51 protein-coding genes and 1 pseudogene (1 of these 52 running past the window's edge) are annotated in these 57,671 nt (G+C 68.8%); 19 read left to right on the top strand and 33 right to left on the bottom strand.

Features of this window, described 5'->3' with window-relative positions:
* A protein-coding gene (locus ABZ319_RS10115) for a glucose 1-dehydrogenase (RefSeq protein WP_354986009.1) crosses the window boundary here: on the top strand, positions 1–226 show its 3' portion. 536 nt of this gene lie to the left of the window's left edge; only the last 226 of its 762 coding nucleotides appear in the window; the start codon falls outside the window, past its left edge; the stop codon is at positions 224–226.
* Between the two features lie 933 nt (positions 227–1,159).
* Positions 1,160–1,480, top strand: a complete 321-nt coding sequence (locus tag ABZ319_RS10110; RefSeq protein WP_354986008.1) for a hypothetical protein — start codon at positions 1,160–1,162, stop codon at positions 1,478–1,480.
* A 187-nt stretch (positions 1,481–1,667) separates the two neighbouring features.
* Here ABZ319_RS10110 and ABZ319_RS10105 read toward each other — a convergent pair whose 3' ends face one another.
* The 7 genes from ABZ319_RS10105 to ABZ319_RS10075 form a co-directional block, all read right to left on the bottom strand.
* A complete protein-coding gene (locus ABZ319_RS10105; protein WP_354986007.1) occupies positions 1,668–4,085 on the bottom strand; it encodes a hypothetical protein in 2,418 nt (805 codons plus the stop codon).
* Positions 4,086–4,687: 602 nt separating this feature from the next.
* Positions 4,688–6,277 carry an FAD-dependent oxidoreductase gene (locus ABZ319_RS10100; protein ID WP_354986006.1) on the bottom strand — a complete coding sequence of 530 codons (1,590 nt, stop codon included), beginning with the start codon at positions 6,275–6,277 and terminating at the stop codon, positions 4,688–4,690.
* 19 nt (positions 6,278–6,296) lie between these two features.
* Positions 6,297–7,301 (bottom strand): diiron oxygenase, encoded by a 1,005-nt coding sequence (locus tag ABZ319_RS10095; RefSeq protein ID WP_354986005.1) that lies wholly within the window; start codon positions 7,299–7,301, stop codon positions 6,297–6,299.
* Between the two features lie 167 nt (positions 7,302–7,468).
* The gene (locus tag ABZ319_RS10090) at positions 7,469–8,488 is read right to left on the bottom strand and encodes an Hsp70 family protein (protein ID WP_354986004.1); all 1,020 of its coding nucleotides are present in this window, start codon (positions 8,486–8,488) and stop codon (positions 7,469–7,471) included.
* A gap of 326 nt (positions 8,489–8,814) precedes the next feature.
* Positions 8,815–9,003, bottom strand: a complete 189-nt coding sequence (locus ABZ319_RS10085) for a DUF397 domain-containing protein (RefSeq protein ID WP_354986003.1) — start codon at positions 9,001–9,003, stop codon at positions 8,815–8,817.
* 12 nt (positions 9,004–9,015) lie between these two features.
* Positions 9,016–9,204 (bottom strand): DUF397 domain-containing protein, encoded by a 189-nt coding sequence (locus ABZ319_RS10080; RefSeq protein WP_354986002.1) that lies wholly within the window; start codon positions 9,202–9,204, stop codon positions 9,016–9,018.
* Positions 9,201–10,103, bottom strand: a complete 903-nt coding sequence (locus ABZ319_RS10075; RefSeq protein WP_354986001.1) for a helix-turn-helix transcriptional regulator — start codon at positions 10,101–10,103, stop codon at positions 9,201–9,203. Before ABZ319_RS10075 ends, ABZ319_RS10080 begins: the two co-directional genes overlap by 4 nt.
* 481 nt (positions 10,104–10,584) lie before the next feature.
* Between ABZ319_RS10075 and ABZ319_RS10070 the strand changes: the two genes are divergently transcribed.
* On the top strand, positions 10,585–10,803 hold the full coding sequence (locus ABZ319_RS10070) for a hypothetical protein (RefSeq protein WP_354986000.1): 219 nt from the start codon (positions 10,585–10,587) through the stop codon (positions 10,801–10,803).
* Between the two features lie 1,244 nt (positions 10,804–12,047).
* Here the strand turns inward: ABZ319_RS10070 and ABZ319_RS10065 are convergent.
* Positions 12,048–12,830, bottom strand: a pseudogene (locus ABZ319_RS10065) (N-acetylmuramoyl-L-alanine amidase); the annotation flags it as partial.
* A 451-nt stretch (positions 12,831–13,281) separates the two neighbouring features.
* Between ABZ319_RS10065 and ABZ319_RS10060 the strand changes: the two are divergent.
* The 5 genes from ABZ319_RS10060 to ABZ319_RS10040 all read left to right on the top strand — a co-directional run bounded on the left by ABZ319_RS10060 (position 13,282) and on the right by ABZ319_RS10040 (position 18,260).
* On the top strand, positions 13,282–14,763 hold the full coding sequence (locus ABZ319_RS10060; RefSeq protein WP_354985999.1) for a DUF222 domain-containing protein: 1,482 nt from the start codon (positions 13,282–13,284) through the stop codon (positions 14,761–14,763).
* An 819-nt stretch (positions 14,764–15,582) separates the two neighbouring features.
* On the top strand, positions 15,583–15,948 hold the full coding sequence (locus tag ABZ319_RS10055; RefSeq protein WP_354985998.1) for a hypothetical protein: 366 nt from the start codon (positions 15,583–15,585) through the stop codon (positions 15,946–15,948).
* A gap of 153 nt (positions 15,949–16,101) precedes the next feature.
* Positions 16,102–17,286, top strand: coding sequence for an FAD-dependent monooxygenase (locus ABZ319_RS10050; protein ID WP_354985997.1), 1,185 nt, complete (start codon positions 16,102–16,104; stop codon positions 17,284–17,286).
* Positions 17,283–17,720, top strand: coding sequence for a VOC family protein (locus tag ABZ319_RS10045; RefSeq protein ID WP_354985996.1), 438 nt, complete (start codon positions 17,283–17,285; stop codon positions 17,718–17,720). The genes ABZ319_RS10050 and ABZ319_RS10045 overlap by 4 nt, the downstream gene beginning before the upstream one ends.
* A 48-nt stretch (positions 17,721–17,768) precedes the next feature.
* Entirely contained in the window at positions 17,769–18,260 is a 492-nt protein-coding gene (locus tag ABZ319_RS10040; RefSeq protein ID WP_354985995.1) for a DinB family protein, read from the top strand.
* Between the two features lie 25 nt (positions 18,261–18,285).
* Here the strand turns inward: ABZ319_RS10040 and ABZ319_RS10035 are convergent, their stop codons facing one another.
* From ABZ319_RS10035 to ABZ319_RS10015, 5 genes are all read right to left on the bottom strand, one after another.
* Positions 18,286–18,417: a hypothetical protein gene (locus tag ABZ319_RS10035; protein ID WP_354985994.1), complete on the bottom strand. Its 132-nt coding sequence runs from the start codon at positions 18,415–18,417 to the stop codon at positions 18,286–18,288.
* Positions 18,418–18,451: 34 nt separating this feature from the next.
* On the bottom strand, positions 18,452–18,853 hold the full coding sequence (locus ABZ319_RS10030; RefSeq protein WP_354985993.1) for a hypothetical protein: 402 nt from the start codon (positions 18,851–18,853) through the stop codon (positions 18,452–18,454).
* A gap of 88 nt (positions 18,854–18,941) precedes the next feature.
* On the bottom strand, positions 18,942–20,195 hold the full coding sequence (locus ABZ319_RS10025; RefSeq protein ID WP_354985992.1) for a DUF6596 domain-containing protein: 1,254 nt from the start codon (positions 20,193–20,195) through the stop codon (positions 18,942–18,944).
* Positions 20,192–20,584 (bottom strand): YciI family protein, encoded by a 393-nt coding sequence (locus tag ABZ319_RS10020; protein WP_354985991.1) that lies wholly within the window; start codon positions 20,582–20,584, stop codon positions 20,192–20,194. The genes ABZ319_RS10025 and ABZ319_RS10020 overlap by 4 nt, the downstream gene beginning before the upstream one ends.
* A 267-nt stretch (positions 20,585–20,851) precedes the next feature.
* Positions 20,852–22,099: an alpha/beta fold hydrolase gene (locus ABZ319_RS10015; RefSeq protein ID WP_354985990.1), complete on the bottom strand. Its 1,248-nt coding sequence runs from the start codon at positions 22,097–22,099 to the stop codon at positions 20,852–20,854.
* Between the two features lie 323 nt (positions 22,100–22,422).
* Here ABZ319_RS10015 and ABZ319_RS10010 point away from each other — a divergent pair, with 323 nt between their 5' ends.
* Complete coding sequence (locus tag ABZ319_RS10010; protein ID WP_354985989.1) at positions 22,423–23,514, top strand: hypothetical protein; 1,092 nt, start codon at positions 22,423–22,425, stop codon at positions 23,512–23,514.
* A gap of 106 nt (positions 23,515–23,620) precedes the next feature.
* On the opposite strand, the gene ABZ319_RS10005 is transcribed toward ABZ319_RS10010, so the two are convergent.
* The 4 genes from ABZ319_RS10005 to ABZ319_RS09990 form a co-directional block, all read right to left on the bottom strand.
* Positions 23,621–24,058 carry a Rieske (2Fe-2S) protein gene (locus ABZ319_RS10005; RefSeq protein WP_354985988.1) on the bottom strand — a complete coding sequence of 146 codons (438 nt, stop codon included), beginning with the start codon at positions 24,056–24,058 and terminating at the stop codon, positions 23,621–23,623.
* Between the two features lie 122 nt (positions 24,059–24,180).
* Positions 24,181–24,768, bottom strand: a complete 588-nt coding sequence (locus tag ABZ319_RS10000; protein WP_354985987.1) for a DUF6529 family protein — start codon at positions 24,766–24,768, stop codon at positions 24,181–24,183.
* Positions 24,752–25,378 (bottom strand): hypothetical protein, encoded by a 627-nt coding sequence (locus tag ABZ319_RS09995; protein WP_354985986.1) that lies wholly within the window; start codon positions 25,376–25,378, stop codon positions 24,752–24,754. The genes ABZ319_RS10000 and ABZ319_RS09995 overlap by 17 nt, the downstream gene beginning before the upstream one ends.
* A gap of 24 nt (positions 25,379–25,402) precedes the next feature.
* A complete protein-coding gene (locus ABZ319_RS09990) occupies positions 25,403–25,984 on the bottom strand; it encodes a sigma-70 family RNA polymerase sigma factor (RefSeq protein ID WP_354985985.1) in 582 nt (193 codons plus the stop codon).
* Positions 25,985–26,283: 299 nt separating this feature from the next.
* On the opposite strand from ABZ319_RS09990, the gene ABZ319_RS09985 reads away from it, so the two are divergent.
* The 3 genes from ABZ319_RS09985 (at position 26,284) to ABZ319_RS09975 (ending at position 28,261) form a co-directional block, all read left to right on the top strand.
* Entirely contained in the window at positions 26,284–26,661 is a 378-nt protein-coding gene (locus ABZ319_RS09985) for a hypothetical protein (protein ID WP_354985984.1), read from the top strand.
* A 20-nt stretch (positions 26,662–26,681) separates the two neighbouring features.
* Entirely contained in the window at positions 26,682–27,428 is a 747-nt protein-coding gene (locus ABZ319_RS09980) for an SDR family oxidoreductase (protein WP_354985983.1), read from the top strand.
* 80 nt (positions 27,429–27,508) lie between these two features.
* Positions 27,509–28,261, top strand: coding sequence for an alpha/beta hydrolase (locus ABZ319_RS09975; RefSeq protein ID WP_354985982.1), 753 nt, complete (start codon positions 27,509–27,511; stop codon positions 28,259–28,261).
* Positions 28,262–28,337: 76 nt separating this feature from the next.
* Here ABZ319_RS09975 and ABZ319_RS09970 read toward each other — a convergent pair whose 3' ends face one another.
* The 3 genes from ABZ319_RS09970 to ABZ319_RS09960 all read right to left on the bottom strand — a co-directional run bounded on the left by ABZ319_RS09970 (position 28,338) and on the right by ABZ319_RS09960 (position 31,169).
* Entirely contained in the window at positions 28,338–29,333 is a 996-nt protein-coding gene (locus ABZ319_RS09970) for a DUF5996 family protein (protein ID WP_354985981.1), read from the bottom strand.
* Positions 29,334–29,418: 85 nt separating this feature from the next.
* Positions 29,419–30,033 (bottom strand): FMN reductase, encoded by a 615-nt coding sequence (locus tag ABZ319_RS09965; protein ID WP_354985980.1) that lies wholly within the window; start codon positions 30,031–30,033, stop codon positions 29,419–29,421.
* A complete protein-coding gene (locus tag ABZ319_RS09960; RefSeq protein ID WP_354985979.1) occupies positions 30,030–31,169 on the bottom strand; it encodes an LLM class flavin-dependent oxidoreductase in 1,140 nt (379 codons plus the stop codon). Before ABZ319_RS09960 ends, ABZ319_RS09965 begins: the two co-directional genes overlap by 4 nt.
* A gap of 239 nt (positions 31,170–31,408) precedes the next feature.
* On the opposite strand from ABZ319_RS09960, the gene ABZ319_RS09955 reads away from it, so the two are divergent.
* Complete coding sequence (locus tag ABZ319_RS09955) at positions 31,409–31,786, top strand: hypothetical protein (protein ID WP_354985978.1); 378 nt, start codon at positions 31,409–31,411, stop codon at positions 31,784–31,786.
* Positions 31,787–31,897: 111 nt separating this feature from the next.
* Here the strand turns inward: ABZ319_RS09955 and ABZ319_RS09950 are convergent, their stop codons facing one another.
* Both ABZ319_RS09950 and ABZ319_RS09945 read right to left on the bottom strand, forming a co-directional pair.
* Positions 31,898–33,802, bottom strand: a complete 1,905-nt coding sequence (locus tag ABZ319_RS09950) for an alkyl sulfatase dimerization domain-containing protein (RefSeq protein ID WP_354985977.1) — start codon at positions 33,800–33,802, stop codon at positions 31,898–31,900.
* A 69-nt stretch (positions 33,803–33,871) separates the two neighbouring features.
* A complete protein-coding gene (locus ABZ319_RS09945; RefSeq protein ID WP_354986047.1) occupies positions 33,872–35,713 on the bottom strand; it encodes an alkyl sulfatase dimerization domain-containing protein in 1,842 nt (613 codons plus the stop codon).
* A 500-nt stretch (positions 35,714–36,213) separates the two neighbouring features.
* Here ABZ319_RS09945 and ABZ319_RS09940 point away from each other — a divergent pair, with 500 nt between their 5' ends.
* Complete coding sequence (locus ABZ319_RS09940) at positions 36,214–36,819, top strand: TetR/AcrR family transcriptional regulator (RefSeq protein WP_354985976.1); 606 nt, start codon at positions 36,214–36,216, stop codon at positions 36,817–36,819.
* A gap of 51 nt (positions 36,820–36,870) precedes the next feature.
* On the opposite strand, the gene ABZ319_RS09935 is transcribed toward ABZ319_RS09940, so the two are convergent.
* The 4 genes from ABZ319_RS09935 to ABZ319_RS09920 all read right to left on the bottom strand — a co-directional run bounded on the left by ABZ319_RS09935 (position 36,871) and on the right by ABZ319_RS09920 (position 40,966).
* Entirely contained in the window at positions 36,871–38,340 is a 1,470-nt protein-coding gene (locus ABZ319_RS09935; RefSeq protein WP_354985975.1) for an NAD-dependent succinate-semialdehyde dehydrogenase, read from the bottom strand.
* Complete coding sequence (locus ABZ319_RS09930) at positions 38,337–38,519, bottom strand: hypothetical protein (protein WP_354985974.1); 183 nt, start codon at positions 38,517–38,519, stop codon at positions 38,337–38,339. Before ABZ319_RS09930 ends, ABZ319_RS09935 begins: the two co-directional genes overlap by 4 nt.
* Before the next feature lie 143 nt (positions 38,520–38,662).
* Positions 38,663–39,793, bottom strand: a complete 1,131-nt coding sequence (locus ABZ319_RS09925) for an acyl-CoA dehydrogenase family protein (protein WP_354985973.1) — start codon at positions 39,791–39,793, stop codon at positions 38,663–38,665.
* Positions 39,794–39,802: 9 nt separating this feature from the next.
* Entirely contained in the window at positions 39,803–40,966 is a 1,164-nt protein-coding gene (locus ABZ319_RS09920; protein WP_354985972.1) for an acyl-CoA dehydrogenase family protein, read from the bottom strand.
* A 125-nt stretch (positions 40,967–41,091) separates the two neighbouring features.
* On the opposite strand from ABZ319_RS09920, the gene ABZ319_RS09915 reads away from it, so the two are divergent.
* Both ABZ319_RS09915 and ABZ319_RS09910 read left to right on the top strand, forming a co-directional pair.
* The gene (locus ABZ319_RS09915) at positions 41,092–42,057 is read left to right on the top strand and encodes a patatin family protein (RefSeq protein ID WP_354985971.1); all 966 of its coding nucleotides are present in this window, start codon (positions 41,092–41,094) and stop codon (positions 42,055–42,057) included.
* Positions 42,054–42,638 (top strand): QsdR family transcriptional regulator, encoded by a 585-nt coding sequence (locus ABZ319_RS09910; RefSeq protein WP_354985970.1) that lies wholly within the window; start codon positions 42,054–42,056, stop codon positions 42,636–42,638. Before ABZ319_RS09915 ends, ABZ319_RS09910 begins: the two co-directional genes overlap by 4 nt.
* 21 nt (positions 42,639–42,659) lie before the next feature.
* On the opposite strand, the gene ABZ319_RS09905 is transcribed toward ABZ319_RS09910, so the two are convergent.
* On the bottom strand, positions 42,660–43,334 hold the full coding sequence (locus ABZ319_RS09905) for a DUF3159 domain-containing protein (protein WP_354985969.1): 675 nt from the start codon (positions 43,332–43,334) through the stop codon (positions 42,660–42,662).
* Positions 43,335–43,565: 231 nt separating this feature from the next.
* Here ABZ319_RS09905 and ABZ319_RS09900 point away from each other — a divergent pair, with 231 nt between their 5' ends.
* Positions 43,566–44,984: a DUF1254 domain-containing protein gene (locus ABZ319_RS09900; RefSeq protein WP_354985968.1), complete on the top strand. Its 1,419-nt coding sequence runs from the start codon at positions 43,566–43,568 to the stop codon at positions 44,982–44,984.
* Positions 44,985–44,989: 5 nt separating this feature from the next.
* On the opposite strand, the gene ABZ319_RS09895 is transcribed toward ABZ319_RS09900, so the two are convergent.
* Positions 44,990–46,312, bottom strand: a complete 1,323-nt coding sequence (locus ABZ319_RS09895) for a serine hydrolase (RefSeq protein ID WP_354985967.1) — start codon at positions 46,310–46,312, stop codon at positions 44,990–44,992.
* A gap of 519 nt (positions 46,313–46,831) precedes the next feature.
* Between ABZ319_RS09895 and ABZ319_RS09890 the strand changes: the two genes are divergently transcribed.
* Complete coding sequence (locus ABZ319_RS09890) at positions 46,832–49,867, top strand: LuxR C-terminal-related transcriptional regulator (RefSeq protein WP_354985966.1); 3,036 nt, start codon at positions 46,832–46,834, stop codon at positions 49,865–49,867.
* A 121-nt stretch (positions 49,868–49,988) separates the two neighbouring features.
* Here the strand turns inward: ABZ319_RS09890 and ABZ319_RS09885 are convergent, their stop codons facing one another.
* The 5 genes from ABZ319_RS09885 to ABZ319_RS09865 form a co-directional block, all read right to left on the bottom strand.
* The gene (locus ABZ319_RS09885; protein ID WP_354985965.1) at positions 49,989–51,416 is read right to left on the bottom strand and encodes a DUF1254 domain-containing protein; all 1,428 of its coding nucleotides are present in this window, start codon (positions 51,414–51,416) and stop codon (positions 49,989–49,991) included.
* A gap of 200 nt (positions 51,417–51,616) precedes the next feature.
* Positions 51,617–52,849, bottom strand: coding sequence for a CHAT domain-containing protein (locus tag ABZ319_RS09880; RefSeq protein WP_354986046.1), 1,233 nt, complete (start codon positions 52,847–52,849; stop codon positions 51,617–51,619).
* 35 nt (positions 52,850–52,884) lie between these two features.
* Complete coding sequence (locus ABZ319_RS09875; protein WP_354986045.1) at positions 52,885–54,399, bottom strand: tetratricopeptide repeat protein; 1,515 nt, start codon at positions 54,397–54,399, stop codon at positions 52,885–52,887.
* A gap of 7 nt (positions 54,400–54,406) precedes the next feature.
* The gene (locus tag ABZ319_RS09870) at positions 54,407–55,441 is read right to left on the bottom strand and encodes a hypothetical protein (protein WP_354985964.1); all 1,035 of its coding nucleotides are present in this window, start codon (positions 55,439–55,441) and stop codon (positions 54,407–54,409) included.
* Positions 55,438–56,904 (bottom strand): hypothetical protein, encoded by a 1,467-nt coding sequence (locus ABZ319_RS09865; RefSeq protein ID WP_354986044.1) that lies wholly within the window; start codon positions 56,902–56,904, stop codon positions 55,438–55,440. Before ABZ319_RS09865 ends, ABZ319_RS09870 begins: the two co-directional genes overlap by 4 nt.
* A 147-nt stretch (positions 56,905–57,051) precedes the next feature.
* Between ABZ319_RS09865 and ABZ319_RS09860 the strand changes: the two genes are divergently transcribed.
* Positions 57,052–57,594, top strand: a complete 543-nt coding sequence (locus ABZ319_RS09860; protein WP_354985963.1) for a lipoprotein LpqH — start codon at positions 57,052–57,054, stop codon at positions 57,592–57,594.
* Positions 57,595–57,671: the final 77 nt, after the last annotated feature.

Raw genomic sequence — 57,671 nt, 5'->3', positions numbered from 1 at the left:
CCTGCGCGTGAACGCGATCGTCTCCGGTGCGGTGGACACCCCCGCCTTCCGGAACTCCATGGGCGCCACCCCCGAGGGCGAGGCAGCCATCGCCGCCCTGCACCCCCTGGGCCGCATCTCCCGCCCGGAGGAGATCGCCGCTTTCTGCACCTTCCTGCTCAGCGACGAGGCGTCCTTCATCACCGGAGCGGCCCTGGCGGTCGACGGCGGCTTCACCGCCCGCTAACCGGCAGGCCATGGTGCCCGGTTTCCGTGCCACCCGCCACCGTGCGAGTCGCGAATCACGCTGGGGCAGAATGCAACCGGGCCCACCCGCGCGCTGGGCACATTGGGCGCGAGGGTGGGCCGGTCGCTTCATCGACGACGCGGCGGGCGGGAAGCTTCCGGGATCACCGCCCAGCACGTCGCCGTTCCTGGGTGGCGAGAGCTACTCGATCGCCACGGCCCCCTCCGTTCCGGCGCGGCAGTCGAATCGCAGGACCACCAACGGTTTAGGAAGCTCGGTCGGCACGGCGGACCCCACCCCGCGCGAGTCGGCACCGCGCCCGGGCCGCAGCCCGCCCCCGCGAGCCTCCCACGGGGCCTCCGGCGCGGCCTGCGTGCTCCGATGCCACAGAAAGAACTGGTTCAGCTCAGTGGCCGCGCCGTCGCCGCCGCTCTCCCCGCGCACGGCGAGCCGGTCGGTCAACTGATCCCGGTACCGTCGGCCGAGGTCTCCCCCGGCAGTACGAGCGGTTCCTCCAGGGCTCGAAACATTGTCATATACAACAGATTTGGCTTCGCGGTTCATGGGCGCGACCATGGCCCCGGCGACGGCACCGACCTGCACCGCGCCTGCACCCGGCTCCGTGAGATCGACCGGAGGACACAAGCGCACGGGCGAGGGCGCATACGACACCCGCGTCACAGACTCCGCAGAGGCGGCCGCACCGGCCGGTGATGCGGAATCCGATCGACCGGCGCGCACGAACCCCGCAGGCTCCCGGTCCCGCGCCTCCCCGCCGTCACCCGAAACGAACCCCCCGCCGGACGGCCGAGGCCGACTCACCGACAGCGCCGACCGTCCCGGCACGACGCGCAGCTGCGGTCGCGGCCAATCGGATTGCCACTCGGGACGGTTCGCTGCCAAAGTCATAGTCGGTGGAATCCCTTTTCGCCGGTGGGAAGTTCGCTGGTCTTCACGGGCACACGCCGCGGCGAGAAGGCACGGCCGCGCACCCCTGCCACCGAAGTCGAGCAGCCGGCGGCGGTGGAAACACCCGCGACCGGCACCGAACGCCACGCCCCGATCGAGTCATCCACCGCCCGCTCCCGGGTACAGGGGATCACGCACGTGACGGGACGAAAGACTGACCGGCGGGGGCTGCTCGGCAAGTTCGTGGTGTCGCCGGAAGGTGCTGCGGCCGAACGCGGCCCGGCCGCGAACGATGCTGATGGAAGGGTATTGGCGCTGCGGCCCATTGTGCGCGAGGCAGGGTGACGTGGCGTGTTGGAAGGCGACGTGCTCACAACACGTGTCCCCCACGGACCGCGCACGCCCCGATACCCCCGACCGCAACGCCGAGGGTGGCGAACCGCCCCCACACCGGAGTAATCGCCTCGGCTACCGCCGAATTGCGTTGCACACCGGCCGGGAGAGGGCGGGATGCTGGGGAACGGGGTGGTCATTACTTGTGGCCTCCGCCGCCCGCACCACCGCCGGACGCGCCGCCTCCGCCACCCATACCTCCGCCACCCATACCTCCGCCACCCATGCCGCCACCGCCCATGCCGCCGCCTCGGCTGCCGCCGCCCGTGGACGCGCCGCCACCGCCGCCCATGCCGCCACCGCCGCCTGCGGAGGTCCCGCCGCCGCCTCGGGAACCGCCGCCGCTCGCGCCACCGCCCGAGGTGGCACCGCCGCCTGAACTCGCGCCACCGCCGCCCGCACCGGAGCCGCCGGGCTTGGTGCCGCCACCGGCTCCGCCGCCGGAAGATGCTCCGCCGCCGCCGGTTCCGCCACCACCGGAAGTGGTGCCGCCACCGGCTCCGCCGCCCGAGTTGGCTCCGCCGCCCGAACTCGCGCCACCACCACCAGAACTCGCGCCACCGCCGCCCGCGCCGCCGCCCGAGTTCGCGCCGCCACCGGAATTCGCACCGCCACCCGAGTTCGCGCCACCGCCGGAATTCGCGCCACCGCCCGCACCGCCACCGGCGCCCGCGTCTCCTCCGCCCGCGCCGCCTCCCGTGTTCGTGCCGCCTCCACCGGTACCTGCTCCGGAGCCACCGTCACCGGCCCCACCACCCGCGCCGCCGTCTCCGGCACCGCCGCCACCACTGGCACCGCCTCCGCCACCAGAAGTGCCGCCTCCGCCACCGGTTTCACCGCCGGTCGTACCACCACCGGTCCCGCCGCCCGCGCCACCACCCGTACCCCCGCCCGAAGCGGGTTCCCCGGTCACCGGACCGGGATCGGCCGGATGCCCCGGGGCCGGAACGGTTCCCGGATCCGACGGAGCCCCCGGGGTCGTTCCCGGGTTCGACGGAGCACCGGGCGTCGTGCCGGGATCGGACGGAGCGCCGGGTGTCGTACCCGGGTTGGACGGAGCGCCGGGTGTCGTACCCGGGTTGGACGGAGCGCCGGGCGTCGTGCCGGGTACCGTCCCCGGCTCGGTGACCGGCCCGGGCGCGCTGATGTCGCCGGGGCCCTGGGGATTCCCGGGCTGCGGGTGCCCCGGCTGGGGATTCCCGGGAACATTCGGGAGCCCCGGAAGACTGATGTTCGGCATCGTCCCGATCGAGATGGGCAGCTTCATGCTGCCGGCGGCGAACGGAACCGGATTCACGAACTCCGCGGGATTCGCGTAGGTGGCCAGGGCCTCCGCCGTGCGCGTTTCGCAGCGCGTCCCGGGGCTGGTGCGGTCGACCTCCACGATGGGGCGTCCGGCGAACCAGTTCGGGGTGACGGTCGCGGCCACGGGGCGGCCGTAGCTGCGGACCGCGGCGGCCGGAGAGATGGCGTGCGGGCTGCCGCCGGGGACGGTCACGTCGTCGTAGACCAGGACATCGCCCAGGCTCAGCGGGATGCCGGGGGTGGTGACCCCGCCGGGCGCGGCCTGCAGTCCGGGCGGGCTCGCCACGGGGCCGCCCAGGACGGTGGCCGCGGACATGGCGAGCGCGGAAGCGACTGCCGCGCCGGAGAATACGGCGGCGCGCGGGGCGTAGCGGCCGATGGCCGAGCCCGTGTCGGCGCTGCGGAAGGCGGCCAGGGCCGCACCGACCGCCACGGTGTGGGCGGGATCGGGTGACATGAACACGGGCCGGCCGAGGTCGGCCAGCACCGTGGCGACCTCGGCGGGCCGCGCCGCGCCGCCGATGATGAGGATGCGGTCGATGTCATCGATGGCGAGTCCGGCTCGGTGCACGGTGGCGCGCACCAGTTTTAGCGAGTTGCGAATATGCCAGCTGCGCAATCTCGTGGTGTCGGTGGCGGGCACCACGGCCGAAACCGGCTGTGCCGCACCGGGCGCGATACTGCGCGCGTACCGGGCGATCAGCGCGCCCAGCGGCCGCCCGCCGTAATCGTAGGAGCGCTCGGACCGCCCGAGCACCCCGCGCTCGCCGAACTCGGCCTCGGTGCGCACCACCGCGACGTCGAGGCAGTTGCCGCCCAGGTCGTAGACGAGCGTCAAACCCGCTCCGGCGGTGCCGAACTCGTGGTCGAGCCACTCCACGGCCGCGACCGGCTCGGGCATGAGCTGCACGTCGGCAGCGCCGGACCAGTCCAGCGCCCGCCGCAAACGCGTCACGTGCTTCTCGGTGTAGGAGGCGGGGTAGGTGCTGACCGCCGGGGCTTCGGGAGCATTGGTTTCGATCAGCCCGTTTACCACCGCGGCCACCAGATCCGCGGGCGACCAGATGCGCCCGCCCACCACCACCGGATCCGGATCCGAGGTGAGATCGGCGAAATCGGTTACCACCGGCGCGAATTGCGGAATCCCGCCGATACGCGGCCCGCCCGCGCTATCGAAAGTGACGGCCGTGCGCCGTACGCGTACGGCCGGCCGGCTGCGATCACCGGTCGCGGTCGCCCATACGGAGTTCACTGTGCCGATGCTCATACCAAAGCCAACAGTCATCGCCATCCCGTCAACGCACCGTGACCACGGCCCCACAGGCGTACCAACCATGTGGTCGCGGTCGTTTTCCAAACAGCGCGTTCAGGTTAGCTGGCGCATACCGGATGTGAATATCGAATCCGGAGAAAAGATTTCGCGTCCAGTAGCGAAGTTGGCGAATCTACTGGTCAGATCGGTAACAGACCAAGATCGAATCAGACTGGACGACAGCGCAGTTGCGGAAACACCCCCGCGTGGTTACACCTCAGCGAACCTAGAATTCATACCAACCGGTAGGCAAACAGAGTCCGAAAAACAAAACCGCAGTGTCAGTTTGCGCCGGTGAGAACCCGATCACTGGACGGTTGCTGTCTGCCGGATCCCCACGCTCGCAGGTTGTCCGACCGCGATTCGACAGTGTTTCGCGCATACCTACGAAGATGTCGCCGAGAACCAACACAGCATTACAACTCGCACAACACAATCCGTACACAAAAGAAAACCGACCGCCCCTCGTGAACAATTCACGAGGGGCGGTCGGTTTGTTATTTACTAAACGCCCGATTCAACAGAGCGTTCCGAACTATCCCCTAGCGGTTCCGCACCAGCAGCGGCAACCGCAGTCGCGCCGGCCGATTCACCGCACCGCCCCGCACCACGTGCGGCTGACGCGCACCGACCAGTCGGTCGAATTCCCGCGTCCCACCGAGCGGCTGCCCCAGTCGGCCCGCGTTGAAGTCATCCACCAGCTGCCGCACGGTCTGCTGCGCACAGGACTTGTTGGTACCGATGAACCCGTTCGGCCCGCGCTTGATCCAGCCGGTCACGTAGGCCCCCGGAACCACGGATCCACCCGCGGCCTCGAGCACCCGCCCGTCCAGGTTCGGAATGATCCCGCCGCGCTCGTCGAACGGCAGCCCCGGCAGCGGAACGCCGCGGTACCCGACAGAGGTGAGCACCAGCCCGGTCTCGAGCGTCTCGACCTCGCCGGTGGCCTGCGCCCGCAGCACGCCGTCGGCGTCCGCCACGAGCTCGTTGCGCGCCACCTCGACCCCGGTCACCCGGTCGACGCCGGTGATGGCCGTGGGCGCGGACAGGTACCGGAACACGATGCGCTTGCGCCCGCCCACCGGCCGATCGGCCAGTCCGCGCAGCAGTTTCAGCTTCTGTTCGACCTTCTGCGGCATGTCCGGGGTGATCTCCGGGATCTCGCCCTCGACCACGATGTCCACGTCCGCGCCGAGTAGTCCGACGAATTCCGGCACGGTGAACGCCGATTCGGCCGGGCCGCGGCGGCCGAGCACGACCACCTCTTCGATCTTGCTGCGCCGCAAAGCCGCCAGCGCCCGCGGGGCGACATCGGAGTCGGCCAGCAGCTCCGGATCGGTGGTCAGCAGTCGCGCCACATCCAGGGCGACGTTGCCGTTGCCGACGATGACGGCGCGCTGCTGCGACAGCTCGAAGTAGCGGCCGGCCTGATCGGGATGTCCGTTGTACCAGGCGACGAACTCGGTGGCCGAGACGCTGCCGGGCAGCCCCTCGCCGGGCACGCCGAGCTTGCGATCGCTGGACGCGCCCACCGCGTAGAGCACCGCGTGATGGTGCGCGATCAGATCGGAGTGCGAAACATGCTCGCCGACAGTCAGGTTCAGGTACGAACCGAAACCGGGCTGTGCGGAGATGACATCGAACAGCTCGGCGACCTTGCGAGTCTTGGTGTGGTCCGGCGCGACACCGAAGCGCGCCAAACCGTAAGGGGTGCTGAGCTTGTCGATGACCGTGACCTGAACTCCGGTCTGGGTCAACAGCTCATCGGCCGCGTACATGGCCGAGGGCCCCGAGCCGACGATCGCCACCCGCAGCGGTTCCCGCCCGGGCTTGACCTCCGCCGCCGGAATCGGCCGGGCCAGCAGGGGCCGCGGGCGTTCCTCGCGATAGAAGTCGCGATTGATCTCGATGAAGGGCAGCTGCTCATCGGTCAGCTTCTTCGAGGAGACGATCGCGTCCACCGGGCACGCGGTCGCGCACGCCCCGCAGTCCACGCACGCCTTGGGGTCCACGTACAGCATCTCCGCCGTCCGGAAATCCGGCTCATCGGGCGTGGGATGGATGCAGTTGACCGGGCAGGCGTAGACGCAGGAGGCGTCGCTGCAACAGGATTGGGTGACGACGTACGGCACTGTACGGTCCCTTGTCTACTCAGGCGGCCTTGCCGGAGCGGATGGGCTCCGAGCGGTAACGGGAGGCCGAGCCGGCGATTCCGAAGAGCTTCCACACGCGCTTGGCGACGGGGTTCATCAGGCCGATCTCGTGCGCGAGCGCGCGGACGTCGATGAAGTAGTCGCTGAAGGCCTGCTTGGAGTCCTTCGAGTCGTAGAACAGCTCCTTGCGCACCTTGTCCGGCACGTCGAACTCGTCGAAGAACGCCTTGGGCGGGGTCACGATGGACCGGCCCAGGATGAACATGACGATCGGCATGGCGATGGAGAGCACGAAGCGGCTCGGCAGGTTCTGCTCGGGCACGTGCTTCTTGAGGAACTCGTGCGCGAAGGAGATGTGGCGGGCTTCCTCGGCGACGTGAATCGCCATGACGCCGCGCATGATCGGGTGCACGTCCTCGCCGGAGCGCAGGATCTGCTTCTGGATGTGGTCGATCGGCTCCTCGCCGGCGAGCACGGCCATGAAGAACAGGTTCGGGAACATCACGGCGACGGGCACGGCGACCTGGCGGAACTGGCGCACGAGCGGGCCCATGCCGGGCACGTCGATGCCGATGCGATTCACCATCTCCTGGAACATCAGGGTGTGGTTGATCTCTTCGGACATCTCGTGGCTGCAGTACCGGAACTCCGGGTCACCGTTGGCGAGGCCGAAGGTGTGGTTGATCATGCCGCTGATCAGGATCGACTCGAACTGCAGGCCGACCTTGGCGACGTTGGCCTGCCGGTACTTGCCGACCGCGATCTTGTCTTCCTCGCTCAGGGCGAGGTACCACGGGTGGCGGCCGATCGGGTCCGCGGAAGCCGGCAGCACCCAGCGCTCGGGCTTGGCGTCGACGTCGAAGTCCGGGTTTTCCCAGTCGATGTCCTCGTACGGGTCGAAGCTCTTGTTGACCGAGCCCTCGGACAGCAGCAGAAGTTTCGCCGCGTATTCGATAGCCTCGGCAACTACGGGGTCGTCGACGTGAGTCGTAGTCGGGGACATCATCGTCACCTCTCCGGTTGGCGTTTATCTGTTTCTAATGGTTACACCAAACCGGAGTAGCGTCAACACGTGCTAGCAAGATGCTTGCACGAGTTTGTCCCATGAGCGGGCTCATTACGGGCAAACCGGCCGGTAACCAGCCGGTCGGCCCGTGGAAATGAAATGTTTCAGAGTGCGGCGACCCGGGTGATCCGCCGGAAGAAACCGGTGATCGGACCGTGTCCGTGCGCGCCCGAATCCTGGGCCAGGACCGCTTGGCGGGCAGCTATGGCAGCGCCGTCGGCGATCGTTCGCTCCGGGTCGGGAGCCACCACGATCGGGCGGGCCAGCCGGGTGGAGAGCACCTCGGCAACCTCGTGCGGGCGGGCCGCGCCGCCGACCACCAGCACCCTGTCGACATCGGCCATGGTGACATCGGCGATGCGCAGGCACTTGTAGACCAGGCGCAGGGACTGCTCGATGTGCTCGGTGCGCAGCGCGCCGGTGTCGTCGTCGCCCCGCACGCGCGAGATCACCGGCGCGTCCTTGCCGTGCCGCAGCCGCTCGGCCACCAGCCCGCCGAAGGCCCGGCCGCCGAAATCGGCCGAGTGCAGCGGCAATCCGACGATCGGATTGGCGGGCGCGCCCGCGCCGACCCGGACCAGGGTCACGTCCAGCCCCGAGCCGCCCAGGTCGTAGACGAGCGCCAGGCCCGGCATGAGCGGGCCGCGCTGGGCGCCCAGCCAGGTGGCCGCCGCGATCGGCTCGGCCATGAGCGCGACGTGTTCGAGCCCGAAACTGTCCAGCGCGGACCGCAGGTCGGCCACCAGGTTCTCGGAGTACCCGGCCGGGTGAGTGACGGTGATGCCCGTGTCGGGCCTGCCGTCCTGCCCCGCCGGCGCCTTCCCCAGCACCTCCTCGAGCACGCTGCCGACCACGGTGGCAACAAGATCCGCGGCCGAGAGCGCCCGGTGACCGACCCGCGCGACCGGTCCGCGCTGGGATAGATCGGCGAACTCGGTGATGACCCGCCCGTGTCGCGGAATACGGCCGACCCGGGCGGTTCCGGAACTGTCGAAAGTGAGAGTGGTGCGCCAGGTCGTGGGCGGCGCGGCCCGGCGGCCGGGTGTCTTCCTGCCCGCCCTGTCGGCGGCCGTCACGCAGACCGTATTGACCGTGCCGATACTCAAGCCCACACCGAACGCCATCACATCACCTCGATCGACGAGGTCGTGCACGCGGGGGCTCCGTCGTCAGCCGTCGTGACCCGACCCGGCATTCATGCAACCCCCTGAGCCGGATGCTTGCCAACCACCGGACACGGGGTTGTCCGCACGTGCACCCGCGAATGTCCGCACCCGCGCCCGCCAGCGCCGTAAGTGTCCGAATGACAACCGGACGTTCCGGTCGCGAAATGTTTGCCCGGGGCAAAATGCAGGCTATCCATACCGGCCGGGATGCTTGGACCCCTGTCAAACGGCAAGCGCCCCACCTCGAATGATCGAGATGAGGCGCTGCGTGAGCTGTGGGGGCCTCAGCGCTTCCAGAAGTCGCTGCCGAGGAACGCATCCCAGGCTTCGGGCGCGAACCACAGCTCGGGACCGCCGGGGTTCTTGGAATCACGGATGCCGACCGACTCATCGCCGTGATAGACCTCCACGCACTGTTTGCCCGTCTCGGACCGACTGGACTTGAACCACTTGCCGGCTGGCAGTTCGTTCATGCTCACAGCTCCTCAGGACTTCCAGAAATCACTGTCAAGGAACGCATCCCAGGCTTCGGGCGCAAACCACAACTCGGGACCACCGGGGCTCTTCGAATCACGCACGCCGACGGCACCCGCGCTGTGGTAGACCTCGACACAAGCCTGACCGGTTTCGGAGCGAGTTGACTTGTACCACTTGTTGACTGGCGGTTCGATCACGCCTCGTACTCCTTCGCTATCCGCAGAATGAACTCTGCCGTGGCGCTTTCGCCCAACGCTACATCTTCGAGCGCCGAGATCGCGGTGCGATAGTCCTGCACAACGTCGGTCCGGGCGTGATAGAGCGCGCCCACCTTTCCTTCGATGTAGACCACCGGCGGCTCCATCACCTTGCTGCTTTGCCGGGGGAACTCGAGCAGGGTGAACGACTGGTCGGTCAAGCCACGGTGAGGACCCGCAGCGAACGGAATCACACGGATGCTGATGTTGTCACGACACCCCAACTCGGCCAGGTGCCTCAATTGCGCAGCCATGACTGCGGGACTGCCCGGCTGGTGCCGCAAGACCGCTTCCGACATCAGAAAGTTCAGCCGAAACTCGTTGTCGGCCAGCTTCGCTTGACGGTGAATCGCCAGTTCGACACGACGTTCTACATCGACCTCGGACAACTCCGGCGCGCTGTTGATTCGAACAACCGAACGCCGATAGTCGCGTGTCTGGAGCAGACCGTGCACGAGAACGAGTTGGTGCGTGGTTACCCAACCGGCCGCCCGCTCGAGCCGAAGATAGCGCGGGAAGTTGGCGAGCAGCTGGTCGGTATAGGGCTGCCAGAACCCTCCGGAATTGCCTTGGCGTTGGGCATCTTTCTGCTCGAGCCTGACGTCACGCCAAAGCCTCAGCGCCTCGTCACGAGACTCGGGTTCCACGTTGTAGAACGCTAGAAGGCGCTCGAGATCAGCGGTGCTGAGCTTCGTGGGAAGACCGTTCTCCAATCGAATGATCGTTTGCCGAGATGTCTCGATGTGCACTGCCGCCGCGAGCGGACTCTTGCGGCAATCAGTCCGAATACCCCGGATGTACGTACCAAATGCAATGCGAGAAGCAGCCAAACCCACCATTTTGTAAGCCTCGCTATCTATTTGGATTGTCCACGATCGGGGTGCCCACCGTGGACAAGTCCACGATGGCAAGTGTTCAGCGTGGACACAACCAGTCTAATTGCGCAGTAATGCGCAGAAATACTGTTTCCGCGAGATAGTTGGCTTGCTCTGACAGACAGCACCATTCGGCACCGGCGCGCAGTGCCGAGTGGGCGTCACACCAAGATCCGACTACCAGGGGAACCGAAATGTCTTGGGATATCTGGATGCTCATAGCCCTCATCACATTGTGCGCCGCCGTCACGGTGTGGGGGTTCACCGGCGACCTGCTCGATCGCCGGCCGGGCGGTGATGCCACCGCTCTACGATTCGCCTCCGCGCAAGGCGGATACCTCGACCTCCGCACCACCGGGGGACCCATGGTCGCCCGGGGACACCGCAGCCGCCGTCGAGGTGCGCACCGGGCCCACCACCGTTCGCGGCGTGATCGGGGACGCGGATGACCGCCACCTATTCGCGCGTCAAGCACTGTCGGATGGTCGAATCCACGGGGTTGCAGACGCTCAACGGGTTCCGGATCGCGATGTGGGCTCATCGCAACTGTGTTGCGGGCGAAGGTGTCTCGGCCTGTTCGTGCAGTGCCAGGCAGCAGCTGCTCGACATCGCCCGCGCGGCGGGCTGGGTTCGGGCCGAGGACTTTCCGATGGAGGGCGAGTGATGACCAATCCGTATTTCCACGTTGGCTCGGGTGAGTACCCGACCCGGGACAAGAGCGCGGGTGGGCACGGAGAACCGTCGCCGTACGCCGCCTTCTCCGATCGCGATATCGAACGGCTCCTGGAAGCCCACGGGGCCGAATGTGAGCGGCAGGGGTGTGCGTTGCGCGCGCACCTGTGCAGGCTCAGGCGGCAGCGCGCCGGAGACACGGACGCATGAAAAACGCCCCCGCCTCGATGGTTTCGAGGCGGGGGCAGGTCGTACCAGCGACCGACTGTGTTACTTGGCGGGCGCGGACAGCAGCGACGAACTCAGCACCGAGACCAGGCTGTAGGCCACGTTGATGAGATCGGACGCGACGCCGTCCTGACCCATGATCATCTTGGCGAGCGGGCCGAGCAGCTTCACCGCGGTCTGCATGAGCGAGCCCATCGACTCGATATCCAGCACGTCGGTGGACTTCTCACCGGGCGTCTTGGCACCCGGATTGCTCTGCGCGCCAGGGCTTGCCGCACCCGGAACCGCCGCACCCGGAGCCGCGGCGTTCGGGATCGCCGCCCCGGGAGCCGCCACGTTCGGGATGAGCGGGTTCACCGCGGCCGGAGCAGCGATACCCGGCTTGATCGCGTCGGGATGCACCGGCGCGGGCGGGTTCGCCTTCAGCGGGGCCGCGATGGGACGCACCGCGGGAACCTGCTTGTCCGGAACCGGCAGCACCTTCTCGATCTGCGGCGCGGGAGCCGGTTCGGCCGGAGCCGCCTGCGGTGCGGCGGGTTCCGCCGGAGCCGCCTGCGGAGCCGCCGGAGCGACCGGACCCGGAACCGCCGCCTGCGGCGCCACCGACGCCTCGGGGGTGGCGCCCTGACCGGCCTTCGAATCCGCCCCGGGGGCCGGAACCGACTGCGGGTCAACCGTTCCCGACTCCTGGCTCGGAGCGGGTGCGGCCGGCTGTTCGGCCGGAGCCGCCTTGTCGGCCGGAGCCGGGGCGGCGGGCTGTTCGGCGGGCTTGTCGGCCGGAGCCGCGGGCTTGTCGGCCTGCGCGCCCGGCTTGTCCGCCTGCCCCGGGGCCTGCGGGTCCACCTTGCGCTCGTCCGCATTCGGCTGCGCCCCGGGCACCATTCCGAGCAGCTCGGACAGGCCCGGGATGTTCGGGAGTTCCGGCGGCACCCGCAGCGCGGGCTGCGCGGGCGGCGCGGCCGAATCACCCACGACCTGATCGGTCGCCGTCGCCGAAACCGGCATGTTCAGCAGGTACGACACCACACCGGTGGTGATGGTGACCGCGTGCCGCAGCTGACCTTCCGGGGACTCGAGCAGCGCCGCGTCCTCGAGATTGGCGCCATTGCCCATCTCCAGGAAGACATCCGGCACGGTGGTCAGCGCCGGACCGGCGATATCGGCACGCGTCTGCAGCCCCTGGTCCGCGCCGTTGTAGGCCGCGACCGGGAACCCGGCCTGCACGTAGGCGTCACGCATGGCCCGGCTGGCGGCCAGACCCGCACCCGACTGGACCTGGGTGACCTTGGCATCCGGCACCGGGAGCTGCGGCACGATGAGGTGGAAGCCGCGAGCGGTGGCGGGCGCGCTGTCGGCGTGGATGCTGATCGCCACATCCGCGCCGGACTGGTTGGCGGCCTTGGCGCGGTCGTCCACGCACCCGCCCCAGCCCGTGTCGTCGGGACGGCTCAGCACGACACGCGCGCCGAGACCCTCGAGTGAAGTACGCACCAGTTGCGCGACATTCCAGTTCACGGTGTGCTCCGGAATGCCGTTCACGGTGGTCATGCCGCTGGTTTGGCACTCCTTTGTGCCACCGCGACCGTCGTCGACCTGACGGGCGACGTCCTGATTGTGGTTGGGGCCCTGATGACCGGGATCCAGAAAAACGGTCTTCCCAGCCAGCCGCTGCGGCAGCTCGGGCGTAACGGGTGAACCCTGGGCGACGGCGGGCGCGAGCCCTGCCACCGTCGAGAATGCCGCGGCCGTGACGGCGGTGTAGAGACCGGCCTTGACCATGCTCGGCTTCATAACGGACGGCACTCCCGGGCGGGAGCGCCCCTCCCTTCCCACTAGTAACACCAAACCCAGCCATTCACTTTGGCAACGCCAGTCACCTACTAGCAAGCGTAGTAGTTAGCCCTTTTCCGCAGTTCTCCGTGATTTCCTCGAGAGATCCGCAGCACAGAAACCGATTCGGCAATCCCCAGAATCCGACCCCCGGCGCGTCGCGTGGCAGCCGCGGAATTGGGCTATTGACCAGGATTGGGGGTGGCCGGCGCGCCCGCTGCCACGGCGGACGGAGAACGACTGGAGGCCGGGCCCGTGCGAGTTAACGAGTGGGCGCGGGCCTACGAGCGAATGCCATGAATCGTGGGTGGCCGGATTTCGTGCCGTTCTGAACTGTCAATAATTCTGAATACTGTTGTATCACAATAGAATTGGGCTATTGCGGATGGCTATCGAGGAGTAGAATAGGGGTATGAATTCGGGAGGGGAATCCACCATCGCGCACCATGTTGAAGGACATGGCGTCGCAGTGGAGGGTCTGCTCGAATCACCCTTGTTTTCGTCGTCCGATGACGAGGTCATCGCGATGATGCAGAAGCTGGAGGCGGATTACCGCAAGCTCGAAGCGGTGAAGCAGCGTTTCGCTCTCGAATGCGCGGCGCGGGGATTGCCCGCGCGGGCCGGGATCAAGAGTCCGATCGTGTTCCTGCAGCAAACGCTGCGGCTCTCCCATTTCGAAGCCGCAGCTCGGGTACGGAACGCGGACCGGCTCTCGACCGTGTCCGAAGGCAGTTTCCAGCGGCCACCCGTGTTTCCCCACATCGCTGCCGCTCAGCGCGCGGGAGAGATCTCCGCCGAGCACGTGCAAGCGATCGTGAAGGTCCTGGACCGGATCCCCGCCAGTGTGGAAACGGAACTCAAGGAACTCGCCGAACGGACCTTGACCGATTTCGCGCGCACCGATGACCCCAAAGGTGTGACCGCCCTCGGTGTCCGGGTGTTGGCCTATGCCGACCCGGACGGGGTGTTGACCGCGGACAAGGACCGTCAGCGGATGCGTGGGATTGCCATCGGGCGCCAACGCGCGGACGGCATGTTCCCGATCACCGGTCTGCTCACTCCGGAGTTGGGTGCGGTGTTCATGCCCATGTTCGCCAAGTTCGCGCGCCCCGGCATGTGCAACCCCGACGACCCCGAGAGCCCGCACACCACCGCACAACTCGGGATCGACACCGAAACCGACGCCGACGACAGCGACTTGGATGCTGCCACCGTCGCCGCTCGGAACGTGTTGCGGGCCGCTGCCAAGCGTGATCACCGCAGCGAAGCGCAACGCAATCACGATGCGTTGCTGCGGTTCCTGCACCCCGACATGGGACCCACCAAACTCGGGTCCCACCGCGGGCTGCCGGTCTCGACCGTGGTCACCATGCGCCTGACCGACCTCGAGCAGCGCACCGGGCTCGCTACCACGAACACCGGTGGCACGCTCTCGATCACCGAAGCGATCACGTTGGCCGCGCGGTCCACCCCGTACCTGGTGATCGTGGATGCCAACGGCCGCCCCCTGCACCTCTCCCGCGGGCAACGCCTCGCATCAGTAGAGCAGCGCCTCGCACTCACCGCGGTCGAGCGCGGGTGCACCCGCCCCGGATGCGACGCCCCCGCCACCCGCTCCGCCGTGCACCACATCACGGAATGGGCCGAAGGCGGCGAAACCGACATCGAGAACCTGACATTCGCGTGCGATGCCTGCCACGCCCAGGTCAACTCTGGTCCGAACGGCTGGAAAACGATCGTCATGCCCGAAGATTCGGAGCATCCGGGCAAGACCGGGTGGATACCGCCACCCCATATCGACCCCGCTCGCAGACCACGCGTGAATTTCAGTCATCACCCGCGTGTGCGCGGTCCCTCTGGGATCCCGAGGATCCCGGCTCGGCGACTCTGCTAGAGCGCTGCCCTACAGCCGAAACCCAAACCCCAAGAGCCAAGAGACAAAGACCGGCATCGGTGTTCACTCCAGTGGCCGACGTAGCCCCGAACCCACACGCACCCTTCGCCTTCCAGCGGAGTTCGGGAGAACAAGCAAGAACAACGCGGCAATGCTGGTTACCTCGCCTGCCGTACCCGACTTCGGCTCCCCAGCTGGGAGCTGGTTCGCCCTTCCAGCCTGGCTGGATGGCCGTGGGAACCTTCTCGAGACCTACAGACAAAGATCCGTCATCGCTGAATGCTGGTACTGCCTCAGAGGGTGATTGTGGTGAGCGGTAATCGATTCGAGGCTTGCTCGTACCCCCACCGGTGGTCGATTCCGTTTGTCGGCCCGGTAGGGCTGGTACCGCCGTCGAGGCTCCGAACCGGTCCCCGCTGGTATTCCGTTATCCAGGCTGCTTTGCCCCGGGAGGGCCGGAACCGCAGCCGATCGCCCCACCGCACCCCGCTGGTTCTCGTTATCCAGGCTGCTCTCCCCAAGGAGGCTGGGACCGCAGCCCGACCCCCGACCGGTCCCCGCTGGTTCTCGTTGTCCAGGCTGCTCTCCCGGAGGAGGCTGGAACCGCAGCCCGACCCTCCCCACCGCACCCCGCTGGTTCTCGATATCCAGTCGTTCGCAAACCCACCCAATCTCCCAACGCTCCGATACCTCCAAACCCCACCCCACACCCCGAACACCAATTCGGACAACCTGCACCCCAAGCGTTTCAGCCCCCTCCAGTGGGGCAAATCTCAGTTCAGAAACCCCTGTCAGTGGGGACAGGCCGAAAGGCAAGCCATGCCACAAGACTTCGACTCGCGCTCACACCCCAGGTCCGAGATCCACGCGTTCATAGCCGAACTCGCAGCCGCGGGCATCCGCCCGACTCTGCATTCCCGCTCCGCAAGCGCGGGCACACGGCCTTCCATCACCGTGATCGGCTGGGGCATCGGCGGCTGCCGTGGTCTATTGCGCGGCTGCGGTCCCGGCTGCGAACTCGTGGTGACCACGAATGGGAATCTCGTCCTGATGTGCGAGCAACCCGAGCGCTCGCGTCTGCGGCGGGTCCGCCCGCGCTATGTGGATCTGTCCGACTACCAGGATCTGTCGCGCGTGCTGTCACGCGGCCGCGCGCTGCTGCTCCCCCGCCCCCAAGCCGCGTAAATCGGTTCCGCCGCTCTACACGGGCACGAACATCCGCTGAGCGAGTACCGATTAGTTTCGGGTCCGACACTCGTCGTCATCTCTGGACGCGCCGGCATCGGCGCGTGGAGCAGTCGATTCGGGCGATGACCCGGATGTGAGCGGAGGCGCGGTATGAGCGGGACCAAAGTGCTGGTGGCGGGAGCGAGTATCGCGGGGCCCGCGCTGGCCCACTGGCTGCGGCGGTGGGGAGCCGAGGTGACCGTGGTGGAACGGGCGCCCGAGTTGCGGCCCGGCGGGCAGGCGGTGGATGCGCGCGGGGTGACCAAGGATGTCATCGCGCTCATGGGTTTGGATGCGGCTGTGCGGGCCGCGCGCACCGAGACCGCAGGCGCGTACACGGTGGATGCGGATGGGAAGGTGCTCGAGACCTTCAGCGCCGAGGACGATGGCGGGGACGGCTATATCTCCGAGATCGAGATTCTGCGCGGGGATCTGTCGCGGGTGCTGTACGACGACACTCGCGATGGGGTCGAGTACATCTTCGGGGATCGGATCGCTGAACTCACTCAGGATTCCGATGGCGTAGATGTTGCCTTCGAGAGCGGTGATCGGCGGCGTTTCGATCTGGTCGTCGGGGCCGATGGGCTGCATTCGGCATTGCGCGCCATGGTCTTCGGCCCGCGCGAGAAATACATTCACCACCTCGGGCTCGTGCTGGCCTTCTTCAGCGTGCCCAATGAATTCGAGCTGGGCCGCTGGCTGCTGGACTTCCACGATGCCGGGCGCACGGCCGGGCTGCGGCCGGTGCCGGATGCGACGCAGGCGATGGCCATGTTCTCCTTCCCCGCGTCCGAGCTCGATGTCGATTTCCGCGATGTCGCGGCGCAGAAGCAGCTGCTGCGCGAGCGCATGGCCGATATGGGCTGGCTGACTCCGCGCATTCTCGCGCATCTGGAGAGCACTCCCGATTTCTATCTCGATCAGGTCGCCCAGGTGGTGATGGACAGCTGGTCGACCGGTCGCGTGGTGCTGCTCGGGGATGCGGCGTACAGCGCGTCGCCGATGTCCGGGCAGGGCACCGGACTCGCTCTGGTCGGCGCGTATCTGCTCGCCGGGGAACTGGCCGCGAATGACTGGGATCCCGCTGTCGCGTTCCCCGCGTACGAGCGGCGCATGCGCTCGTGGGTCGAGGCCAATCAGGAGATCGGGCGGCTGCACGTGCAGAGCCTGCAAGCTCCCGCGCTGGATGCCGATCCCGATGCGGTACCGGAATTCGACATGGAGTTGATCGAGCGCGCGATCAACGGTGTAGAACTGCCCGATTACGCCACCACGATCGCAAGGAGTGCGTCATGACTGTCCGCCGCCTGGATCACGCCGGGTTCATCGTCGACGATCTCGCGGCTGCTGTCGCGTTCTTCCTCGAATTGGGTCTGGAGCTCGAAGGGGAAGCGACGGTCGGCGGGCCGTGGGCAGACGAATTGCTCGGCTTGGACGGGGTCAGCGCGGATATCGCGGTCGTGCGCACGCCGGATGGCCAAGCGCGCGTGGAACTCTCGACGTTTCGCACGCCCGCGAATCGCCCCGGCTTCCCGCCGTCGCCGGTGAATACCCCGGGCATTCCGCGCCTGACGTTCTCGGTGGACGATGTGGATGATCTGCTGGTGCGCCTGCGCCCGCACGGGGCCGAACTCGTCGGCAAGGTGGCGCAGTACGAGGATCTGTACCGCTACGCGTACGTGTACGGTCCGGCTGGGGTGATCATCGGCCTGGTCGAGGAACTCCGCTGACTCGCCGCCGCAACCTGCGGCCTTACGCCGCACGATGATTGGAGACCGATGGGCTCGTTCGATGTGCCACTGGATGACGACCGCACACAGTTCGAGGCGTTCATCGAGGACTACCGCACTTCGATAGAACAGTCCCTCGACGGCCTCACCGAGGAACAGGCTCGAGCCCACCTGGTCCCTTCCGCGACAACGCTTCTCGGTCTCCTGAAACACGTGACCTGGATGCAACGCGTGTGGTTCGAGGAATGCGTGGCCGGCAATTCACGCAAGTCCCTCGGCCTGGTCCAATCCCCCGACGAGTCCTTCCACCTGACTCCCGAAGACACGATCGCCACCGTCACGGCCGCCCACCGCGCGGCCTGCGCGACGGCCCGGGCGACGGTGGCCGGCCTCCCCCTCGACAAGGTGGTCACCGGCCACCGCTCCGGCCCCCGAACCCTGCACTGGGTCTACCTCCAGGTCCTGCGCGAGCTGGCCCACCACACCGGCCACGCCGACATCCTCCGCGAACAGATCCTCGCCGACCCGGGCGCTCAGTAGGCCCGGTGATCGGCGCGGGCCTCGCTCAACGAACGGTGACGCGAACGAAGTCGGCGACGGGCTCGTCCAGCCCCTTGTTGAAGGTGGCGACGATCGTCCGGTCGCCCCGCACGGTCGGCGTCCAGTTGACCTTGAACCCGAGCGCTCCGACAGTCATGTGCGAGCCGAGGTCGATTCCGGTCCGGCTGTGATCAATCGGGCGACGCCTCCGCGCGTTTGCGGGCCAGGCTGTTCAGGCTGCTGCCGCCGATGTAGAGCATGAACGCTCCGGCGCCGAGCTTGATCCCGTCGAAGACGTCATTGCCCATCTTCGTCTTCGCCAGCCCGCCACCGTTCTTCGTGCCGGGATTGCATATCGCGCTCGGCTGGTCCGGTGACATGTCGTACTCGGAGAAGTCGAGTACGAAGATGTTCCAGTTGTGGCAGGTCACCGTCGAATCGAGCAGGCCGGCGACGCCCCAGAACACCAGACCGCACGCTAGGGCCGCCCAGACCGCGTAGAAGAACCAGTACCTGCGCAGCGTTCCGACGATGTTCTTCACCACGTACCCCCGTTCCCAGCCGGCCACGCTATCACCGTGATCACGGCTCACGGGACGAGCCTTCCGGGACCCCGGAACTACTCCGTGCCATGCGCGATCCCGAATCCGGGCGGCCCGTGCCGGTCGGTGTGCGCATTCATCACACGCCGGGATCCCCGTCGGCGAGGCGGCGGGCACGATCGTTGAGATACCGCTGCTCCGGGACGCTCGTCGCGAGTTGCGCTGCCCTGCGGTAGCTTTCGATCGCGGCGGCGCGGTCGCCCAGCATCTCCAGGAGGTGGGCGCGGACCGCGTGGGTGCGGTGGTGGCGGCGCATCGACGGGTTGTCGAGCAAGGGGGCGAGCAGGGCCAGACCGTGGGCGGGACCGCGCTCCATGCCCACCGCGACAGCGCGATTGAGCGTCACGAACGGGCCGGGGGCGACTCGATCCAGCATCGCGTAGAGGATGCTGATCTGCGGCCAGTCCGTGTCCTGCCAGGTCGGCGACTCGGCGTGGACCGCGGCGATCGCCGCCTGCAACTGGAACCGGCCGATGTGGCCGCGCGGCAGTACACGCTCCAGGATGGCGACGCCTTCCGCGATCAGGTCGCGGTCCCATCGGGATCGATCCTGGTCGGCGAGCGGCACGAGTTCGCCGGCCTCGGTCCGGGTCGCGGTGCGGGCGTCGGTGAGGAGCATGAGGGCCAGGGCGCCCGCGATCTCGTCGTGATCGGGTATCGCGCAGTGCAATTGGCGGGTGAGCCGCATCGCCTCCGCGGTCAGGCTCCAATCCACCAGCGCGCTACCGGTCGACCGCGTGTGGCCCTCGGTGAACAGGAGATGGCACACGTCGAGAACGGCCGCGATGCGCGCGGGCAGGTCCGCGCGGCTCGGCAGCTCGAACACCGCGCCCGCCGACCGCAGGGTCGAGCGGGCCCGGGTGAGTCGCTGGGTCATGGTGCGTGCGGGAACCAGGTAGGCCGCGGCGATTTCGGCGGTGCCCAAACCGCATACAGCGTGCAGGGTCAGGGCCACCTGCGACGGGCGGCTGAGGCTCGGGTGACAGCACAGCACGAGCATGCGCAGCGTGTCATCGCTGTCGCCGATCGGCGCCCGGTCCGCGGCGGGCGCGGTGTGCGCGTCCCGCGGCTGGGCGGCGGCCACGGCCTCCTCCCGCCCCGCTCGCGAGCGATCGGCTCGCACCCGGTCGATGAGCCGCCGCGATGCCACGGTGATCAGCCAGCCTCGCGGGTCCGTGGGAACCCCGTCGCGATCCCACTGCACCGTCGCCGCCTCGGCGGCTTCCTGGGCGGCGTCCTCGCAGTGCCCGAGGTCGCCGTGCCTGCGCAGCAGGGCGGCCAGGACATGCGGCGACTCGCGCCGCCACACGTCCCGCACCACCCCCTCGCTCACTGGTCGTCGCCGCCCGGCCACATCGCGGGCCGCAATTCGACGGTCTCGCCGGGACCCGCGAACTGCGCGGCAATCTCCTCCGCGCGGGCGTGGTTCTCGACGTCGATCAGGAACAACCCCGCCAGATGCTCCTTGGATTCGGAGTACGGCCCGTCGGTCGCCAGCGGCTTGCCGTCGCCCCACCGGTACAGCCGCGCCGATTCGGGCGCACCGAGCGCCTCCCCCGTCACCAGCTCGCCCTTCTCCTGCATCTCCCCCAACAGCTTCTCGAAATCGGAGTTGACCCGGTCCCGTTGCTCCTGTGACATCTCCCGGTACTCGGGCAGGTAGTCGCCGGTGGGATGCCCCCACGGCTGCGGGTTGGAGTGAATCAAGATGACGTACTTCATCACGGCTCCTTCGCGTCCACGGATGCGCCCGACCGACCCATCCTCACCTGAGACGTCGGAGCCGTGCCCACGATGTCGACATCGCGCCGGACGGAATTCCTGCCGGACCGGCCCGGCCGCACTGGCGTCGTGGTCGCTGTCGCGCTGCCGCAGAGCGGGAAGCACGTCGCGAGAGGTGGAAGAGGCGCATCATCCGACCCGGCAAAAATCCGCAGAAACCGTTGCGGTGCAGCAGGTTACGCCAATCAATCGCGGGAACAGCGCTACTCACCGCGTAGACAATTGGTCGTCCAGCCAGTCGAACATTCGCTGGTGGGTCAGGCGGAGGGCCATCGGCTGGCAGTGGAAGCTCGCACCCTCGGCGGCGGTGAACTTGCACAGGTGGGAGGGGCCGCCGGTGATCGTGGCGAGGCGTTGGGACTGGCCGGGCCAGAACTGTTCGTTCTCGGGGTCGGTGATGAACAGCGGGGTCGTGATGTGGGCTGCGTCGGTCGCGGTGAGCGTATAGCGGTGTACCTCGGTCAGCGTGTCGAAGTAGCTCGACTGCCGGTAGGGGCGAGCGCGGAACGTCCAGGTTCTGTTCGTTTGGCTGGACGCCTTCATCCCCCAGAACATGTAGCGGTCGAACCGGCGCTTCTTGCCGGCCTCGAAGGTCTCGAGCAGGCTGCCGGGGATGTTGCCGCGCCAGGACGAGGCCACGTCCACCACGCCCGGATCGGCGATCGCGGCTGCGAAGCGATGTTCCTTCGTCAACGCCTGCGCTATCCAGTAGCCGCCCTGACTCACGCCGTACAGCGCCAGGCGGTCGCCGTCCACGTCGGGACGTTCGAGGAGGAAGTCGACAACGGGAGTCAGCACGGCGTCCCAGTCCGGACGGAACCCGATCCCGTGCTCGAACAGCATCGACTGCTGGCCGGGACCGTCGAAGACGAGCACGTGATAGCCGCGGTCGAGCGCGGCCGCCGCGCCCGAGGCCCACAAACCGCTGATCGCGCCGTCGCTCCCGTTCACCATCACGAGGGTCGGGCACGGCGACGCGTCCGAGCCCGCACGGAAGAAATACCCCGGCATCGTCGTGCCCTCGTAGGGAATGGCAACGCGCTCAACGGGCCGGTCAACGGTGTCGACGAAGCGTTCCCAGTCGGCACGATGGGCGCGAAAAGTCTTCAGCAGCAACTCATCCGAACCCAGCGCACTGGCCGCGTCGATCGCCACCGCCGCGTAGGTCGCCGCGCGCAGATACGCCTGCGCCGCGCTTTCGGCATGCCCGCCGGCGGCCGCGGAATCGGCGATTTCGCGCAATCGAACGCCCAATTCGTTCCAGGCATGGAACCAGTGATCGTGGTCCTTGTCGGCCACCGACGCGATGGTGGCCATGACTTCCCCGGCGTCCGCCGCCCCGTACGCGCACCTCCCGAGAAGTATGCGAACGGTGTAATCGAAGTCGGCGTCGGAATAGAACCCACTGGAATACGCGGCATTGGTTCGCGCCGTGAGAATTGGCAACCAGGGCACAGATCCTCCTTCAACGCCCTGAATCCGATTCGCGCCAGAGATTCAAGGTTCCGGACAGCGTTCGACCATTCGACGATACGCGCCCCCATGACGGTCGAATAACACTCCTGCGGCCGGTATCGGCTGGGAGCCAAACGCGCCGACCGAGCCGCACCATACGCCGAGCCTGTCGGTGACGGGTGATTCGATGTATCCGGCAGCGCGGGAGGCGACTGCCTGGAACAGGATGGGAATCGATGGGGCACACGTCCGTACCGAATGAGGGCTCTTCGGAGAGGGCGGATCCTCTGAGGGACACTACATTCGGGGCCGCGTTCGACGCGGTGCGCCAGCAGTACTACCGGTGGACGTGGGCCGAGGATGAGGTCGGGGCGCTCATTGCCGCCGGGTGGAACCGGATCGGTGACGACGAACTGCGCTATACGTTCAACTCCGCGGAGGGCGACGAGATCGGCACCGACATCTTCGCCGCGGCGTACAAACGGTTCGAAGAATGGTTCGAGACGGCGATCCGGCTGGCGCCCGGGCAAGGTCGGTCCGCTGTCTGGGTGCGGCCGCGTCTGCTGATCACGCTGACATCGCACCACATCGGGCTGATCAAGCAGGCGAGCGAACCTCGATCCGAGAACGTCGACGTCGGCGAGCGGGAGCACGGACCAGAGGTGGCTTGCGAGTGCCATTGTCATTGTGAGGCACAGGGCCTCGACTACTGCAACGAGCTGTACGACTGCGGCGACTTCGACGAAGACGAGTGCGACTGCGCCGAAGAACACGACTGTGAAGCAGAAGAGTGCGACCACGAAGACTGCGATCCGCAGCGCTGCGGTGAGTGCCACTGCTGCGCCTGCTGGAAGAACTGCGGCTGCGACTTCTACAGCACCGAGGAATGCGGCTGCGGCTGCTACGAGTGCACCTGCGATTGCTACAGCGCGATCCTCAACTCACTCGTTCCAATCGGCGACGACGAACCCGTGACCGTGGCGGACCGATGGTCGGACTTCGTAGCGGGCCTGGCGCGGGCACTGACCCGACTCGGTAAGGGCGAGCGGATCGACCTGGCGGCCCACGGACACCGGTACGCGAGCTTTGCTGTTCGAAACCACGCGCTCGAATGCGCGATCGCCGGAAACCGCAGCGTGCCCGCGGAATACCACCTCGATGCCAACCAGCACGCCTGGTTGATCCGACGTGGTTGGTACGAGTTTCACGATCACGACCGGACCAGCAGCGTCTCCTTCGGCTCCGCCTACGACGAGTACGTCAATGCCGCGGAGTCCGCTGTCACCGTGTTGCGAGATTTCCTCGGGGTCGCCAAACCCTCTGATCTCGTCATCGAGACCACAAGCGCTTCGGACACACCAGACGGGCAGCTGCGACGCTGCCTGGAGATCACGCCGGCGACATCCCCGGTCTGAACAACCCTGACGACGGTGACCGACCGGGCTGCCCCACGCGATCAATGCTGCCGGACATGTTGTCCAGCAGCATGATTCACTGTTCTATCGCGGGCTTCCGGACGATTCAGCCGCTGACAATACGATCTCCGTCCACCCGGATCGCGCGGGTGTCCAGCGGCCGGGGAGCCGGGCCGCTCGCCACGCTCCCGTCGAGGTTGAACGTGCTGTTGTGGCAGGCGCAGCGGATCGTGGCGGACTTGACCTCGGTTACCTTGCAGCCCAGGTGCGTGCAGGTGGAGGAGAAACCCTGGAACGTGCCCGGGGTGGGCTGGGTTATCACCGTGTCACCGGCTATCAGGGCGCCGCCCACGGGGACGTCGGCGGCGCGGGCCAGCTCGGTGGGGGGCCTGCCCTTTTCCGCCTCGGTGTCGGGGGCCGCGGTGCCGGGATCGCCGTAGCCCGAGCAGGCGGCCACGGTCAGGGCCGTGGCGGCCGCACCGGTGGCGGCCAGGGCGGTGCGGCGGTCCATGCGAAGGCCGGACGCGGGGATGTGTTCGGTCATGGGGAACTCCTGGTTCGGGGCGGACCGGGCTGGGTCGCCACACTTGTTCGACGGGACAGCGGGGCCGGGGGTTCACTTCGAGGACGAAGTGCGCCCGGAGTCGGGGGCCGGTACGCCGGTGATCAGAGCGCGAAGCCCCGGTACCGGAAGAACCAGACGGCGGAGGTGAACCAGAGCCCGACGAAGCCGGTGAACAGCAGACCGCCCGCCACAGGAATCATCCAGCCGGGCAAGCCTTTCCGCGAGAGAAGCAGCATTTTCGCCACGAACACGCCGTAGACCGCGCACCCCAGGAGCGAGTGCACCAGCACCCGGTCGCTGTAGTCGGCGAATCCGAACGCGTACAGGCAGTGCACCGCGACGGGCAGGCTGATCAGCACCGCGAGCCGGCCCGACCACACGTGCCAGCGCGCGGCCCAGTTTCCCGGGCGCACCTTCGGCAGCAGGCCGTACATGGCCAGGGCGCTGATGTCCTGACCGGCCGCGAGCAGCACCACGGTGGTCGCGAGCCAGGATTTCACCGCGCCGGGGCTGGAGAATCCGGCCAGGCTCACCGCGTAGCCGCGCGGTTCGTGCACGGTGCCGTACACCCCGAGCAGCAGCGCCGTGGCCGCGCCGACGAGCACGATCAGAAGGATGATCAACGCGCCGCGCGGAATACTCCGCACGGGAGACGAAACAGACTGTGCCGGTTCAGAAGTCGGTGTCATTGCCCTGCACCTTTCGCGCGGTGGCGGGCAGTTCGGGAGCGGGGACGGTCGAACCGTCGGGTGCGCGGCGCACACCGGTCACGGTGCCGTCGGCCGCGCGGATCCAGCTGTCGCGACCCGCGTCGGTGCGCGAGATGTACAGTCCGGCCGGCGGTTTCACGGGCGCGGCGATGAAGTCGTAGTCGCGGCCGCCCAGGGTCAGCGTGCCACGCAGTGTCGCACCGATCAGCTCCGCTTCGACACGAGTTTCCTTGCCCGCCAAGCTGGTCCGCCCGTTCTCGGCGCTGCCGCGCAGCCAGGTCTCCACACTCACCCCGTCGCAGGCGTAGGCGACGGACTTGTCGCCGGACACGGTCACGGACAGGGTGATGGGCGTACCCGGGGTGGCGATCACCGCGATGTAATCGGCCTGCGCGGGAAAGACCGCCGTACTCGAGGCAACCACCGAGCTCGGGGCATCCGGTGACGCGGTCACCCCGGCGATGGTGGTCGAACTCGGGGCAGCCACCGTGCGCTCCGGCGCACGCCCGGTGACGGTATTCGTGATCAGCAGCCCGGCGCCGAGGGCGACGGCGGCGGCCAGGGTCATGATCGGGCCCACCCGTTTCATGGCGTTCTCCTCACCCGATGCGCATCACGCGCTGAGCGGAAGTCGGCGCAGCGAGCGCAGGGCGTAGTGCACGCGGGTCTTCACGGTGCCGACCGGCACGCCGAAATCGGCGGCCACGTCCTGATACGCCCGATCGCGCAGGATCACCTGCACCACCGCGTCCCGCTGGGCATCGGGCAGGTGGGCCAGCAGTTCGGCGACGAGCATGCCGTCGGCGAGTCCGTCGGCGAAGTCGGGCCCGGCGCTGCGGCCCTCCACGACGTCACCGAGTTCGTCCCAGTGGGTGTCGCCCGGCCGGGCGGCGCGCACCCGGGCGATATCGGTCAGAATATTGCGCTCGATGGTGAGCAGCCAGGTGCGCACGCTGCCGCGGTCGGGGTTGTAGCTGGCGCACGCTTTCCACGCGCGCAGCAGGGTTTCCTGAACCGCGTGCTCGGCCAGACCGGTATCACCCAGTCGACGCATGGCGCGCCAGTGCAGCAGCGCCTTGTCGGCGGTCAGAATGGCCGAGAGGCCGGAATCGGTGCACAGCCCGGCGCAGCGGGGGGCACAGGGGGCAGAGGTGCTGGTAGGAGCGCTGTCCGCGAGGGGTCGGAGTCTTCTCATGCCCTGAATATCGTTGCCGAGGCCACAAAGAGCATCGGTGATTCCTACCCAATTCAGACACGAACCGAACCATCGGAATGGATATGCCGAACACGCCACTAGGTGAAACGTTTTTGCTTCAAAAAGCTATTGCGCCATAGCTCCCGACGAAAGTCTCGTTAACACAATGAATTCCCCGAAATCACCCAAAACCGACCGTAATCTCTGATAAACCCCACCCGGGAGATTCGGGGATCGCCCAGACCGCACCCGCACCGGCGCGACGTGCGGTGCAGTGAGTTTTCGAGGGAGGAAACACCGTGCGTGCACGTGTGCTCATGACCGCGGGGGCCGTGGCTTCCGCGCTGACGATGACCATGTCCGGAACAGCGGCGGCGCAACCGGCCACCGAGATCCCGGCCGACGGCCTGTACCTGGTGAACGTCGACATCCAGCCCGGTACCTACATCACCGAGGGCACCCCCGACCCGGCGGTCGCCTGCTTCTGGAAACGGCTGTGGAAAGTGCAGACCGAGACCGACTACAACGATCCGAACTACTACATCATCGCCAGCGATTTCACCCGCGTGCGCAACCTGCGCATCGTGATCAAACCCAGCGACGTGGCCTTCCGCACCGACAGCTGCGGGGTCTGGCGGCTGGACCCCAACCCGCCGTCCACCGGCTCCTTCGGGTAACGACGGTTAGGGTGGCGGTCATGACGAGGCGCAAGATTCTCATTACCGGCGCGAGCTCCGGGCTGGGTGCGGGCATGGCCCGCGAATTCGCCCGGCGCGGGCGCGATCTGGCGCTGTGCGCGCGGCGGATCGAGAATCTCGAGGAACTGCGCGCCGAACTCCTGGCCGCCCACCCCGGCATCACGGTGGCCGTGCGGGCGCTGGACGTGGACGATCACGCCGCGATTCCCAAGGTCTTCGCCGAACTGCGCGAGGAACTCGGCGGCCTGGACCGGGTCATCGTCAACGCCGGCATCGGCAAGGGCGCGCGCATCGGCACCGGCCGCGCGGACGCCAATCTGGCCACCGCGACCACCAACTTCGTGAGCGCCCTGGCTCAGGCCGAGGCCGCCATGAGCGTGTTCCGCGAGCAGAACGCCGGGCACCTGGTGCTCATCTCCTCGATGAGCGCCGTGCGCGGACTGCCGGGCAAGAAGGCCGCGTACTCGGCGAGCAAAGCCGCGCTCACCGCACTGGGCGAGGGCCTGGCCATCGAACTGCGCGGCACGCCCCTGAAGGTGACCACCCTGCAGCCGGGTTACATCGCCACCGACATGGCCGACAAGGCCGGCGACACCAAGCTCCTCGCACCCCTGGACAAAGGGGTGAACTCCATGGTCACGGCCATCGAACGGGAGTCGGTGCGCACCTCGGTGCCCGAATGGCCGTGGCGCGTACTGGCTTCGGTCATCCCGCTGCTGCCGCGCGCGGTGATGGCGCGCATGTAGTTCGCAAGGGCGCCCGCGCGGCCCGCCAAAACCGCGCCGCGCCCTTCCCGGTACCGCGAACCGCCGCTAACATCGGCCCGATGGCGAAGTTCACGACCTGGGACGGCTTGCAGCTCAACTACCGCGTGTGGGAGGGCGAGGGCTCGACCGTCGTGCTGCAGCACGGCGTGGTCGCCGACACCAATGCGAATTGGATGAGCGTCGGCGTGGTCGCGGCCCTGCAGGCCGCGGGACATCGCGTGATCTCACTCGACGCCCGCGGGCACGGGCGCTCGGAGAAGCCGCACGACCCGGCGCGCTACTCGTGGCAGGCGATGGCCGACGACATGCGCGCGCTGTTCGACGAACTGGATCTGAACGAGGTCGCGCTGGTCGGCTATTCGATGGGCGGCATCATCTCGCTGCTGGTGACCCAGGCCGATGACCGGGTGCGCCGACTCGCGATCGGCGGCATCGGTTCCGGCGTCGTCGACTGCGGCGGCATCGACTGGCGGGCCATCGACCCCGACGAGATCGTGGCGGCCATGGCCGGGGACGGCTCCGATGCCGTCCCGCGCGCCAAGATGTTCCGCATGCTGGCCGATGCCCTGGGCGCGGACCGCGAAGCCATCGCCGCGCTGGTCGCCGGCCTGAACGAGGCCCCGATCAAGACCGTCGCCGACATCGCCGTGCCAACCCTGGTGCTGGCCGGCGACGCCGACCCGCTGGCCGCCGAACCCGAGCGCCTGGCCGCGGCCATCCCGGACGCGACCCTGGTCGTGCTGCCGGGTGATCACTTCGCCGCCACCATCGACCCGGGATTCGCGGGCGCGCTGGTCGAGTTCCTGGCCTGAGCGACACGCTGGGCTGTCACGCTGAGCCGCACCGCTTTTCACGGGTGCGGCGGCGAACTCCCGCCCGTGCCGGGTGTTACTCGGGCCAGCCGCGCCAGACCTCCTGCAGCACCGGGTCGGTGATGCCGCCCGGGCAGGCCAGGGCGGGCGCGTCCCAGCCCGCGAGTTTCGAGCCCGCGGCGTAGGCCGAGCGCAGGAACTCGAGGGCCGCCCCGGCCGGATCGTCGCTCGCCCGGGCCGCGTCGTAGGCGTAGTAGGCCGCGTGCGCCGAGCCCGAGGGCACCCAGCGGGCCGCGGCCGGGGACAGCGGGAAGTCGGTCAGCCCGGCCGGTTCGGGCGCGGTGTAGGAGTAGAAGGTGGGCTCGGGGACCTTGTCGTCGCCGAACCAGAACCCGGCGCTGATCTCCTCGCGCGAATACGCCTCGCGGGTCACCGGATCCACGCTCTCCCCCATCGCGACCTTGGTCTCGGAGAAACGCTGCACCGCGAGATCGAAGGTGTGCCAGAAGAGCTGGACCGGGCTGATCTTGCCCGAGTAGCCGGCACTGAACTCCTCGAGCACCCGCCCGACCTGGCTCAGCACGCGGAAGGCGCGCTGGGCGGCGATCGGGTCGTAGTGGTGATGCTCCTCGTCCTCGTCGAACGGCCTGCCGTGATCGGGCAGGTCGTACGGCGTGGGGTGCACGATGGTCACCTCGACGCCGAGATTGTCCAGCGCGCGCATGGTCTCGGTGTAGAAGCTGGCCACCGATTGTTCGCGCAGTTCGACCTCCTCCTGGATGCCGCGATCGGTGGAGATCCGCAGCACGTGGTCGAAGAAGTCGAACTCGCAGGTGAAGACCGGGCCGTCGGTGGCGGTGCCCAGCGGCACGGTGGTCCAGCCGCGGGCGGTGAGCCGGAAGGTCATATGCCACCAGTGATTGCGGCGGATTCCCTTGGCCAGCGCCACCTTCCCGACGATCTGGGTGAACCGGTGCAGTGTCTCCTTGGTCGGCCGCCACGCGTCCAGGGGCAGCGCGGGCAGCACCTCCCGGGCGGTACCCGTGCCATTTCCCGAGGAGGATTCAGACATTGCCCTACCCACTTTCGTTCGAGACGTCGGTGTTCGGAGGAGGTGCCGCCGTACGGAACGAGTTACCGTTCGCACTGCATAGTAATCAGCTATTTCGAAGCAATTGCTCGAACGGCACGGGATCGGCGTACGGGTCGGGCCTGACCCCGTGCGGGCGCCGCGCGACCAGATCCGTGAATTCACCTGCCGCCCGGAGAATTCGATCACCCAGTCCGGCACTCGCGCCGGAATCGACTCCGCCCGTGCCCCAATCCTCGGACGCGGCGTAGACCGAGGTCGGCACCACAACCGCCCGCAGGTAGGCGAACAACGGCCGCACCGCGTGGTCGAGCGCGAGCGAATGCCGGGCCGTGCCGCCGGTGGCGGCGATCAGCGTCGGCTTGCCCACCAGCGAATCCGGTTCCAGCACATCGAAGAAGGTTTTGAACAGGCCGCTGTAGGAGGCGGTGAAGATGGGCGTGACAGCGATCAGGCCGTCCGCGCTCACGACCTTGTCGATGGCCTCGCGCAGCGGGCCGGCCGCGAACCCGGTGAGCAGGTTGTCGGCCAGTCCGTGTGCGACATCGCGCAGTTCGATCACGTCGAACTCGACGGGTTCCGGCGCCAGCCCAGCCTTGGTCGCGGCCATCAGGCGATCGGCCAGCAATCTGGTCGACGACGGCTGCGACAGTCCGGCCGATACGACGGCTATGCGGGTCATGCGGTCACCTCGCTGTCCTGTGGCACGGTGGCGTCCTCGGTCCGCTCGGCGGCCTGGGCCGCGGCGTCGCGGGCGGCGACCAGCGCGGCGTGGGTCGGACCCTCCGGCACGTGGGCCGGGCGCAGGGCCGCGAATTCCTTGCGCAGCACCGGAACCACCTCTTCGCCCAGCAGATCGAGCTGCTCGAGCACGGTCTTCAGGGGCAGGCCCGCGTGATCCATCAGGAACAGCTGGCGCTGGTAGTCGCCGAAGCTCTCGCGGAAGCTCAGGGTCTTCTCGATGACCTGCTGCGGGCTGCCCACGGTGAGCGGGGTCTGCTCGGTGAAGTCCTCGAGCGAGGGCCCGTGCCCGTACACCGGCGCGTTGTCGAAGTAGGGCCGGAACTCGTTCACCGCGTCCTGGGAGTTCTTGCGCATGAACACCTGTCCGCCCAGACCCACCACGGCCTGATCGGCGGCGCCGTGACCGTAGTGCTCGTACCGGCGGCGGTACAGCTCGATGAGGCGCTTGAAGTGCTCCTTGGGCCAGAAGATGTTGTTGGCGAAGAAGCCGTCGCCGTAGTACGCGGCCTGTTCGGCGATCTCCGGGCTGCGGATCGAACCGTGCCACACGAACGGCGCGACGTCGTCCAGCGGGCGCGGGGTGGAGGTGAAGCCCTGCAGCGGGGTGCGGAACTTGCCTTCCCAGTCGACCACGTCCTCCCGCCACAGCCGATGCAGCAGGTGGTAGTTCTCGATGGCCAGCGCGATGCCGTCGCGGATGTCCTTGCCGAACCAGGGGTAGACCGGTCCGGTGTTGCCGCGCCCGAGCATCAGGTCCACCCGGCCGTCGGCCAGGTGCTGCAGCATGGCGAAGTCCTCGGCGATCTTCACCGGGTCGTTGGTGGTGATCAGCGTCGTGGAGGTGGACAGGATGATGCGCTCGGTCTGCGCCGCGATGTAGCCGAGCATGGTGGTCGGCGAGGACGGCACGAAGGGCGGGTTGTGGTGCTCACCGGTGGCGAAGACGTCGAGACCGACTTCCTCGGCCTTGCGCGCGATGGCGACCATGGCCTTGATGCGCTCGGCCTCGCTGGGCGTCCGGCCGGTGGTCGGGTCCATGGTCACATCGCCGACGGTGAAGATTCCGAACTGCACGGGGGCCTCCTCGGGCTCGCTTCCACTTTTGGTGGATATGTCAACCAGCTGAACACGAGCTTATACCGCACTATTCCACCGCTGTGACCCGAAACACACTGATGGTGGTGGTAGTCACACGCAACCTACCTGCGACAACAATGAAAGTCGCAGTAGTGCAAGATCTTTCAAAGTATCCTGAACATTCCCCGCGCAACGCCGGAGATTAACCGCAGAGCATGGACAGGGGGTAGATCCGCATGGCGGACAACACCGTCGGCACGGCGTACGCCGTTGTCGTGACCGCGGTCACCGACCCGCACCAGGTGGAGGGCCTGGAGTGGGAGCGGGCCGTGGAGTTATTGCCGAGCCTGGACTCCTCTGCCATGCAGAGCTGGGTTCGCGCGCAGGAAGCCGAGGGGGCCGCAGCGGCCAAGGGTGACGAGACGCGCCGCGGGGTGGTGATCCCGGGGCCGCAGCGCCGGGTGGAGCCCCGCCATCCCTATCGCGAGGTGTGTGTACCGCCCGCCGAATATCAGTTGTTCAGTGCCGCCGTACGCATTCGGCCCTCGCAGGCGGCCGACACCGCCCGAGCGGAGGATGATTCACGACCCCTGAGACTGTTCCCCCGGCGGTGACGTGACGGCGCGGGGTGGACGCGCCGGACAACACGAATCCCCCGGAGCGGCGAGGCTGCTCCGGGGGATCACCCGGTAGGTACGGGACAGGCGGGAGCGCGAGGGCGGGTTTCAGGGGGTCACGATGGCGAAATTGGGATCCGGCTCATCGAACAGCGCGGTGAGCTTCAGGAAGCTCTGCGCGTCGCCCTCTACCTGCAGCGCACCGGATTTCAGCGCCTCCTGGATGTCCTGGCCGGCCAGCAGCACACCGATCAGGGTCGCCCGGGTCAGGGTGAAGGTCACCTCGGGGTCCGGCAGCCCGCCGCCCTCGGGCAGGTCGTAGTGGATCAGGACGCCGTTGCGCAGCTCGAGCCGGTGGGTGCGCTCGAGATCGGTGAAATGCCAGTCGCTGATCGCCTTTTCGTTCCACGCCTTGACCCCGTCGAGGCGCAGCGACAGGGCGTCGAAGACCTGCTCGACGCTGAGCGCGGCGAGCATGGTCGGCGAGCTGGTCGCTGTCGGCGTGCCGACATTGCCGTTGCGCAGCTCATAGGCCGCCATCAGGTACACGTTGCGCCAGGTGGCATTCTCCGAGCCGAAGCCGAGCTGCTCGAATGTACTGGCCTGCAACGCTTTCGCGGCCTCGTTCGAGGGATCGGCGAAGATGACGTAGTTGAGCACCTGCGCGACCCAGCGGTAGTCGTTCTGGTCGTAGGCGGCCTCCGCCTTGGCCACCACGGCTTCGGGGCCGCCCATGAAATCGACCATGCGCACCGCCTGCTCGACCGGCGGGTGCTCCCACAGGTGCGCCGGATTGCCGTCGTACCAGCCCATGTAGCGCTGGTAGATGGCCTTGACGTTGTGGCTCACCGAGCCGTAGTAGCCGTGGGTGCTGTAGTTGCCCGCGACAGCCGGCGGCAGCTCGATCATTTCGGCGATCTCGCTGCCGACATACCCCTGGTTCAGCCGCCGCAGCGTCTGATCGTGCAGGTAGGCGTACAGATCTCGCTGGATCGACATGTACTCCACCAGCCGATCGGTGCCCCAGGTCGGCCAGTGGTGCGAGGCGAACACGACATCGGAGTCGCGGCCGAACATGTTGATCGACTCGGTCAGATACTGCGACCACACGTGCGGATCGCGGACCAGCGCACCGCGCAGGGTGAGCAGGTTGTGCAGGGTGTGGGTGGCGTTCTCGGCCATGCACAGTGCCCGATGATCCGGGAAGTAGAAGTTCATCTCCGAGGGGGCCTCGGTGCCCGGGGTGATCTGGAAGATGATCCGCACCCCGTCGACCGTCTCCTCCTGACCCGTATGCGTCACATCGAGATTCGGGTCGATCAGGGTGACGGTGCCGATCGAGGCGGTCTGCCCCAGTCCGGATCCCACCTGCCCCTTCGGCCCGCGCGGCAGCACCGCGCCGTACATGTAGGCCGCGCGCCGTGCCATCGCCGTTCCCGCGTACACGTTCTCGGCTACCGCGTGCTCGAGAAATCCCGACGGGGCGATCACCGGCACCTTGCGTTCGGCGACCTCGTCGACGCCGATGACGCCGAGCGCGCCGCCGAAGTGATCGACGTGCGAATGTGTGAAAATCAGCCCGGTCACCGGCTTGTCGCCACGATGCTGCCGATAGAGCGCGAGCCCGGCCGCCGCCGTCTCGGCGGAGACCAGCGGATCGATCACGATCACGCCGGTGTCGCCCTCGACGATCGTCATCTGCGAAAGGTCCAGGCCGCGAACCTGATAGATGCCCGGGGTCACCTCGTACAGGCCCTGCCGGATATTGAGCCCGGACTGCCGCCACAGGCTCGGATGCACCGAGGACGGGCAGGATCCGGCCAGAAAGCCGTAGGAGTCGTTGTCCCACACCACTTTTCCATCGGCATCGTGCACGATGCCCGGTTCCAGCGCCGCGATGAAACCGCGGTCCGCGTCCTGTTGGTCACTGGGATCGGCCAGTCCGGGATCCAGGGATGCCCGCGTGTTCTGATCGACGATGAACGGGCTGGGATCGGAAATCGCGCTGCTCACTGCTTGCCTCCTGTGGGGTGACACGTACGGCGTGCTGTGCTGACCGGTGCGGTTGCTCGGGCGGATGGGTCAGGGCGTGACGATGGCGAAATCGGGATCCGGTTTCTCGATGAAGCTCTTGAATTCGACCAGGACCGCGGCATTGCCGTCGATCGTGACGTCCCCCGCCGCGACCGCGGCCTTCATGTCCCCGCCCGCCATCATGTTCTGGATGAAGCCGCCGCGGGTGAGGGTCACGGTCGCGTCCGGGGCCGGCAGACCGTCGTCCGGCCGGCGTTCGTAGTGCACGAGTACGCCGTTGCGCAGTTCGGCGCGGCGCACCGCGTCCCGCTGATCGCTGAACTTCCAGTCGGTCACGATGCGCGCGTCCCACGCCTTCGGCCCGTTGATGAACAGCGAGATGGCGTCGAACGCCTGCTCCACGGTGAGCGCGGCCAGCAGGCCCTTGGAGTTCGCGGCGGTGGGCGTGCCGAAGGAGCCGTTGCGCAGCTCGTACGCGCCGGAGAGATAGAAGTTGCGCCACGGGGCGTTCTCCGCGCCGTAGCCGAGCTGCTCGTACACGCTCGCCTGGAGGTCCTTGGCCTTCCGGTTGTCCGGGTCGGCGAAGATCACGTAGTTCGCCAGCGTCGCGGCCCACCGGAAATCGGCTGCGTCATACGCCTTCTGAGCCTTCTTCAGGGTCTCGTTCGCCCCGCCCATGGCATCGACGTGCCGCTGCGCGCCCTCGACCGGCGGGTGCTCCCACAGGTGCGCCGGATTGCCGTCGAACCAGCCCATGTAGCGCTGATAGATGGCCTTCACGTTGTGGCTGACCGAACCGTAGTACCCGTGGGTGTACCAGACCTTCTCGATGTTCGGCGGTACGCGCATGATCTCGGCGATCTCGCTGCCGACATAGCCCTGATTGAGCATGCGCAGGGTCTGATCGTTGAGGTAGCCGTACAGATCCCGTTGCAGCGACATGTATTCCACGATCCTGTCGGTGCCCCAGATCGGCCAGTGATGCGAGGAGAAGACGATATCGGACTGCCGCGCATAGAGATTGATGGATTCGGTGAGGTACTTGGACCACACGTGCGGATCGCGCACCAGGGCACCCCGCAGGGTCAGGATGTTGTGCAGGGTATGGGTCGCGTTCTCCGCCATACAGAGGTAGCGGCGGTCGGGGAAGTAGAGGTTCATCTCCGAGGGCGCTTCGGTGCCCGGGGTCAACTGGAACACCATGCGCACCCCGTCGATCACCTGTTCCTGCCCGGTGGCGGTGATATCGATGGTCGGATCGATGAGGCTCACGGTGCCGACCGAGGTGGTCTGCCCCAGACCCGCGCCGATCTGACCCTTCTCCCCGCGCGGCAGGGCGGCGCCGTACATGTAGGCCGCGCGCCGCGACATCGCGGTGCCCGCGTAGATGTTCTCCGCCACAGCGTGTTCCAGCAGGCCGGCCGGAGCGATGACCGGGCAGCGTCCGGCCTCGACGTCCTCGCGGGTGGTGACCCCGAGCGACCCGCCGAAGTGATCGACGTGCGAATGGGTGTAGATGAGCCCGGTGACCGGCTTGTCGCCGCGGTGCTGCCGATAGAGCGCGAGCCCGGCGGCGGCGGTCTCGGTGGAGATGAGCGGATCGATGACGACGATTCCGGTGTCGCCCTCGATGATCGTCATGTTCGACAGGTCCAGTCCGCGGATCTGGAAGAAGCCGGGCGCGACCTCGTACAGGCCCTGTTTCACGGTGAGCTGGGACTGCCGCCACAGGCTCGGATTGGCCGAGGACGGGCAGGTGCCCCGCAGGAATCCGTAGGAATCGGTGTCCCAGATGACCCTGCCCTGCGCGTCCTTGATCACGCCGGGTTGCAGGGCCTGCACGAAGCCGCGGTCGGCGTCGGCGAAGTCGGTGGTGTCCGAGAACGGCATGGTCTCGGTGACCCTGCGGTTGGCCGCGGCGATGGCGTCGGTCGGGTCGGTCCGGGTGGTGGACGGGTTCACCTCGTCGTCGGAGCCGCAGCCGGTCAGCGCGCCGCCGGCGCCCACCGCGGCCAGTGCCGCCGCGCCGACGCCGAGCATGCCGCGCCGCGAGACTCGGCCCCGCCGCTGTTCCGGACCACGATTGACCTGACCACCGTCGACCACTTCGGTCTCCTCTTCGGCTCGTACGAACACCCGCACACGGTCACACGCCCAGCCAAGCAGCTAGTTGCGGAGTATTCGCTGATATCTCGATAACGATTGACGCGCGGTGCCGAATGCCGCATAGAGCGGGCAATATCGGATCTTCAACCATCCAGACGGAACAGTCCAGAAGTTAGCCGCTGTGGCTACCCTACCCACTATTGCAGTTTAACTGCAATAGTGGTGGCGAAATCCACCACCGCCCCCGTCATCGATATCGGGTGGCTCTGTGATCGGATGCAGGCATGAGCGAAGGCACGGCCGCGCGGCGGCGGCGCAATCCCGAACAGACCCGCGCGGCGATCGTGGAGGCCCTGCTCGCCGCGGTCAAGGACGGCACCTTCGCCCCGACCTCCAAGGACATCGCCGAGCGCGCGGGCGTCTCCGAGCGCAGCATCTTCGTGCACTTCCCCGGCCGCAACGACCTGCGCCTGGCCGCGGTCGAGACCCAGTCCGAATACGTCGAGTCGCTCATCGCGACCCCGGATCCGGGCCTGCCGCTGGAGCGGCGGATCGAGGCCGTCCTCGAGCGCGCCGAACTGATCTTCGCCGCCCAGCGCAATCCGCGCCTGCTGGGATTGCTGGAGTCACAGACGATCCCGGAGCTCGACGCGCGAATGCGACTGACCGACAGTCGCATTCGCGACGCGCTGGGACTCGTGTTCGAGCCCGAACTGACCCGCGACGGCGCACGCGACGAGGAACTGCTGGACCTGGTCGAAGCGACGGTGGGCTGGGCGTACCGGCATCAATTGATCGAGCGGCGCGGGCTCACGCAGCGCAGCGCGTCCCGGGCCGTCGATCGGGCGCTGCGAGCACTGTTCTCCGCCAACGGTTCCCGGCGGGGATGACGGCGCTGATCGTGCGTGCCCGGGCCCGCACGATCAGCCAGGCGCGAGCACTCAGAGCGCGACCCCGATGTACTTGACTTCGAGATACTCGTCGAGACCCGCGCTGCCGCCCTCACGGCCCAGACCCGAAGCCTTCACCCCGCCGAACGGCGCGGCCACCTCGGAGATGATTCCGGTGTTCACCCCGCACATACCGGTCTGCAATCCTTCGGCGAATCGCATCGTCTCGCCCAGGTTCTCGCCGTAGACGTACCCGACCAGACCTGCCTCGGAGTCGTTGGCCGCGGCCAGCGCCTGCTCGGTGTCGGCGAAGGTGCGGATCGGCGCGATCGGCCCGAAGATCTCCTCGCGCCACACCCGCGATTCCGGATCGACGCCGGTCAGCACCGCCGGGGCCACGAAGTAGCCGGGGCCCGAGCCGATCTCGGCGCAGGTCCGCACCTGCGCGCCGCGTTCGGCCGCATCGCGCACCAGCCCTTCGACCCGGTCCACGGCGGCGCTGTCGATCAGTGGCCCGACCCGGGTGCTCGGCGCGAGACCGTCGCCGACCGGCAGCCGGGACAGCTCCGCGGCGAGGCGATCGCCGAAGTCGGCGGCCAGGGATTCGTGCACCAGAAAACGATTCGCCGACACGCACGCCTGGCCGGTGTTCCGCATCTTCGCCAGCACCGCACCCGCGACCGCCTTGTCCAGATCAGCGGATTCCAGGACCACGAAGGGCGCGTTGCCGCCGAGCTCCATGGAGGTGCGCAGCACCCGCCGCGACGCCTGGGCGAGCAGCAGCCGCCCGACCACGGTGGATCCGGTGAAGGTCAGCTTGCGCAGGCGCGGGTCGGTGATGATGGGCGTGGACACCTCGGCGGCGTTGGAGGTCGTCACGCAGTTCACCACCCCGGCCGGGAGTCCGGCGTCCGCGAGCACGCGCATGAATTCCAGTGCGGTGAGCGGGGTCTGGGGCGCGGGCTTGAGTACGACGGTGCACCCGGCCGCCAGCGCCGGCGCGATCTTGCGGGTCGCCATGGCCAGCGGGAAGTTCCACGGGGTGATGGCGTACACCGGGCCGACCGGCTGGCGGGTCACCACGATGCGCTGATCACCGGCCGGGGCGCGGAAGTAGTCGCCGCCCCCGCGCACACCCTCCTCGGCGAACCAGCGCAGGAATTCCGCGCCGTACGCCACCTCACCGCGCGCCTCGGCGTACGGCTTGCCCATCTCCAGGGTGATGAGGGTGGCGATGCGATCGGCACGCTCGTGCAGCAGGTCGAAGGCTCGCATGAGCAGATCGGCGCGGGCGCGCGGATGCGTTGCCGCCCAGGATTCCTGGGCAGCCACCGCCGCGTTGAGGGCGGCCATGCCGGTGCCGGCGTCGGCATCGGCCACCGCGGCGATCATCTCGCCGGTGGCCGGATTCTCCACCGGCTGCAGCGTCGGGTCATCGGTCCAGTGACCACCGATGAAGTGACCGACGGGCAGGTCGGTGAGGGCATCGCCGATGCCCCGCGGGACGGTCGCGGTCGTCATCGAATCTCCTTGTCGCCGTGGTCGAAGACAATAACCCCTCGCACGGCCGCGCCGTCGGCGAGCAGGTTCATGGCCTCGTTGATCTGGGTCGGAGCGATGCGCGCGGGGATCGGCTTCTCGCCCGGCAGCAGCCCCGCCCGCGAGATGTGTTCGTAGCGCGCGACGTCCCGGGATGGCACCGCCGAACCGAGACAGCTGCCCACGACGGTGCGGCCCGCGCAGTCCGGCCGGGCGTAGGCAGTGTGCTCGAGGCGGCGGGCGCCGGCGACCCGACGGTGCCGGTGGCGCCGCCGGGAGCCGTTGCCGCGTGGGCGGTTTCGTGTCAGATTTCGACCATCTGGTGGTCGCCGACGAGGCCGCCCAGGCGGCGCAGATGATCGCTGGAGTCACCGAGCGAATGCTCGATGGCGGTGAGCCGGGCCGTGTAGTGCCCGACCGGATACTCCGCGGTCATGCCGATGCCGCCGTGCAGCTGAATCGATTCCTGGCCGATGTGCCGGGCCGAACGGCCCACCCGGAGCTTGGCGCGCGAGGCCACCACCGGATCGGCGACGCCGTCCGCCAGCGACATGGAGGCGTACATGCTCATGCCGCGCGCCAGTTCCAGCGAGACGTACATGTCCGCGGCCCGCTGGGTCAGGGTCTGGAACGAGCGCAGCGGGACCCCGAACTGCTTGCGAGTCTTCAGGTATTCCGCGGTGAGCCGCAGCGACTCCTCCATCGCCCCGATCGCCTCGGCGCACAGCGCGGCCTGCGCGTGCGCGAGGGCGGAATCGATGACATCGGTGACATCGGCGGCCGCGCCGAGCGATTCGGCGCGCACACCGTCGAACTCGATGTCCGCGCCGCGCTGCCCGTCGTGGGTGCGGTACGGGGCGCGCCGCACGCCCGTGCCGGCCGGGTCGACCAGGAACAGGGCGGTGCCGCCGCCCTCGGGCAGGGCCGCGCTCACGATCAGCAGTTCGGCGCAATCACCGTGCGGCACGGTGCTCTTGCGCCCGGTGAGAACCCAGTTCTCCCCGTCGGCGACCACCCGGGTGGCGATCTCGTGCGACGGCCAGCGCACGCCCGGCTCGTTGTGCGCGAACGCCGCGCGCACAGCGCCGTCGGCGATCTTGGGCAGCAATTCCTTGCGCTGGGCGTCCGCGCCCACGTGCGCGATGAGCCCGCCGGGCAACAGGGCGCAGTCGAGCAGGGGTTCGGGGGCCAGGCGACGTCCGATCTCGGTGAAGACCAGCATCGCCTCCAGCGGGCCCGCGCCCATGCCGCCGTCCTCCTCCGCGAAAGTCAGCCCCAGCAGGCCGATCTCGGCGAAGGTGCGCCACAGCTGCGGGTCCCAGCCGAGTTCGGTGCCGATGACCTCGGTGCGCCGTTCGGGGGTGTAACCGCGGGCCAGCACGTCGCGCACGGTGTCGCGCAGCATTTCCTGTTCAGTGGTGAGATCGAAATCCATGGCGCTGCCTCACAATCCGAGAATGGTCGAGGCGATGATGGTGCGCTGCACCTCGTTCGAGCCTCCGTAGATCGATGTCTTGCGGTAGTTCAGGTAGGTGGCGGTGCTGCGGCGCGCCCAGTCCGGGGTGTCGCCCTCACGGGGCAGGGAATCGGGACCGGCGATGTCGACCAGCAGTTCGGTGACGGCCTGCTGGAGTTCGGTGCCGCGCAGTTTGAGGATCGAGGAGACCGGGTTCGGCTTGCCGTCGGCCGAGCCCGAGGCCACTCGCAGCTGCACCAATTCCAGTGCCAGCAGCTCGTTCTCGAGTTCGGCGATGCGGGTCGCGAAGATCGGATCGTCCAGCATGGTGCCGGCGCCGAGCCGGGTCTGGCGTGCGTGCTCCTTGGCCAGCCACAGCCGGACCTTGTTCTGGCCGACGGCCGCGATGCCGGTGCGCTCGTTGCCGAGCAGGAACTTGGCGTAGGTCCAGCCCTGATTCTCCGCGCCCACCAGGTTTTCCACCGGTACGCGCACGTCTTCGAGGAAGACCTCGTTGACCTCGTGGCAGCCATCGATGAGCTCGATCGGCCGCACGGTGACGCCCGGGGAGTCGAGCGGGAACAGCAGCATGGAGATGCCGGCCTGCTTCTTGGGCGCGCCCGGATCGGTGCGCACCAGGCAGAAGATCCAGTCCGCGGACTGGGCGGCCGTGGTCCAGGTCTTCTGGCCGTTGACCACGTAGTGGTCGCCGTCACGCACGGCGGTGGTGCGCAGCGAGGCCAGGTCGGAACCGGCCTCGGGCTCGGAAAAGCCCTGGCACCACCAGATGTCGAGATTGGCGGTGGCGGGCAGGAAGCGCTGCTTGAGTTCCTCCGAGCCGAAGTGCGCGATGACCGGGCCGATCATGTTGGCGTTGAAGGTCAGCGGCTCGGGGACCGAGGCGAGCTGCAACTCGTCGTGCCAGATGTGGCGCTGCACGGGCGACCAGTCGCGGCCGCCCCAGGCCACCGGCCAGTTCGGCACGGCCAATCCGTGCTGGTTCAGGATGCGCTGGGTGGTGACGATGTCGTCCTTGCTCAGCTCCTGCCCGTGCCGATTCCGGTTCCGGATATCGGCCGGGATTTCGCTCCGGAAGAACGCGCGCAGCTCGTCACGAAACGCGAGCTCGTCCTCGGTGAGCGCCAATTTCATGCCTTGACCTCCAGTTTCGTGGCCATCCCGGCCGCGTCGAGTGCGGCTACCCGGGTGGACCCCGTCATCGACGGATACGATACACAGATAGCGCAATGTCTCAAATAGCCTCGAGGAGGAGAACCATGCCGGACGACGACCGGACCGCGCACGACGCCCTCGGCGTCGGCGAACTGATCGGCCATCGCCATCGCACCGGCAGCCTGCCCGGTCAGCGCCGCGACCCGCATCGGCTGGCCCTGGTCATCGAGGGCGGCGCCTCCCGCGGCGCGTTCTCGCACGGCATGGCGATGGCGCTCGAGGAACTGGGCGTGCTGCCGAGTTTCGACGCGGTGTACGGGGCATCGGCGGGTGCGCTGAACGGAGCGTGGCTGCTGTGCGGGCGCGCACGGGATTCCGAGCGCGCCTGGGCGCCCGAGGTCATCGATCGCGTCATCTCACCGATCCGGGCGCTGCGCGGCGGCCCGGTCGTGGACACCCGGTATCTGGTGCACACCGTGTACGAACGGCTGGTGCCCATGGACTTCCCCGCCATCCTGGCCAATCCGATCACCTTCCATCCCATCGCCACCGACGCCGACACCGGCGCGGCCGTGGATCTGCATGCCGGACTGACCGATTCACGTTCCATCCAGATCGCGCTGCGCGCCTCCACCTGCATGCCGATCCTGGCGGGCAAGCCGGTGCGCATCGGCGCGCGGCGCTACGTCGACGCGGGATTGTCCGAGGCGGTGCCGATTCGCACCGCACTGGCCCAGGGCGCGACCCGGGTGCTGGTGCTGCGCACTCGGCGCGACAACGAGATCGCGCGCCCGCCTTCGGCATTGGAGAACCAGGTGGTGGCCCGCTACCTGTCCCGGCGCGCGCCGGGCGCGGTGGGCCCGTGGCTGGGGCGCGGTCAGCGACAGCTGGCGGACGAGCGGGAGTTCACCGATCACCCGGCGGTGCTGCAGATCCGGCCCCCGCGCAATGCCCCGGACATCAGCCGCACCGACCGCGGCGCGGAACTGCTCACCCGGGCGCTGAGCCTGGGCCGCGAGGTCACCGCGCGCACCCTGGCCGACTACCTCACCCCTATGATTTCCACGTGACGCGCCCGGAGAGAACCAGGTCGCCGGGCCGACCGGCCTCGGCCAGCCGCGACGACGTGCTGCGCGCGGCCGCGGACATGTTCGTGGCGGGCAAGCGGGTCGACGTCAACGCCGTCGCCGCCCAGCTCGGGGTGAGCCGGGCGAGCATCTACCGCTGGTTCGGATCCCGGGACGGGCTGCTCGGCGCGGTCATCGTGCACCAGCTCGATCGCATGGTCGCGCACGTGGAACGCCGAACCAGCAGTACGGGGTTGACGCGGCTGAGCGAGATCCTGGACCGCACCGTGCAGTGGCTGGTCGATCACGATTCGCTGCGCACCTACTTCGACAACGAGTCGACCGCGGCGCTGCGGCTCATCACCCGCAGCGACGGTCCGGTGCACGAACCGGTGGTGGCCATCGTGTCCCAGCTCATCGCGCGAGCGCAGGAGCAGGGCTACCGCCCGCCCCTCGATCGCGAGACGCTGGCCTACGCGCTGGTCCGGCTGTGGGAGGCGTTCCTGTACAACGACGCCGTGGCGGGATTCCGGGGCGACGTGGAGCGTCTGCGCCAGGTGCAGGCGGCGCTGCTGCGCACCTGATCACGCCCGCCGCCGCGACTCTCAGGCGCTGCGAGCCGAAACCTGCTCGAGTGCAAGGCTTTCCGCCGGTTCTCTGCCGTCCCGCAGTGAGCGGCGCACCCACAGCCAGGTGACCGCCAGCATGAGCACCAGCGCCGGCTTTCCCAGCACCAGCGCGACCGAGCCGAGCAGCACCACCTTGTTCGCCGCGTACAGCGGGACCATGACCACCAGGTGTACCGCCCAGAAGGCGAACCATGCCCCGGTCACCCTGCGGTGCAGGAGAAGTCGAGCGCGCGGGTCGGCGTGCTCGGCCGGTTCCAGGCCGATCCGGCGGCAGGCCCAGCGGCTCAGCGGCCGGCCGGTGAGCAGCGTGAGACCGAAGGCGACCGAAAAGAACAGGCAGATCAGCAGATCCGGCAGATAGAAGCCGCGACCCTCGCCGGTGATGCCCACGAACATCGAGAACACGACCACGACCAGCAGCGAGATCGTCACCGTCTTGACCGAATCGCCGCGCAACAGGCGGTACAGCCCGACGAAGGCGGCCACCGCGAGCGCGATCAGCACACCGCTCTTCGCGTCGGCGGCGGAGTAGCCGATGAGGAAGCCGATCGCGGGAGCGGCCCCGTCGAGCAGATGCCCGGGACCGCCCAGCGCCCGGAACTTTCCCCACATCTCGGCAGCTCCCGAGCGTTCACTGGTCTCGATTCGCATGGTCCGCTCCTGTTCGCCGGTCGCCGGAGGTTGTCGTCGGCCAGATCACTATTGCAGTCTCACTGTAATAAGCCGGAGGTTGTAGGCCAAGCCGATATGACCGGTCTCGCTGATTCACAATCCCGTGACCCGGGGCACAGCGCGACGCACGACGACCGGATGAGACCGATTCAGCAAATGTCTAGTTAAGCTCCGGGAGTCGGGGGGTCACGCGGATCGAAGGAGTACGACGTGCAGGTTCCAACCACGCCACCGCTCTCCCGCCGCCGAATCCTGGGCATGGGTGCGGTGGCGCTCGCCGGTCTCGGACTCGCCGCCTGCGGATCCGGCGAGGACTCCGGCTCGAGCTCCGGCACCACCACCTCGGACGACCCCAAGGATGTCGCGGCCGACGCCTACACCTTCGGCTATCCCCTGGTGCTCATGGACGCCACCCGCGCGGGTTCGGGCGCGCCGAACCAATTCATGAACGCCACCGCGCTGCCGACGCCCGCAGACCGCTTCGTGGTGCGACTCAATCTCGACACCCTGTACTCCCAGGCGTGGCTGGATCTGCGGGCGGAGCCGCTCGTATTGCAGGTGCCCGCAATGGAATCCGAGCGGTACTGGCTCATGCAGGTGCTCGACGCCTGGAGCAACACCGCGCACAATCCCAGCAGTGTGCGCCCGCAGACCGACGCCGGGGTGCAGGCTCCCCCGTACACCTATCTGCTGACCGGCCCGCAGTGGAGCGGACAGACGCCCGAAGGCATGACCCGGCTGGCCATGACCACCGACATGACCTGGGTGATCGGCCGGATTCAGGTGAACGGTCCCGAGGACGTGCCGAATGTCGTTGCCCTGCAGGCCGGATTGAAGCTGGTGCCCCTCGGCGCCTGGCTGGCCGGGCAGACCGATTCCCTCGGGCGGCCACTGTCGATCGACCCCGCCGCCACCCCGCCGCCCGCGCAGGTGGCGGCCATGGACGGCCCCGCCTTCTTCGACAGGCTCTGCGCGCTCATGGCGGCCAATCCGCCCGCCCCCGCGGACGCACCCGCCATGGAACGCTTCGCCAAGATCGGCGTGAAGCCCGGCGCGACGGTCGATTCGCTCTCCGCCGATGTGCTGAACGAGGGTGCGGCACAGGCCAAGACGGCGATTCCGGCCTATCGCGACCCGAAGGCCGAATCGGTGAACGGCTGGACCTACAGCACCGATCTCGGCACCTATGGCACCGATTACGCACTGCGCGCCCGCACGGCGGTGCAGGCGCTGGGCGCGAATCTCGCCGAGGACGCCCTGTACCCCAGCATCGGCGGCGAGGCCGACGACAACGGCGTACCGCTGCGCTACCGGCTGCGATTCGCGCCGGGTCAGCTCCCGCCCGTGGACGCCTTCTGGTCGATCACCGCCTACGACGCGGACAGCTACCTGGTGCCGAACGCGGCGCAGATCTATTCGATCGGCCACGATATCCCGGTCGTCGCCGGCCCGGACGGCACGGTGGAGCTCGCCGTCCAGAGTGAGGACCCGGGTTCGGCGGTGCCGCAGGGCAATTGGCTTCCCATTCCGGCCACCGGGAAGTTCTCGCTGAGCATGCGCCTGTACGCCCCGCAGTCACGCGCGCTCGACGACAACTGGCAGCCGCCCGCGCTCACCAGGGAGAGCTGACCGAGCTACCGGATGCCCGGGGTGGCCGGATCCGTGCCGAAGCAGCCCACGATGTAGCAGCCCGGCGGCCACCCCGACACCGGCGGGGCCAGTGGCTTGTCGAGGCAGGTGAGGAACCCGCACCCCGGATAGGCCATGCGGCCCAGGCCCAGCGCGGCCAGGGTGGCTTCGGGATTGGATATGTACGGGTCGGCGAGGCTGACATCGGGCACCGGGCGGTACGGGCCCGGATCGGCCAGCACCGGGTCGCGGAACGCGGCACCCAGCGCCCGCATGGCATCGTGCGGGAAGCTGACCGCGCCGCCGGGAACGGTGATGCCGGTCCAGCTCACCAGCAGCCCCAGGCTGGGCACGATGTTGTTGTCCTGCCGCATCATTCCCGACATCTGCACGGCGTCGGACGGGAGGCCGGGGAAGATCGAGTCACAGCCCGGGCCGTTCACCACGAACAGGTAGCCGTAGCAGTCGTTGGTGCCCGCCGGGGTGGTCGCCTCGTCCAGGTAGGCGCGGGAAATCACCCGCGTGCCCGCCCAGTCGCCGCGATTGGCGATCAGCAGCCCGAGTTTGACGAAATCGTCCGGCGGCATGACCAGATGCGCGTACCCGTAGGTGTGGCCGCTGCGATCACGCGCCCAGTAGTAGTCGCCGCGTTCGATGCCCAAGGGGTCGAACAGTTCCCGCTGGGCGAAGGTCTGGAAATCCTCCCCCACCGCCTGCTGCACCACGAAGGCGAGCAGATCCACCGCACGCTGGCTGTACTGCCACTTCGTGCCCTGCGGCGCGATGATCGGCATCGCGAGGGCCTGCGCCACCACGTTCGGATCCAATTGGATCAGGCCGGTGACGCCCTCGGAGGCGACGGCGACCTCCATCCCGGAGGATTCGGTCAGCAGACTGCGCACGGTGATCGCGCGATGCTCCGCGTCGCCGAGCCCGGCGGGCAGATACCGGTCGATGGAGTCCGTGACCCGCAGGAGCCCGGCGTCCACGGCGATACCGGCCACCATGGACACCACGCTCTTGGTGCTGCTCCACAGATTCCAGGCCACGCCCCCGGCTTGCGCGTTGGTGGGGCCACTGCCCACGAGGCAGTTGTTCCGGTAGATCGACACCGTGAACCGGGTGGGATCGGCCACGAATTCCAGGGCGCGGTCCAGCGCCGCGGAATCCAGGCCGACCGCTTCCGGGGCGGCGGACTCGGGCTGGCGGCCCGAGGTGACCGAACACTGCCGTAGTTGCCCGGGTTCGCCCTGCGCGGCGGGGACGCCGGCGAACAGCGTTCCCACCGTCATCACCGCCACCGCGAGAGCCGTCATCGTTCGCCGCACACCGTCTCCTCTGCCCGAAGTTCCCTTCGGTCAGATCGGAAACGGCAACTCGCCGTTATCTTTTCGTAACCCCCGAATTGTCGGGGCGCTGATTCTCGGGGCGGTGATTCCGGGGGAACGCGGCGGCATTCCGAACGGGGAATTCACCCCGAACCCGGTGGGTCACACCGGGCCCGGGGGGCCTGGGGGGGAGCTGGACCGCGCTCGCGAGCACGGTCGCCGGCTCCGGCTCGGCTACGACGATGCCGTTCGCTCCCATGGTGTCGGCAATACCGCTCCCGCGCAGCAAATCCGCCGAGGAACGTCGGATGCGTCCCATTCTCCGGGCGGGTCGGCACGGTGTCGCGGTTCGACTGTGCCGTATCGGCGAGGGTGTGCGCTTCACCCGCCAGGGATGGTTTCGTGCGCGGGCGAGCCCGAATACCCGGTCGGGCATACGTCCAGATCGAGCCGAAGTCCGGTACGTTGTGTTTGCTAGTGAATTGCTTCTATGCATTTACGGCAGCCCCGGGAGGCTCGGTGACCATTTCCGAACGGGTCGATCCACACCCGGCAACGGTTCATCTGTCGCGGCACGAACTGGAAAAGCAGACGCTCGCCTTTCATCCCGTGGCACATACCGCGGTGTTTCAGCGACTCAGCGCGAGCGTCACCGAATTCGGTCCCACCGTGCTGATCATTTGCTCACCGGCCGGCACCGGAAAGAGCGTAATCCTGGCGGATTGGCTCGACCACGAAAGCCGGACTCGCGGCGGCGACCTCGCGACCGCGTGGATCACCGCGCACGAGGGTCTGGACTCCGCGGCGGCGCTGTACGCGGCCGTTCACGACGCGCTCGGCGCGGACCTACCCGTCCGGACCGAAGCGGCTGCCCCGCACGACATCCACGCGGCACTCGCACATGGTGTCCGGCCGACGGTGCTGGTGTTCGACGACGCCCATCGCATCACCGCGCCGGGGGCGCTCGCCGCGCTGGAAGAGCTACTGGCACAGGCTCCCCCGCACCTGACGGTGGTGGTCGCCGCCCGGCGCGTGCCCGCCCTGCGCTGGCACCCGCTCGAGCTGCGCGGCCGCCTCGTGCGCATCGGTCCCGATGAGCTGGCCCTGAACGCGGTGCAGGTGCGCGCGATCTGCGCACAGCACGGGTACGTCCTGGACGACGGTGACCTGCGTGCCATCACGTCGCTGACCCGGGGCTGGGCCGCGCTGGTGCGCATGACCGCCCAGCATCTGGCCGCGCACGACGGGCGCGGAGCCGCCGCGCTCACCACCCCGGCCCACCCCGTCCGCGCGATATCGGATTTCCTGCAGTCCGAACTGCTAGCCGATATGAGCGCCGGCGCACTGGCTTTCCTGACCCGCGCCGCCATACCCGACGCCTGCGACGACGAACTCGCCACCGAGCTCGCGGGCCCAGAGGCCGCACAGCAGCTGGCCGAACTGGAAAGCGCCGGCTTCCCGATCACCCGGCAGGCGCGCGGGAATCGAGTCTGGTTCGAGTTCCACCCCGTGCTCCGGAATCACCTGCGGACCCAGGCCCGTCGCATCCATCCCGAGCTGCTGCCGGACCTGCACCGCCGCAGCGCGGTCCGGCTGCTCGCCGCCGGGGAACCACTGCTCGCCCTGCCGCACCTGATGGCCGCGCAGGACACGGACGGGCTGCGGAACCTGCTGCGCGATCACGCCTTCGCCCTGGTGCTCGACGGCCACGGCGACGCCCTCCTGTGCGCCCTCGAATCCGCGGGACCGGCGGTCACCGACGACAGCTACGTCTGGCTCCTGCGCGCCGTCCATGCCTTGTCCCGAGGCGAAATCGCGGCGGGCGCGGCCTATTCGGCCCTGGTCCACGCCCGCACGGACGCACCGTCGGTCGCCCCGCTCTCCTGGTTGCGGTCGCTGACCCGGGCCGCCGCTCTCGAAGCCGACATCGCGAACGGCCTCCGGCGATCCGGGGCTGTTCCGGCATCGGCCCGAACGGAACGGCCACCGGCGCGGCAGTGGTTGTGCACGGGCTCGGACGCCGCGGCCGACCTCGCCGAAGACCTCGCGCCGACCGGACAGCCCGACATCGACTGCTACCTCACCATGCAACTCGCGACCGCGCTCGCCCTGCACGGCCGGCTCCCGGAAAGCGAACGCGCACTGCGCCATTGCCTCGCCCTGGCCGACCGCCGCGACCATCACCGGCTCGCGCTGCAGGCCATGACCCGCCTGTCACTGACGGCCGGTCTCGCCGGCGAGATCACCACCGTGCGCACCCGCGCCGAGCGCGCGCGGCTTCACGCCGCCGACCACGAACTCACGTGCACCCCGGATGCGGCGCACGCGGCCGCCCTCGCCGCCCTCGCCCACCATTGGCAGGGCACGACACCGGCACGCGACCGCACCACCCCGTGTCCCGCCGGGGACCTGTCACACGCCGAGTTGCCGGACGGCGACACTTCCCGACCCGCGGCACGATCGCACTTCGGCGGAAAAGGCATCGCCGGTGTGGGCAGCCTCGTCGCTCGTTGCCAGGACGACCCACATTGGCCCGGCGCAACACCGGTCCACCGGTGCTCGGGCCATTCCGAGCACCCCGTGCACACCGTCCCTTCGCGCGGCGCGCCTCTGCTCGACAACGCAGATCCGGGCTCGGGCATACCGTCGCACGGCGATGTCCGGGTGAGCGGAGTCGCCGGGCAGCGCCGATATCGGCAGTGCGAGAACCTCTCTCCGCCCTGCGATTCCCGCCGGCACGGCGAACACTCGGAGGACGAGAGCGGGTCGTGGATCGACCGGCACGTGCGGGCCGTCGCCTGCCTGGTGGCTTTTCACGATCCGGGGGCGGACCGGCACGCCGCGGCAGAAGCGGTGCGCGACAGCATGTTCCGGCTGCTCGAGAGCGGGGCGGCGGCGGTGACCGGCGGGCAACTGCTGCCGTCGGCGATGTGGGTGCTGCTGGGGGTCAATGAACCCCGGCTGGCCCAGGAGCTGGTGGAGCAGGCCGAGCGGGCGGTGGGCGACACAGCGGAGGTCGCGGTCGCGCGCGCCGCCATCGCCGAGATCGGCAATCGGTCCAAATCTACTCGGGCACTGCTCGTTCCGGTCCTCGACGCCGGACCCGAGGTGCATCCGGTCACGGCGGTGACAGCGTGGCTGCTCGAAGCCTGCGCGGCCGAGAGACTCGGGCACGCGCGGCGGGTCCGGCACAGCCTGGAGCAGGCGTTGCGCCGCGGGGCCGGAGAGGGGCTCGTCCGGCCGTTCCTGGACGTGCCCGGCGCCCTGGCACTGCTGGACGAATACACCGGAAGGTTCGGCCATTTCGACGCTTTCGCCGATCGTGTGCGGGCGCATCCGGGGGCCGGGCGGGCCGGGCTGGGGCCGGTATTGACCAGGACCGAGTTGTCGGTACTGCGGCTGCTGCCCTCCGGGCGCACGGCGCAGCAGATCTCCGAGGATCTCGGGGTGTCGGTCAACACCGTGAAGACGCACCTGCGGGGCATCTACGCCAAGCTGGGCACCAACACCCGGGGCGACACGCTGGATCGCGCCCGGCAGCACGGAATTCTGTAGCGCGGCGGTCGTATTCGGTGCTCCCCGCCCGGACCGCGGCGGCACTCATCCGGCCGTCCGGCCCGGAACACGGCACGTCCCCGGGCAACCGAAGCCACCCGGGGACGCGAGCGCACCGAAGTTAGGAAGCGGCCTTCAACGCCGGCGGCTGCCAACTGCCGTCGATCACGCTGTTCTCCGGCGCGTACAGCCGCATGGTGAGCGAGAACTTGCCCGATTCCGGTATCGGCAACCAGTTTCCGGCGGGCACGCGCGAACCCGGATCGGCGGCCTGGACCGTGATGTCCACCGAGCCGTCGGGATTGGCGGTCACCGGGACCTGATGACCGACCGCGTAGATGTTCGCCGGATTCGCGACCAGGAAGCTGTCGGCGTCGTACGCGGTGATCGACCAGAATGCTTTGGCGGGCGGCAGTTTTCCGGCCTCGAAATGCAGGGTGTATTTGCCGTTTGCGCCGCCGCCCGCGGGCTCGACGAACAGCGTCGGGTAGACCGCGTCCTTGGGCAGGTTCGCGCCCAGGCCCAGCATGGCGGTGTTGGCGCGCAACGCGTAGTTGGTCCCGTACGTGCCGATATCGGTGCCGAAGATCCAGCCGTTCTCGTTCTTCCGGCCCGGATCGGTGTACGCGGCAATCGCTTTGGTCCCCGCCTGTGCACCCTGGTTGAGCACGTCGGGTGTGGTCTTGTCGGTATTGCCGCCGGGGGCAACGCCGATCTCGGCGAATCGCTTCATGGCGTCGGCGTCCGCGGCCGCGGGCGGGTTGGCGGTCATGAGGTCGTTCAGGGTGGCGAAGAACTGCGGAGCGAACATCTGGGAGACCTGCTGGGAGGGGTTCTTCGTCTTGTCTGCGGGCTGCCCCGCGGGCAGGTTCTCCTGATCGCCGGCCACCCACCGGCTCAGGGGAACCAGCTTCATCTGGTCCTGAATTGCCTGCACCGCGGCCACATCGGACTCGCCGTTCACCTGGACCCGGCCCAGCAGCCAGGCCATATCGGTGGGCATCTTCAGTTGCGTGACCCCGTCGGGCAGCGTGCCCTCGAACCCGGGACCGGTGACCGCGTAGGTGAACGGGCCGGTCTTCGCGCCCGAGCCCACCTGCGGATCGAGGTTGCCCGGATCGTGCGCGGTGTTGGTCCACGCGTCCAGGATCTGCATGAGCCAGTAGCGGTCGCTGTCCATCTCCGGTATCTGCAGGATCATGGGCTCGGCCTTCAGGTCGAACCACGCCTGCGAGTACAGGGTGTCCAGGTTGAGGCGAACCACCTGGCGATCAGCGGGGGTCGGCAGGGCATCGGCGTGGTTGAACCGGTTGGACTCGCCCGCTGCGGCCCGGGTGGCGTCCATGAGCACCAGCGGATACCCGAAGACGTAGGCGTCGGCTGCGATGGCGGCTTGGTCGTCGGCGGCGGCGCTGCTCGAGGTGCCCGCATCCGAGTCCGAGGAATCACCGCCGCAGGCGGCCAGCGTCAGACCCGCCATCGCGAGCGACAGGCCGACGGCGGCGGCCCGTACCAGCGGACGGCCCGCAAGGGCTCCAAACCTGTTCATAACCATGTACTCCCCTGTCTCAACCGCAGCCGGTGCGGCATCGGATCGGGCACAGTGCGTAGCTGACTCGCCCGCCCCCGGCGATCGCCGGGCACGGACTCCCCACGCTGCCCGATCCGGGCCCGTGGGACCTCACACGTCAAGGGTGATCTTTCGTCTCGCGGGCACGGCGCAGCGCACCCCGGGCGCTACCGGCCCGCTCAGCGCGCGTCGATGGTGGCGAAGGCCGCCCAGATCAACGGCGAGTACTCGATCTCGCCGGTGGCGCGCCAGGCGGCCAGGCGGGACCGCTGCCAGTCGTTGATGGCGGCGACCGGATCGGGCTCCTCGTGGGCCGCGTCGATGGCGCAGACGGCGTCCTGCAACGGGCGGCTGGTCGCCGGCGCACCGCCCAGACGCTGGAAGGCGAGGTCGGTGGGCAGGGGCCAGCGGCCGGCGGTCACGAGTTCGGCTCCGCCGGTGAGCATCGCGGCCACCAGGCCCAGCGCTTCGCCGAAGCGCAGGTCGCCGCCGCTCTCGCAGGCGATGAGGGCGACGCGGCTGGGAATGGGCCACAGCTGCGGGCCGCTGCGCGGGTCGTCGGTCAGGGTGTGGGTGCCAAGCAGCAGGTCCCGGGCCGAGAGCGGACGGTGATCACGTTCGACGGGCGCGAAGCCGAGGGTGTCGGCGGTGCACGCCAGATGCAGGGTGGCCGATTCGCTGCGCCCGGATTCCGGGGCCGCCGCGGTGACATGGCCGACGTACAACAGGCGGGAGGCTCCGGTGCGCAGCGCCTCGCCCAGCCAGTTCCGGTCCAGATCGGTGCGGCGGAACGCCTCGAGCGGATCGCGCACCGCGGGCACCAGCCGATCCACGGCGGCGTGGCCCGCGACCAGTGCGGCCAGCGGGGCGGCCACGTCCATCCGCCCCAGCACCGAGCCCAGCACCGAGTCGGCGCGGAACCCGGGCACGCGCGGATCGAGCACCGCGACCACCGGCAACTCGCGCTCGCTCTCCCAGCTCCGCGCGACCCGGGCGGGAGCCTGCGTGATCCCCGCCGGGGCCAGCAGACTCACGTCGGCGATCTCCACCAGCCGCAGGCCCGCGTCCGGGGCGATCAGCTCCCACGGGATCTGCGCGACGCGCGGCGAAGGCTGGATCCGCAGTCGCGGCCGCACCCCGGCGGTATACAACTCGTACAGCTGCACCGCCAGCTGATAGGGCAGAAACGTCGCCGAAAGAAACTGAGCCAGCGCATCTTCCGTTCCGAACTCCGCCAGTTCCCCCGTACCCAAGACGTTTTCGAGCCCACCGGTCTCCCCCGGTGCGGGCAGTGCCGCCGCGAACCGCTCCACCGCCGCCTCCACCTGCTCCCGGGGCACGACCCCGATCCCCGCACCGGCCGGATGATCCACCCATCGCCAGGTGATGAACAGCTCCCCCGCATCGGCCATCCGCACGTACGCCGTCGGCTGTGCCGCAGCGCCGTTCACGACCGGACCACGCGCTCGTCGCGCAGGCGGCGACCGTAGCGTTGCTCGGCGGCGGCGATCCAGGCGGCCAGGGCCAGATGGCCGTCGGGGGCGACGGCCACGTACGGGGGCGGCGCCACCGGCAGTCCCGCGCCGGCCGCCACGGCCGCCAGCGCGCTGCCCAGGTGCAGGGCGTCGGCGATGGCCGCGGTGGGCGGGGGCGGGGCGGCCATGGGTTCGAGGAGGTTCAGATGGGGGGCCTGCGCGGGGGTGGCGGCGATGCGTCCGATGTCGAGGGTTGTTCCGACACAGCTGGTTTCGATGAGGTCGGCGATCAGGTGGGCGTCGCCCGCGAGATAGGCGTAGCGGAAGGCGACGCGGAGCGCGGGGTCGGCGATGCGGCGGCTCCAGGTTTCGCGCTGCGGGCCGTCGGGGAGTTCGTAGCGCACCGCGTCCAGGGCCAGGGCGGCCGGGACGGCCAGATCGACCGCGCGGTGCAGCAGGGCGGGATCGGCCTCGAGCAGCGGCTCCAGCAGCCCGGCGTGCCAGTGGTCCAGTTGGGCGCAATGCAGCCCCAGACCGTGCCCGGCGTAGGTGGCGCGGGCGTCCGCCAAGGCTCGCTCCCCGTCGGCGTAGCGGTGCGCGGCGAAAGCGACCATGGCCGAACGAGTTCGGACATCGGTGGCATCGATGACCGCGCCCGACTCCTCGAAATGCGCGAGCGCCTGCCGATACCGGGTCTCGGCCAGGTTCAGGTCGGTGCGCTGCTCGGCGATGAAACCCATGATCTTCCAGCCGATCCCGGCCCGATAGGCGACCCCGGTCTCGTCGAAGTACTTCTGCGCGGCCAGCAGCAGCCGTTCCGCTTCGTCGAAACGACCGGACCGCGAATGCATGATGGCCAGATTCTGCGTCGTCTCGGCCACCCCGGAACTGTCCCCGGCCGCGGAGAACGCGGCCAGCGCCTGCCCGGCGAAATCCTCGGCCAGTTCCCAGCGCCCGGTCTCGAAATGCGCTGCCGCCAGGTTCATCAGCGGGTGCCCGGCCTGCGCCGGCGCGTAATGCTCCGCGGCGGACAGTGATTCGTTGGCCAGCTCGATCGCACGCGACCACTGCTGCCGGTGCAGCGCCAGTGCGGTGGCCGAGACCAGCCCGGCGAAGCGCAGATCAACGGGCGCGTCCGGGGCCGCCAGCTCCGCCCGCGCCCGCTCCATGGCGTCCTGCGCACCGTCCAGATCCCCGAGGTGTTGCAGGGCCTGCGACAGGTTGATGAGCGCGACCGGCCGCATGCGCGGCGCGTGGTCGGGCATGCGCGCCAGCGCTTCCCGGAACCGGGCTACCGCCTCGGCGTGCTCGCCCAGCTGATCGGTGACACATGCGGCGTCGACCAGCGCGCACAGCGCGTAATCACCCCTCTCGGTCAGCACCGCGGCGTCGAAGATGCGCAGCGCCTCGCGCAGATCACCGCGCACCATCGCCTCGGCCCCGGCCCGCAGCGCCGGCGACTCCTCGGGTCCCGCACCGCTGGCCATGGGCACGTCAGAAGTCCGAATCTTCGGCGGCGGCGGCGATTTCGGCCAGCAGCGGCGCGTCCGACCCCTGCCCGTCGGCACTGACGCCGACCGCCCGCCGCAGCCGCGCCGCCGCGAAGTCACGGATCCGCGACCGCAGGTCCACCGAGGCGTCTCCGGTGCGAATGCCGAAGCCCGGCACGTGGATATCGACGTGCACCGGCGCACCGGCGGACGACACCGCCGCAGCGCCGACCCACGCCCCGCCGCTGGGCGTCAGGGCGGCTTCGACCAGCGTGCCGCCGGAATCGATGCGCGCCCAGGGCCGCAGGTACGCCGCGACATCGGCGGGGGCCTCCGGCGCCGCGGCCGCGCTGACCGCCACCGTCGTCGCCCCGTCCTCGCGCACCACGCGCCAGGACACCGCCCGCTCGGAGGCGTCCACCAGCCCGGGCGGGCAGTACCGCCAATCCCAGCCGCCGCGACCCCGCGCCAGCACGAGCGCGCCGGGACCGTCGCCTTCAGCACCCGCGGCGAGTGCGTAGTCCGCCGCGCGCGGCAGCGCGTCGACCGGTGCCCGCACCGCCGGCGCGACGGCGTCGGCGCCGTCCACCAGGAACTCGCATTCCTCGGTGAGCGCGGCGATATCCCGGTCGAGCACCTCGGGATCCAGGGGCGGAATCGCGTCGATGGTCGAGGCGGGCCACCAGCGCGAGGCCCAGTGCGCGTAGGCCAGCCGCCGCGCGCTCGCCGCGAGCGCGGGCTGTCCCGGCTCCGCGCCGTACACCGGCGTTTCACGCTCGGGCGTCCGCGCCGACGCGTCGAGCGCGAGCGCGAGCGCTTCGCCGTACAGTGCCCACACCCACTGCTGCGCGAGCTCGGCGTCGTCGATCACCGCAGACGGAAGTTGTTGCGGGGCAAGCACGTTCCAGGACAGGTGGCCGCCCGCGACCTCCAGCACCATGACGTCCACGTCGGCCGCCGCGTCGAGCACGGTCGGCGCGCCGGGCGGCAGGATGCCCGTCAGCCCGTCCGCGAGCCGCCGAATCATCACCTCGCTCATCCCGCCCTCGATTCCATCGGTTCCGCCGCGATCTCGGTTGTCGCCAGGGCTCGTTTGACGCGGGTCCGGTGGTCCAGGATCACCGATCTCGCCACCCCGTCGAGCACGTCCCACAGCTCATCTGGCGCGTACACCGGGAATTCCCGCACGTCGCGCCCGTGCAACCGCACCCACAACCGCCGCGAGTAGACCCGCCACGGCACGCGCAGTTCGGCCGCGATCGTTTCCAGCGGCCCGCTCGCGCCCTCCGCCCGAACCACCAGCCGCCGCGCCTGCAGCACGTACGCTTCCCGCTGCCACCGCGCGTTGATCACCCGCGCGGCCGCCGACTCCGCTCGCCAAGCCCCGCTGCCGAGAGCCCGATCACCTTGGACCGCAATCACTTCGCCATCGGTCGCGCGCGTACCGTCCAGCGGCGCGGGGGCCACGCCGAGATCGCCGCCCACCACCGAAGTCGTCGCGAGGGGCGCGCACATCTCGGCGCCGGCGAGCCACCGGTCGCGCTCGCCCGCACGGTCGGCGTCGATCGGCCGCAGCTGTGCCGCCAGCACCGACCCGGCCGCGGCGGCCACGCGCAGCGACTCGTCCAGCAACGACCAGGGCGAGCACGCCCGCGCCACCTCCGCGGTCACCAGCTCCGGGATGGGCGGCAGCTCCGCCCGCTCGCTCGACGCCTGCAACACCGTGAACACGCGCTCGTGAATGGTCCGGTCGAAGGGCAGCCCCAGGCTGGCCTTGGACGCCGAACCGCCCACCCCCGGCGGCCGCGGCAACTCGTGTGCGGTGAGCCCGAGCTCCCGGGCCGCGTCGCCGTTCTCCGCGCGCCACAGCCGAATTCCGCTGTGCGTGCCGACGTAGGCCGCGGCCAGATCGTCGATGTCCACCTCGGGTTCGGGCTCGCCGAGCCGACCGGCAGCGCACGCCTCCAGCAGTTCGGCCAGCGCGGCCGTGGGATCCGGATCGGGGCTCAGGGGCCGCCGCCGCCACGCCGTCGCGATGAGTTCGCCGAGCTCGCGGGCCTGCTCCGGATCCGCCAGATACTCCTTGAGCGCCTGGGTGGTCCGACCGGCGGTCATGTCGTGGATCTCGCGCAGCGCCGCCTCGGCCGCGGCCCTGTCGCGCACCGGATCCGGCAGACCCGAGACCGTCGCCAATTCGAAGCAGCGCTGGAAATACAGGTCCTGTGCGTTCCCCTCGGTGATGCGCAGCGCCCGGCGCACCTGCTTGAGCAGGGTGAACCAGGCGGCGGTCGCGCACAGCACATCCGCGGCCGCGAGCAGGCGCGTGGTGAGCAGCACCGCGCCGTCCGCGCTCAGGATCGAGCCCGCGCACAGCGGATTCTGCACCGGCCGGATCACCAGCGGATCCAGAATCAGGTTCACGGTGCGGCGCAACGGCCCGCCGTGCGGTCCGCTCAGTGCCTGGACACCGTCGAGGCGGCGCCAGACCTCGTCCAGCACCATCGCCCTCGGTCGTCGCATTCGCCCAGGTTAGCGGAGTTCGCACCCCGATCACGCACCGAAAGTTGGTATCGGTAGGGCAGCGGTCGGTTTCTACGGTTCTCTCATCGGCTCCACCGGGGAGCCACACCGGAAGATCGAGGAAACACCATGAACACCAAGTCCGTTCGCATCGCCGCCGCCCTCACCGCCGCCGCCACCGCCGCCCTCCTGGTCACCGGTTGCAGCGACGACTCGGGCACCTCCACCACCAGCACCTCGGCCGCCACCGGCGCCTCCACCCCGGGCAACACCGCACCGGCCGGAAAGTCCTCGGCCACCGTGGACGGCAAGGCGCTGGACGGCAAGTTCGACACCACCTGCGTCAAGCAGGGCGGAACCCTGGCCCTGGCGCTGACCGACACCGCCAACGCCACCTACGGCCAGCTCACCGTGAGCGCCACCCTGACCGACGACAGCACCGTGCAGGCGGTCGGCATCGCGGGCAGCAAGGGCGGCGACAACGGCCTGCCCTACGCCATCGGCTACGGCAACGGGATGCCCGGCGGCTCGGCCAAGGTCGTCAAGGACGGCAAGACCTACAAGGTCACCGGCGAGGGCGTCGGCACCCCGGACATGACCAACCCGACCGCCGGGGTCAAGAACTCCACGTTCGAGATCACCTTCGCCTGCTCCGACATCGTCGGCTCCTGAGGCAGACGTCTTCCACCGGCCGCCCGACGCGGTCACCGCTCCGACAGCTCCACCCCGCTCGTGCCCGGCCGGGCACG

Origin of the sequence: Nocardia sp. NPDC005978 (genome assembly GCF_040614455.1) — a bacterium.
Lineage (GTDB): Bacteria > Actinomycetota > Actinomycetes > Mycobacteriales > Mycobacteriaceae > Nocardia.
The sequence above is the reverse complement of the archived record's forward strand: the minus strand, read 5'-3'. Positions and strand labels throughout refer to the sequence as shown.

Coding starts and splice junctions, on each gene's coding strand:
- ABZ319_RS10055 (WP_354985998.1), top strand. CDS start 15,583: ATGCCACAAGACTTCGACTCGCGCTCACACCCCAGGTCCGAGATCCAC.
- ABZ319_RS09905 (WP_354985969.1), bottom strand. CDS start 43,334: ATGCGAATCGAGACCAGTGAACGCTCGGGAGCTGCCGAGATGTGGGGA.
- ABZ319_RS09915 (WP_354985971.1), top strand. CDS start 41,092: ATGCCGGACGACGACCGGACCGCGCACGACGCCCTCGGCGTCGGCGAA.
- ABZ319_RS10075 (WP_354986001.1), bottom strand. CDS start 10,103: ATGGTGGGTTTGGCTGCTTCTCGCATTGCATTTGGTACGTACATCCGG.
- ABZ319_RS10040 (WP_354985995.1), top strand. CDS start 17,769: ATGGGCTCGTTCGATGTGCCACTGGATGACGACCGCACACAGTTCGAG.
- ABZ319_RS09940 (WP_354985976.1), top strand. CDS start 36,214: ATGAGCGAAGGCACGGCCGCGCGGCGGCGGCGCAATCCCGAACAGACC.
- ABZ319_RS09880 (WP_354986046.1), bottom strand. CDS start 52,849: ATGGCCGATGCGGGGGAGCTGTTCATCACCTGGCGATGGGTGGATCAT.
- ABZ319_RS10095 (WP_354986005.1), bottom strand. CDS start 7,301: ATGTCCCCGACTACGACTCACGTCGACGACCCCGTAGTTGCCGAGGCT.
- ABZ319_RS10045 (WP_354985996.1), top strand. CDS start 17,283: ATGACTGTCCGCCGCCTGGATCACGCCGGGTTCATCGTCGACGATCTC.
- ABZ319_RS09970 (WP_354985981.1), bottom strand. CDS start 29,333: ATGTCTGAATCCTCCTCGGGAAATGGCACGGGTACCGCCCGGGAGGTG.
- ABZ319_RS09925 (WP_354985973.1), bottom strand. CDS start 39,793: ATGGATTTCGATCTCACCACTGAACAGGAAATGCTGCGCGACACCGTG.
- ABZ319_RS09870 (WP_354985964.1), bottom strand. CDS start 55,441: ATGAGCGAGGTGATGATTCGGCGGCTCGCGGACGGGCTGACGGGCATC.
- ABZ319_RS09875 (WP_354986045.1), bottom strand. CDS start 54,399: ATGGCCAGCGGTGCGGGACCCGAGGAGTCGCCGGCGCTGCGGGCCGGG.
- ABZ319_RS09955 (WP_354985978.1), top strand. CDS start 31,409: ATGGCGGACAACACCGTCGGCACGGCGTACGCCGTTGTCGTGACCGCG.
- ABZ319_RS09945 (WP_354986047.1), bottom strand. CDS start 35,713: ATGCCGTTCTCGGACACCACCGACTTCGCCGACGCCGACCGCGGCTTC.
- ABZ319_RS09935 (WP_354985975.1), bottom strand. CDS start 38,340: ATGACGACCGCGACCGTCCCGCGGGGCATCGGCGATGCCCTCACCGAC.
- ABZ319_RS09990 (WP_354985985.1), bottom strand. CDS start 25,984: ATGAGAAGACTCCGACCCCTCGCGGACAGCGCTCCTACCAGCACCTCT.
- ABZ319_RS10005 (WP_354985988.1), bottom strand. CDS start 24,058: ATGACCGAACACATCCCCGCGTCCGGCCTTCGCATGGACCGCCGCACC.
- ABZ319_RS10020 (WP_354985991.1), bottom strand. CDS start 20,584: ATGAAGTACGTCATCTTGATTCACTCCAACCCGCAGCCGTGGGGGCAT.
- ABZ319_RS09965 (WP_354985980.1), bottom strand. CDS start 30,033: ATGACCCGCATAGCCGTCGTATCGGCCGGACTGTCGCAGCCGTCGTCG.
- ABZ319_RS10090 (WP_354986004.1), bottom strand. CDS start 8,488: ATGGCGTTCGGTGTGGGCTTGAGTATCGGCACGGTCAATACGGTCTGC.
- ABZ319_RS10050 (WP_354985997.1), top strand. CDS start 16,102: ATGAGCGGGACCAAAGTGCTGGTGGCGGGAGCGAGTATCGCGGGGCCC.
- ABZ319_RS09885 (WP_354985965.1), bottom strand. CDS start 51,416: ATGAACAGGTTTGGAGCCCTTGCGGGCCGTCCGCTGGTACGGGCCGCC.
- ABZ319_RS09995 (WP_354985986.1), bottom strand. CDS start 25,378: ATGAAACGGGTGGGCCCGATCATGACCCTGGCCGCCGCCGTCGCCCTC.
- ABZ319_RS10060 (WP_354985999.1), top strand. CDS start 13,282: ATGAATTCGGGAGGGGAATCCACCATCGCGCACCATGTTGAAGGACAT.
- ABZ319_RS10035 (WP_354985994.1), bottom strand. CDS start 18,417: ATGACTGTCGGAGCGCTCGGGTTCAAGGTCAACTGGACGCCGACCGTG.
- ABZ319_RS10000 (WP_354985987.1), bottom strand. CDS start 24,768: ATGACACCGACTTCTGAACCGGCACAGTCTGTTTCGTCTCCCGTGCGG.
- ABZ319_RS09975 (WP_354985982.1), top strand. CDS start 27,509: ATGGCGAAGTTCACGACCTGGGACGGCTTGCAGCTCAACTACCGCGTG.
- ABZ319_RS09980 (WP_354985983.1), top strand. CDS start 26,682: ATGACGAGGCGCAAGATTCTCATTACCGGCGCGAGCTCCGGGCTGGGT.
- ABZ319_RS10070 (WP_354986000.1), top strand. CDS start 10,585: ATGACCGCCACCTATTCGCGCGTCAAGCACTGTCGGATGGTCGAATCC.
- ABZ319_RS09865 (WP_354986044.1), bottom strand. CDS start 56,904: ATGGTGCTGGACGAGGTCTGGCGCCGCCTCGACGGTGTCCAGGCACTG.
- ABZ319_RS10085 (WP_354986003.1), bottom strand. CDS start 9,003: ATGAACGAACTGCCAGCCGGCAAGTGGTTCAAGTCCAGTCGGTCCGAG.
- ABZ319_RS09860 (WP_354985963.1), top strand. CDS start 57,052: ATGAACACCAAGTCCGTTCGCATCGCCGCCGCCCTCACCGCCGCCGCC.
- ABZ319_RS09920 (WP_354985972.1), bottom strand. CDS start 40,966: ATGAAATTGGCGCTCACCGAGGACGAGCTCGCGTTTCGTGACGAGCTG.